We start from the raw sequence: 57,671 nt of genomic DNA, 5'->3' as shown, positions 1-57,671 counted from the left end.
TGGCCTGATGCACTGCCTCTGGGAGATCATCGACAACTCCGTCGACGAAGCCCTCGGCGGCCACTGCGACCAGATCGAGGTCATCCTCCACGACGACGCCTCCGTCGAGGTCCGGGACAACGGCCGTGGCATCCCGGTCGACGTCGAGCCCAAGACGGGTCTCTCCGGCATCGAGGTGGTCATGACCAAGCTGCACGCCGGAGGGAAGTTCGGCGGCGGCTCCTACGCCGCCTCGGGCGGCCTCCACGGCGTCGGCGCCTCCGTGGTCAACGCGCTCTCCGCCCGCCTGGACGTCGAGGTCGACCGCAACAGCGCGACCCACTCCATCAGCTTCCGGCGCGGGGTCCCCGGCATGTTCACCGAACAGGGGCCGGACAGCCCGTTCGACCCGGCCAACGGCCTGCGCAAGGGCAAGCGCGTCCCCAAGACCCGTACCGGTACCCGGGTGCGGTACTGGGCGGACCGCCAGATCTTCCTCAAGGACGCCAAGCTCAACCTGGAAACGCTCTACCAGCGCGCCCGCCAGACGGCCTTCCTCGTCCCAGGCCTGACGATCATCGTCCGCGACGAGCGGGGGCTGGACGGCGAGGGCAAGACCGAGGAGACGTTCCGCTTCGACGGCGGCATCAGCGAGTTCTGCGAGTACCTGGCCCAGGACAAGGCCGTCTGCGACGTCCAGCGTCTCAGCGGCACCGGCACCTTCAAGGAGACCGTGCCCGTCCTCGACGACCGCGGCCACATGACCGCCACCGAGGTCACCCGCGAGCTGGCCGTCGACATCGCCCTGCGCTGGGGCACCGGCTACGACACGACCGTACGGTCGTTCGTGAACATCATCGCCACCCCCAAGGGCGGCACCCACGTCAGCGGGTTCGAGCGCTCCCTGACCAAGACCGTGAACGAGGCGCTGCGCTCCGCCAAGATGCTGCGGGTCGCCGAGGACGACGTCGTCAAGGACGACGCCCTCGAAGGGCTCACCGCCGTCGTCACCGTACGGCTCGCCGAGCCGCAGTTCGAGGGGCAGACCAAGGAGGTGCTCGGCACCTCCGCGGCCAACCGGATCGTGGCCGGCGTGGTCGCCAAGGAGCTCAAAGCCTTCCTGACCTCGACGAAGCGGGACGCCAAGGCCCAGGCCAGGGCGGTGCTGGAGAAGGCCGTCGCCGCCGCCCGCACCCGGATCGCCGCCCGGCAGCACAAGGACGCCCAGCGCCGCAAGACGGCCCTGGAGTCCTCCTCGCTGCCCGCCAAGCTCGCCGACTGCCGCAGCGACGACGTCGAGCGCAGCGAGCTGTTCATCGTCGAGGGGGACTCGGCGCTCGGCACCGCCAAGCTGGCCCGGAACAGCGAGTTCCAGGCGCTGCTGCCGATCCGCGGAAAGATCCTCAACGTACAGAAGTCGTCCGTCTCGGACATGCTGAAGAACGCCGAGTGCGGGGCGATCATCCAGGTCATAGGAGCCGGCTCCGGGCGGACCTTCGACATCGACGCCGCGCGGTACGGGAAGATCGTCCTGCTGGTGGACGCCGACGTCGACGGCGCCCACATCCGCTGCCTGCTGCTGACCCTCTTCCAGCGCTACATGCGCCCGATGGTCGAGGCGGGGCGGGTCTTCGCCGCGGTCCCGCCGCTGCATCGGATCGAGCTGGTCCAGCCCAAGAAGGGCCAGGACAAGTACGTCTACACCTACTCCGACAGCGAGCTGCGCCAGACCCTCCTGGAGTTCCAGCGCAAGAACGTCCGGATCAAGGAATCGATCCAGCGCTACAAGGGCCTGGGCGAGATGGACGCCGATCAGCTGGCGGAGACGACGATGGACCCGCGCCACCGCACGTTGCGGCGCATCAACATCGGCGACCTGGAATCCTCCGAGCAGGTCTTCGACCTGCTGATGGGCAACGAGGTCGCGCCCCGCAAGGAGTTCATCACCAGCTCCGCGGCCACCCTGGACCGCTCGCGCATCGACGCCTGACCTCCTGCCCCTGGCGCCCGCGTCGGCCCCCTCTCCCGTACCGCCGGAGCGGGGGCCGCGTGCGTTTCCGAAGTCCCGGGCCCAGGTCCCCGCGTTCGCGCAGCCGTACGGGACTTCCGTCACCTGAAGGGGTGAAGCCGGGCGAATGGCGCGCCCGGGATCCTCTCGAACCGCCCATGGTTGGCCATGCGGCCGAAAAGGTTCGTGGATCAAGGGAGTTGAGCGGTGGAGAAGGACGAGGGGCCGGAGGCCGCGGGAGTGCGGCTCGACGACCCGTGGGACGACGCACCGGTCTTTGACCGGTGCGGCCGGGACGGGACGGCAGGCGTCCCGGAGCTCGACGCGCCCGCTGCGGCGGAGCCGGACCCCGGGCCCAGCGCGGCCGACATCTACCTGGAGGTGCACCGCAGCGCCGCCTTCCGCGAGGTGCGCCGCCGCTACCGCCGCTTCGTGGCTCCCGCCGCCCTCGCCTTCCTGCTCTGGTATCTCGCCTACGTCGTCGCCGCGACCACCGCGCCCGAGCTGATGACCCGCGCGGTCGCCGGAGCGGTCAACGTCGCGATGGTGGCGGGTCTCGGCCAGTTCCTCACGACGTTCCTGCTCACCTGGGCGTACGCGCGGCACGCGCGGCTGCGCAGGGACCGGGCGGCGCTCGATCTGCGCTGGGACACCCAGGAGATGACCCGGGGCCTCGGCCGGGGGATGACGAGAGGGCACGGACGTTGAGGGGCGACCACCAGACTCTCGCCCTGCTGCTGTTCAGCGCGTTCATCGCGGTGACGCTCTTCATCACCACCTGGGTCAGCCGCAACCGGCAGGGCTCCGCCGAGGAGTTCTACGCCGGCGGGCGTCTGTTCTCGCCCATGGAGAACGGTTTCGCCCTCGCCGGCGACTACATGTCGGCGGCCTCCTTCCTCGGGATCTCCGGGCTGATCGCCCTCTTCGGCTACGACGGCATGCTCTACTCGGTCGGCTTCCTCGTCGCGTGGCTGGTCGTCCTGCTGTTCGTCGCCGAACTCGTCCGCAACTGCGGCCGGTTCACCCTGGCCGACGTGGTCGCGGCGCGGCTTGCGGAGCGCCCGGTGCGTACCGCCGTCGGCACCTCGTCCGTCACGGTCTCCGTGCTCTATCTGGTCGCCCAGATGGTCGGCGCGGGCAGCCTGGTGGCCCTGCTGCTCGGCGGGACGAGCGACGCGGCCCGGTCCTGGACGGTGGTCGGGGTCGGCGCGCTCATGGTGATCTACGTGTCGTTCGGCGGCATGCGCGCCACCACCTGGATCCAGATCGTCAAGGCCGTCCTGCTGATGGCCGGGGCCGTCGCGCTCACGGTGCTCGTCCTGGTCCACTTCCACGGGAGCGTCAACAACCTGCTCACCACCGCGGCCGAACGCAGCGGCCACGGCAAGGACTTCCTCGCGCCCGGCCTCCGCTACGGAGGGGACCTCACCTCGCGCCTCGACTTCATCAGCCTGGGCGTCGCCCTCGTTCTCGGCACGGCGGGGCTGCCGCACATCCTGTCGCGCTTCTACACTGTGCCCACCGCTCGCGCCGCACGCCGCTCCGTCGTCTGGTCCATCGGCCTGATCGGCAGCTTCTACCTGATGACGATCGTGCTCGGGTTCGGCGCCGCCGCCCTCGTCGGCTCCGCCGAGGTCCGCGCCTCGAACGCGGCGGGCAACACCGCGGTCCCGCTGCTGGCGCTCCATCTCGGCGGCGGTGAGGGGTCCACCGGCGGAACGATTCTCTTCGCCGTGGTCGCCGCCATCGCCTTCGCCACCATCCTGGCCGTCGTCGCGGGCATCACGCTCGCCTCGTCCGCGTCCGTCGCCCACGACCTCTACGCCTCGCTCCGCCGCCCCGGGCGCAAGAAACACGGCGAGGTCGCCGTGGCGCGTGTCGCCGCCGCGGGAATCGGCGTGGTCGCGATCGGCCTCGGGCTGCTCGCCCAGGACCTCAACGTCGCCTTCCTGGTGGGCCTGGCCTTCGCCGTGGCCGCGTCGGCGAATCTCCCGGCCCTGCTCTACTCCCTGTTCTGGCGTGACTTCACGACCAGGGGCGCGGTCTGGGCCGTGTACGGCGGCCTGGTCCCGGCGGTCGTCCTGGTGCTGGTCTCACCCGTCGTCTCGGGCAGCCCCACGTCCCTGTTCCCCGGCGTGGACTTCCAGTTCTTCCCACTGGAGAACCCGGGCCTGGTCTCCATCCCGCTCGGCTTCCTGGCCGGCTGGATCGGTACGGTCACCTCGCCCGAGCCGCCCGACGAGGCCAAGCACGCCGAGGCCGAGGTCCGGGCGCTGACCGGGGCCGGGGCGGCGTAGGGGGGCCTGTCGCAGGGCGTGCGAGGGTGCCCCGGGCAGCTCAGCCGGCGGACCAGGCGTACCGGTGCTCCGGGCGGCCCGTCTCCCCGTAGCGCAGCGTCAGCCGGACCTTGCCGGTGCGTTCCAGCAGCTTCAGATAGCGCTGGGCCGTCTGGCGGCTCATCCCCGCGCTGTCCGCGATCTCCTGGGCGGAGAGCGGGCTGTCGGCTCCGCGCAGAGCCCCTCGGACGAGCTCGGCCGTGGTGGGGGAGTGGCCCTTGGGGAGGGCGGGCTCGTCCGCCGCCCACAGCGCGCCGAAGAGCCGGTCCACCTGCGCCTGCTCGGCCTCCCCGCCCCCGTCGAGCGCCCGGCGCAGCGCCGCGTACGCCTCCAGCTTCGAGCGCAGGCCCGCGTAGGTGAACGGCTTCACCAGGTACTGGAGCGCGCCGTGCCGCATCGCGTCCTGCACGGTCGCGACGTCCCGGGCGGCCGTCACCATGATCACGTCGACCTGACGGCCCAGGCGGCGCAGTTCCCGTACGACGGCGAGGCCGTTGCGGTCCGGCAGATAGTGGTCCAGCAGGATCAGGTCCACCGGGACCTTCTCGACCGCCTCCAGCGCCGCAGCCGCCGAGTGGGTCTGCGCGACCACATGGAAGCCGGGGACCTTGGCGACGTACGCCGCGTTGATCTGCGCCACCCGGACGTCGTCGTCCACGATCAGGACCTGGATCACGGCTGCCCTCCCGCGGTGGCCGGACACGTGGCGGACGGCGGACCGTCGGGGGAGGCGGCGGGCTCGGCCGACGCCCCCGGCCCGGGCTCGGCCAGCGCCTCCGGCAGGACGACCGTGAACACCGCACCGCCTCCGTCCGCCCCGGACACCGTCACACTGCCTCCCTGACGCTCCGCGAGTCTCCGGACGAGGGCGAGCCCCAGACCACGCTTGCCGTGTGCCGGGACCTCCTTGGTGGACCAGCCCTCCGTGAAGATCGACGCGTGCTGCTCCGGGGGGACGCCGGGGCCGCTGTCGCGCACCTCCAGGATCACCGTACGTCCCTCCGTGCACAGCCCGACCTCGATCCGCGCTCCCTCGGATCCGGTCGCCGCGTCCGTGGCGTTGTCGACCAGGTTGCCCATGACGGTGACCAGGCCCCGGGGATCGACCACCCGGTCCGGCAGCAGGGTGCCGGGGGCCAGCCGCAGTGCCACGCCGCGCTCGGCCGCTACCGTCGCCTTGCCCACCAGGAGGGCGGCCAGCAGCGGATCCTGGACCTTCTCGGTGACCTGCTCGGCCGTCGCCCGGTGTACGCCCACCACCTCCGTGACGAACTCCATCGCGTCCTCGTGCATCTCCAGCTCCAGCAGCCCGAGCAGGGTGTGCAGCCGGTTGGCGTGCTCGTGGTCCTGGGCGCGCAGGGCGTCGATCAGCCCTGTGGTGGAGTCGAGCTCGCGGCCCAGGTTCTCCAGCTCGGTCCGGTCGCGCAGGGTCACCACGGCCCCGCCGTCGTCCGTGGGCATCCGGTTGGCCAGCAGCACCCGGCTGCCCCGTACCGCCAGCAGGTCGTCGCCGACCACCCGTCCGGCCAGGACGTCCGCGGTCCTGCCGTCGCCCAGCACCTCCTCCAGCGTCCGGCCCGCCGCCTCGGGGCCCACGCCCAGCAGCCGTTGCGCCTCGTCGTTCAGCAGCCGGACGCGGCCGGCCCCGTCCAGGGCGACGACCCCTTCGCGGATGCCGTGCAGCATGGCCTCGCGCTCTGTCAGCAGCGCGGAGATATCGGAGAACGCCAGGTCATGGGTCTGCCGTTGCAGCCGTCGGGAGATCAGGTATGCCGCGAGCGCCCCGACGGCCAGGGCTCCGCCCGCGTACGCGAGCAGTCCCGGGATCGCCCCGAGGAGCCGGGCACGGACGCTGTCGTAGGCGATGCCCACCGACACCGCGCCGACCACGTCGCCGGACGGGCCGAACAACGGCACCTTGCCCCGCGCGGAGCGGCCGAGGGTGCCGCTGTCGATCTCCATCACCTCGCGGCCGCGCAGCGCCTCGCCGGGGTCGGTGGAGACGATCGCGCCGATCCGGTGGGTGTCGGGGTGCGACCAGCGCACCCCGCGCTGGTTCATGACGACGACGTACTCCGCTCCGGTCGCCCGCCTGACCCGCTCGGCGGCCGACTGGACCGGACCCCGCTCGGAGGGGTCCGTGCTGGTCAGGTCCCGCACGAGCCCCGGTTGGGCGGCGGTGCTCTGGGCGATGGCGAGGGCGCGGCGCATCGCCTGGTCGTCCAGCTGGTCGCTGAGGGGGGCCAGGAACAGGCCGGTGACCAGGATGGTCACGCCGGTGATGATGGCCAGCTGCATCAGCAGGACCTGGGAGAAGACCCGCTGGGGCCAGCCGAACCGGCGCGTTCCCCTGCCGGGGGTCGGTGGGGCGTTCATCGTAGAGACGGTAAGGGGCGGGACGCCGGGGCGGAAATCAGCCGCGTTTCGGACCCGCCGGCCGGGCCTCCGGCGTACGCGCCTCTTGCTTCGCGGCGCTGTCTCTGTGAGCGTTCCTGGAGCGGTTCCGAGGAGTTCGCCGTCAACGCAATCTACTTGCACTTCTTGCGCTAATCTTGCGCACATGACGCGACGACTTGCTCAAGTGGCCCAGAAAGTGGGAGTCAGCGAGGCGACGGTCAGCCGGGTGCTGAACGGCAAGCCGGGCGTTTCCGACGCCACCAGGCAGGCCGTCCTCTCCGCGCTGGACGTCCTCGGGTACGAGCGCCCGACCCAGCTGCGCGGCGAACGGGCCCGGCTGGTCGGCCTTGTCCTGCCCGAGCTGCAGAACCCGATCTTCCCGGCGTTCGCCGAAGTGGTCGGCGGTGCGCTCGCCCAGCAGGGGCTGACGCCGGTGCTCTGCACCCAGACCAAGGGCGGCGTCTCCGAGGCCGACTACGTCGAGCTGCTTCTCCAGCAGCAGGTCTCCGGCGTGGTCTTCGCGGGCGGCCTCTACCACCAGGCCGACGCCCCGCACGACCACTACAAGGTGCTCGCCGACCGCAAGATCCCCGTCGTGCTGATCAACGCGGCCATCGCCCACCTCGGCTTCCCGGGCGTCTCCTGCGACGACTCCGTCGCCGTCGAGCAGGCCTGGCGGCACCTCGTCTCGCTCGGTCACGAGCGCATCGGACTGGTCCTCGGCCCGTCCGACCACGTGCCATCGCAGCGCAAGCTCGCCGCCGCCCGGGTGCTGGCCGAGGAAGCGGGCACGACCGTGCCCGACGAATGGGTGGCCCGCGCGATGTTCTCGCTGGAGGGCGGGCAGGCCGCCGCGATGCGGCTGCTGGACCGGGGCGTCACCGGCATCATCTGCGCGAGCGACCCGCTCGCGCTGGGCGCCGTGCGCGCCGCCCGCCGCCGGGGTCTCGCGGTGCCCGGAGACGTGTCGGTCGTCGGCTACGACGACTCGGCCTTCATGAACTGCACCGAGCCGCCCCTGACCACGGTCCGCCAGCCCATCGAGGCCATGGGGCGCGCGGCCGTGGAGCTGCTCTCGGTACAGATCGGCGGGCGGACCGTCCCCTCGGACGAGCTGCTCTTCGAGCCGGAGCTGGTGGTGCGCGGGTCCACCGCGCAGCCGCCGCGCGAGAATTCCCTCTGATCCGTAGCTAATTTGCGCTGACAGGGCTCAGGGGGCCGTCCGGAGGCCGGGCAGCGGCTGTGGCGGCCTGGGGCCCGTGTACTGCCCGCTGGGGCGGATGCGGAGCGGGCGCTCTCCGTACTCCTCCAGCGCGTGGGCGATCCAGCCCGCGGTGCGGGACACCGCGAACACCGTCTCGCCCGCGTCGGCCGGCATGGACCGGGAGACGGACAGGACGGCCAGGGCCAGGTCGATGTTGGCGTGCAGCGGGGCGTGCCGCGCCGTCGTGCCGACCACCTCGCGGGCCGCCGCCAGCGCCCCGGCTGCCTGCGGCACGTCCTCCAGCAGCGCGAACAGGGCCGTCGCCCGCGGGTCCTCGCCCCGGTAGAGCCGGTGGCCCAGGCCCGGCACCCGCCGCCCGGTCCGCAGATGATCGGCGACCACGGGGACCGCGCTGCCCCGGTCCACCGCCTCCCGGAGCATCCGGTGCGCCAGTCCGCTCGCCGCGCCGTGCAGCGGCCCCTCCAGCACGCCGAGGCCCGCCGAGACCACGGCGTACGGGTGGGCCCGCGCGGAGGCGGCGACCCGGGCCGCCAGGGTGGAGGCGGCCAGATCGTGGTCGATCAGGAGGGTCAGGGCCGCGTCCAGCACGGCGAGGGACGGGGCGTCGGCCGGCTCCGCGGTGAGCCGTGACCACAGCCCCCGCGCCAGGGAATCCTCTTCGCCCGCCGGGACGCCGAGCTCCGGCAGGGCGCCCACCAGCGTCGGGATCAGACTGCGGGCGCTGCTGAGCACCGCCTCGGGCGACAGGTCGAACCGCAGCGGATCCGTGGCCGCCGCGGCGGTCACCGCCACCCGCAGCCGGTCCGTCGACCCGCTGTGCGCGGGCAGCGCGCCGACCGCCCGGCGAGCCGCCGCGAGGGTCCCGGCTGCCGCGGTGAACCGGGCGCCCGGGCTCGGCTCACCCGTCCACAGCCACTCGGCGACCTCCTCGTAGCTGTAGTGCCCGGCCAGCTCCGTCGCGTCGACCCCGCGGAAGAAGCAGCGGTCGCCCTCGATGAGCGTGATGCCCGTGCGGAAGGCCAGGTCGCCCCCGGCCGGGGAGGCGTCCCTGCGCCCCGAGCGCCGGGCCAGCGCCCGGACCTCGTCGGCGTCGAACGTGCTGCCCCGCCCCCCGGCGGCCCGCGCGCTGCTCAACTGGCCCCGGCTGACGTACGCGTACACCGTCTCCGGCTTCACGCCCAGCAGTTCGGCGGCCTCCCGGGTGGTGAGCCGGGGCGGCGGCTCCTGCTCGTCGGGCGCTGATTGATCCGTCATGCCGACCACCGTATCCATCCTGAATCCATGGAGGAGCCCAAGCGATTCACTTAATATATTGATTCGATCAACGTTGACAGAACTTGAGTCAAGCATAGACAGTCGAATCAATGTTCCGCGCGTCGAAAAGAGAACAGCCATGACCACCACCCCTGCCGTCCCCCGCGGTCTCGCCGGCGTCGTCGTCACCGACACCGCCCTCGGCGACGTGCGCGGCCGCGAGGGCTTCTACCACTACCGCCAGTACTCGGCGATCGAGCTCGCGCGGACCCGTGGCTTCGAGGACGTCTGGTACCTGATGGTCCACGGCGAACTGCCCGACCGGGCGGCCGCCGCCGACTTCGCCGCCCGCACGGCCGCTCTGCGCACCCTGCCCGCCGAGGTGCGCGACGCGCTGCCCGCCATCGCCCGCGCCGGCGCCGTGTCCGGCCCCCTCGCCGGTCTGCGCACGGCGCTGTCCCTGCTCGGCTCCTCGGCCGGATTCCGCCCCGTGTACGACATCGGGACCGAGCAGCGGCGCCAGGACGCGCTCACCGTCTGCGCGGCCGTCCCCACGATCCTCACCGCCCTCCACCGCCTGGGTCAGGGGCTCCAGCCGGTCGAGCCCCGCGAGGACCTGCCGCACGCCGCGAACTACCTGTACATGCTGACCGGGTCGGAGCCGGAGCCCGAGCACGCCAGGGCCGTCGAGCAGTACCTCATCTCCACCGTCGACCACGGCTTCAACGCCTCCACCTTCACCGCCCGGGTCGTCGCCTCCACCGGAGCCGACCTGGCCGCCTGCCTGGTCGCGGCGGTCGGCGCGCTCTCCGGGCCGCTGCACGGCGGAGCCCCCAGCCGGGCCCTGGACACCCTGGACGCGATCGGCACCCCGGACCGCATCGACGGCTGGATCCGCGAACAGGTCCTCTCGGGCCGCCGCATCATGGGCTTCGGCCACCCCGTCTACCGCACCGAGGACCCGCGCTCCCGGATGCTCAAGTCCCTCGCGCAGGGCTTCGGCGGGCCGCTCGTCGACTTCGCCGTGGAGGTGGAGCGCCAGGTCGAGGCCATTCTCGCCGAGCTCAAGCCGGGCCGGGAACTGCACACCAACGTGGAGTTCTACGCCGGGGTGGTCATGGAGCTGTGCGGGCTGCCGCGCACGATGTTCACCCCCACCTTCTGCGCGGCACGGGTGATCGGCTGGAGCGCCAATATCCTGGAGCAGGCGGAGGACTCGAAGATCATCCGCCCGGCGGCCCGCTACGTCGGCGCACCCCCGCCGCAGCCGGTCCCGGCACCCTGACGACGTCCCCAGGAAGGCCCCCGTTGCCCCCGCCCCGCACTCCACAGATCCCGGTCGTCGTCCTGGCGGGCTTCCTCGGATCCGGCAAGACCACGCTCCTGAACCATCTGCTCCGCAATCGCGCGGGCACCCGGATCGGCGTGATCGTCAACGACTTCGGGGCCATCGAGATCGACGCCATGACCGTCTCCGGGCAGGTCGGCTCGACCGTCTCGCTGGGCAACGGCTGTCTCTGCTGCGCCGTCGACGCGAGCGAACTCGACACCTTTCTGGAGACGCTGACCCGGCCGTCCGCCCGACTGGACGTGATCGTCATCGAGGCGAGCGGTCTTGCCGAACCCCAGGAGCTCGTCCGTATGCTCCTGGCCAGCGACAACCCGCACATTCTGTACGGGGGCCTCGTCGAGGTCGTCGACGCGGCGGAGTTCGACAGCACCCGTCAGCGGCATCCGGAGCTCGACCGCCACCTCGTCGTCGCCGACCTCGTCGTCCTGAACAAGACCGACCGGGTGGGGGAGGCCGACCGGGAGCGGCTGCGTGCGACGGTCGCGGAGCTGAGCGGACCCGCCGCCGTGATCTCCGCCGTGCACGGCCGGATCGACCCCGAGCTCCTCTTCGACCCGGCTCTGCGACCGGACCACGAGGACACGGTCCGCCAGCTCACCTTCGAGGACCTGCTGCGGGAGCAGGCGACCCACGGGCACGAGGGGCACGACGACCACCTCCACGCCGCGTACGAGAGTGTCGACTTCACCTCGGACGCCCCCATGGACCCACGCCGCTTCATGGAGTTCCTCGACTCCCGGCCCGACGGGCTCTACCGGATCAAGGGGTTCGCGGACTTCGGCGCCGGCGACCGGGACAACATGTACGCGCTGCACGCGGTGGGCCGCTTCCTGCGCTTCGTCCCCCGCCCATGGGCGCGCGGCGAACAGCGGCTCACCCAGCTCGTCATGATCGGCGCGGGCATCGACGCCGAAGCGCTGCTGGCCGGACTCGCCGCCTGCCGCGCGGACGAGCCCGAGCGTGCGGACGCCGCTGACGTGGAGCGCGCCATGTGGGGTGTGCTCCGCTACGTACAACAGGAGACGGACCCCGTGGACGTACGGGAAGCGGCCGTGGAGGCGTAACACCCCCGGGCCGCTCCCCGCCGTACGGAGAGGGTGCCTACAGCGGCGGTCCCGCGATCACGTCCACCGTCTCCAGCAGCGGAGTGCCCGAGCCGTCCCGCCTCGGGTCCGGCTCCGGCAGCTTCGCCGGGGTGCCGTTCTTCTGCGCGGCCCGTGCCGGGGTGGGGCCCGCCCACGCGAACACCAGGACGTCCTCGCCCTTCAGGAACCGCTGGCAGCGCACCCCGCCGGTGGCCCGGCCCTTGCGCGGATACTGGTCGAACGGGGTGAGCTTGGACGTCAGCACCGAGTCGTCCAGCGTGCCGTGCGAGCCGGCCACCGTGAACACGATCGCCTCGGCCGCCGGGTCCACCGCCGTGAACGACAGCACCTCGGCCCCGGCCGTCAGCTTGACGCCCGCCATCCCTCCGGCGGCCCGCCCCTGCGGACGTACCGACGCCGCCGGGTACCGGAGCAACTGGGCGTCGGAGGTGATGAACACCAGGTCCTCCTCGCCCGTGCGCAGTTCGGTCGCGCCCACGACGCGGTCACCGTCCTTGAGGGCGATGACCTCCAACTCGTCCTTGTTGGGCGGGTAGTCCGGCACGACGCGTTTCACCACGCCCTGAAGGGTGCCGATCGCGAGGCCCGGCGAGGACTCGTCCAGGGTGGTCAGGCAGACCAGCTCCTCGTCCGCCTCCAGGCTGAGGAACTCGGAGAGCTGCGCCCCGCCCGAGAGATTCGGCTCCGCGTGCGTGTCCGGCAACTGCGGCAGATCGATCACCGAGAGCCGCAGCATCCGGCCCGTGGAGGTCACCGCCCCGACGTCGCCGCGCGCCGTCGCCGCCACCGCCGATACGATCACGTCGTGCTTGGTCCGCCGGGCGTCCTCGGAGACCTCGACCGGCTCCGCGTTCGCCGTGCGGGCCAGCAGGCCCGTCGAGGAGAGCAGCACCCGGCACGGGTCGTCCGCGACCTCCAGCGGCACGGCAGCGATCTGCGCACCGGCCGACTCCAGCAGCACCGTGCGCCGGTCCGTGCCGAACTTCTTCGCCACGGCGGCCAGCTCCGAGGAGACCAGCTTGCGCAGCTCCGCGTCCGACTCCAGGATCGCGGTCAGAGCGTCGATCTCGCCGGTGAGCCGGTCGCGCTCGCTCTCCAGCTCGATCCGGTCGAAACGGGTGAGCCGGCGCAGCGGGGTGTCCAGGATGTACTGCGTCTGGATCTCGCTCAGCGAGAAGTGCGCCATCAGACGCTCCTTCGCCTGCGAGGAGTTGTCGCTGTCCCGGATGATCCGGATGACCTCGTCGATGTCGAGCAGGGCGACGATCAGGCCCTCGACCAGGTGCAGCCGGTCGCGGCGCTTGGTGCGGCGGAACTCGCTGCGCCGGCGCACCACCTCGAAGCGGTGGTCCAGATAGACCTCCAGCAGCTCCTTGAGGCCCAGGGTGAGCGGCTGGCCGTCGACCAGTGCCACGTTGTTGATGCCGAAGGACTCCTCCATCGGCGTCAGCTTGTAGAGCTGCTCCAGCACCGCTTCCGGCACGAAGCCGTTCTTCACCTCGATGACCAGACGCAGTCCGTGCGCCCGGTCGGTGAGGTCCTTGACGTCGGCGATGCCCTGGAGCTTCTTCGCCGAGACCAGGTCCTTGATCTTGGCGATCACCTTCTCCGGGCCGACGGCGAAGGGCAGTTCGGTGACGACGAGGCCCTTGCGGCGGGCCGTCACGTTCTCCACGGCGACGGTGGCACGGATCTTGAACGTGCCGCGGCCCGCCGTGTACGCGTCCTTGATGCCGCCCAGTCCGACGATGCGGCCGCCGGTGGGCAGGTCGGGTCCCGGGACGAAGCGCATCAGCGTCTCGACGTCGGCGCCCGGGTGTTTGATCAGGTGCCGGGCGGCCGCGATGACCTCGCCCAGGTTGTGCGGAGGCATGTTGGTGGCCATGCCCACGGCGATCCCGGAGACCCCGTTGACCAGGAGGTTGGGATAGGCGGCGGGGAGGACGACCGGCTCGCGCTCCTGGCCGTCGTAGTTCGACTGGAAATCGACGGTGTCCTCGTCGATCGCCTCGGTCATCAGCGAGGTGGCGTCGGCCATCCGGCACTCGGTGTACCGCATGGCGGCCGGCGGGTCGTCGTTGCCGAGGGAGCCGAAGTTGCCGTGGCCGTCGACCAGGGGGAGGCGCATCGAGAACGGCTGCGCCATGCGCACCAGGGCGTCGTAGATCGAGGCGTCGCCGTGCGGGTGCAGCTTGCCCATCACCTCGCCGACGACGCGGGCGCACTTCACATAGCCGCGGTCGGGGCGCAGCCCCATCTCGTTCATCTGGGACACGATGCGGCGGTGCACCGGCTTCATGCCGTCGCGGGCGTCGGGCAGGGCCCTGGAGTAGATCACCGAGTACGCGTACTCGAGGAAGGAGCCCTGCATTTCGTCGACGACGTCGATGTCGAGGATCTTCTCCTCGAAGTCGTCCGGCGGCGGCGGGGTCTTCGTGCTACGGCGGGCCATCGCGGCTGCGACTCCTTCACAGATTCTGTTCGGACAACCTGAGCTTGTTCGGTACAACACGAGCTACTGACGCGGTCCATTGTGGACCGCCGTACTGACAACGCCGACCTCGACCCGTCCGAAGCGGGCCGAGGGGGCGTCCGCGACACCATTGACGGAAACATCCACGGAACGGGAACTTCGCCAGGTGCCGGTGCGCTTGCTTAGAGTGGCAGGTCTGGCAGGAAGTCCAGTATCGCGATCGAAGGGACGTACATGCCCATGGGTCACACGGCCACCGCACAGGCCGGCTCCGGCGGCTTGACAGCGACCGAGCACCGCCTGGCCAACGGCCTGCGTGTGGTGCTCTCCGAGGACCATCTGACCCCGGTCGCCGCGGTCTGCCTCTGGTACGACGTCGGCTCGCGCCACGAGGTCAAGGGACGCACCGGTCTGGCTCACCTTTTCGAGCACCTGATGTTCCAGGGCTCGGGTCAGGTCAAGGGGAACGGTCACTTCGAGCTCGTCCAGGGGGCCGGCGGCTCGCTCAACGGGACGACCAGCTTCGAGCGGACCAATTACTTCGAGACCATGCCCACCCACCAGGTGGAGCTGGCGCTCTGGCTGGAGGCCGACCGGATGGGCTCCCTTCTCGCCGCGCTCGACGAGGAGTCCATGGAGAACCAGCGCGACGTCGTCAAGAACGAACGCCGCCAGCGTTATGACAACGTGCCCTACGGCACCGCGTTCGAGAAGCTGACCGCCCTCTCCTACCCCGAGGGCCACCCGTACCACCACACCCCGATCGGCTCCATGGCCGACCTGGACGCGGCCACGCTGGAGGACGCCCGCGCGTTCTTCCGTACGTACTACGCGCCCAACAACGCGGTGATCTCGGTCGTCGGCGACATCGACCCCGAGCAGACGCTCGCCTGGATCGAGAAGTACTTCGGCTCCATCCCCTCCCACGACGGCAAGCAGCCGCCGCGCGACGGGACGCTGCCCGGGACCATCGGCGAGCAGCTGCGCGAAGTGGTCCACGAGGAGGTCCCGGCGCGCGCGCTGATGGCCGCCTACCGCCTCCCCCACGACGGCACCCGCGCCTGTGACGCCGCCGACCTGGCGCTCACGGTGCTGGGCGGCGGCGAGTCCTCCCGGCTGCACAATCGCCTGGTCCGCCGTGACCGTACGGCGGTGGCGGCCGGTTTCGGACTGCTGCGGCTCGCCGGAGCGCCCTCGCTCGGCTGGCTGGACGTGAAGACGTCCGGCGGCGTCGAGGTCGAGACGATCGAGGCCGCGGTCGACGAGGAGCTGGCCCGGTTCGCCGCCGAGGGGCCCACCCCCGAGGAAATGGAGCGGGCCCAGGCGCAGTTGGAGCGCGAGTGGCTCGACCGGCTCGGCACGGTGGCCGGCCGCGCCGACGAACTGTGCCGCTACGCGGTGCTGTTCGGTGACCCGCAGCTCGCCCTGAGCGCCGTGGGCCGTGTCCTGGACGTCACCGCGGAGGAGGTGCGCGCGGCGGCCGAGGCGGCCCTGCGCCCCGACAACCGGGCGGTGCTGGTGTACGAGCCCATCGAGCCGGCGGACGAGTCCGACGGGTCCGACGAGGGCGCGGCAGCCACCGAAGGCACCGACGCGCACGAGGGGGCGGACAAGTGAGCGACGCCGCCGTGACTGGAGTAGCCATGGAGTACCACCCGCAGCCCACGCCCGGCACGGCCCGCCCCTGGGCCTTCCCGGCGCCCGAGCGCGGCGCGCTGCCCAACGGGCTGACCGTGCTGCGCTGCCACCGCCCCGGCCAGCAGGTCGTCGCGGTGGAGATCTTCCTGGACGCGCCGCTGGAGGCCGAGCCCGAGGGCCTGGACGGCGTGGCCACGATCATGTCGCGGGCGCTTTCGGAGGGCACCGACAAGCACAGCGCCGAGGAGTTCGCCGCCGAGCTGGAGCGCTGCGGCGCCACGCTCGACGCGCACGCCGACCACCCCGGCGTCCGGGTCTCCCTGGAGGTCCCGGTCTCCCGCCTGGCCAAGGCCCTCGGGCTGGTCGCCGAGGCACTGCGGGCCCCGGCCTTCGACGGGAGTGAGATCGAGCGTCTCGTCGGCAACCGCCTCGACGAGATCCCGCACGAGCAGGCCAACCCGTCCCGGCGCGCCGCCAAGCAGCTCTCCAAGGAGCTGTTCCCGGCCACCGCCCGGATGTCCCGCCCGCGCCTGGGCACCGAGGAGACGGTCCGGCGGATCGACGAGAGCGCCGTGCGCGCCTTCTTCGACGCCCACGTCCGCCCGTCCACCGCGACGGCCGTGATCGTCGGCGACCTGACCGGCATCGACCTGGACGCGCTGCTGGCGGAGACCCTCGGCGACTGGTCGGGCAACGCGGGCCAGGCCCGCCCGGTGCCGCCCATCACCGCGAACGACACCGGCCGCGTGGTCATCGTGGACCGGCCCGGCGCGGTCCAGACCCAGCTGCTGATCGGCCGGATCGGCGCCGACCGGCACGAGCGTGTGTGGCCCGCCCAGGTGCTCGGCACGTACTGCCTGGGCGGCACCCTCACCTCCCGGCTGGACCGGGTGCTGCGCGAGGAGAAGGGCTACACCTACGGAGTGCGGGCCTTCGCCCAGGTGCTGCGCTCCAGCGGCCCCGACTCGGGCGGCGCGGCCATGCTCGCGATCAGCGGCTCGGTGGACACGGAGTCCACCGGACCGGCGCTGGACGACCTCTGGAAGGTCCTGCGGACGCTGGCCGCCGAGGGGCTGACCGACGCCGAGCGCGAGACGGCCGTACAGAACCTGGTGGGCGTCGCCCCGCTGAAGTTCGAGACCGCCGCCTCCGTCGCGAGCACGCTGGCCGACCAGGTCGAGCAGCACCTCCCCGACGACTACCAGGCCCACCTCTACGCCCGGCTCGCCGAGACGGGCACCGTGGAGGCGACGGCCGCCGTGGTCAGTGCCTTCCCGGTCGACCGGCTGGTCACGGTCCTCGTGGGGGACGCCTCCCGGATCGAGGAGCCCGTGAAGGCCCTCGGCATCGGAGAGGTGTCCGTCGTCACCGGCTGACGCATGGGTGGCACACCGCCGCGAACAGGACCCCGACGAACGCATATTCGTCGGGGTCCTCCCCTTTTTGGTCGATTAATCCAATCCATCCCCTTTGGGGGAGGAGATGCCTGTCTGCCCTGTGGGATGGGCGACAAATCCCCTGGTCCGTTTGGCGATGGGAAGTCGCCCGGCCTAGCGTCGGCTCGGCTGTCCGCCACCCGTATGCCGCAGCCGCGGCGCCGGACAGTCATCGCCGAGTCCCCGTCAGGCGCGAGCCTGGGGAGCCGGGGACCCACGCAGTCCCTGGGGTGAATCGGAGGCCCGTGCCGCGAAACCGGCGTGGGGATCCGTAGGAGACCTTCCTGCTCCGAACCCGTCAGCTAACCCGGTAGGCGAGAAGGAAGGAAAGGATCAGCCCCTCCATGGCGTTCACCCGTGCCACCGGGAAGCACCGTGCCCCGAGCCGCCTCACGCGCCGGAGCGCCCAGGCCGCAGGCATCGCGGCTCTGGCCACCGCCGGCGTCCTCGGCTCGCCGGCCTCCCCGGCCCTCGCCGCGGACACCGAGGCCGCCCAGGTCGCCGACACCGGCCTCACCCAGGCCGTCGCCCTCGACGCCACTCTCGCCGAGCAGATAGACGCCCAGGCCCACGCCCAGAAGCAGCAGGCCGACGCGATCGCGAAGGCGAAGGCCCAGGCCGCCGCGGAGGCCCGCGAGAAGGCCGCCAAGGCCAAGGCGAAGGCGGAGGCCGAGCGCAAGGCCGAGGCCCGCGCCAAGGAGGTCCGCGAGGAGAAGGCCCGCGCCGCCCGCGCCGCCGAGCGCGCCCGCCTGAACGCCTTCCATCTCCCGGTCGCCGGCTCCCACGTCACCACCGGCTACAACACCGGCGGTGCGCTCTGGTCCTCCGGCAGCCACTCCGGCGTGGACTTCCAGGCCGCCTCCGGCAGCTCCGTCGTCGCCGTCGGCGCCGGCACGGTCGTCGAGGCCGGCTGGGGAGGCGCGTACGGCAACAACGTCGTGCTCCGGATGACGGACGGCACGTACACCCAGTACGGCCACCTCTCCTCGATCGGCGTCTCCGTCGGCCAGAGCGTCTCCTCCGGCCAGCAGATCGGCCTCTCCGGCTCCACCGGCAACTCCACCGGCCCGCACCTGCACTTCGAGGCCCGGACCAGCCCCGACTACGGCTCCGACATGGACCCCGTCGGCTACCTGCGCTCCCACGGGCTGAACGTCTGACCCGCCCCGCGCGCCCCCGTCCGAAGGCCCCGGCACCTGCCGGGGCCTCCGGCGATTCCGGCCCGTGGACATCCATGGATTCCGGCCTGCCATCGGAAATTGCGGCAGATTGCAATAGAGTCACGGAACAGACGTCGGGCGGCCGCGTTTCGCGGGGATAAAGGCGGAGGTTCGGACATGCGCATTCCCGCGCATTCGGTATGCACGGCAATCCGTGACGACATCGTCTCCGGTGTCTACGAGCGGGGCAGCCGCCTCACCGAGGAGTTGCTGGCCCGCCGCTACGGGGTCTCCCGCGTCCCGGTCCGCGAGGCCCTGCGCACACTGGAGTCCGAGGGCTTCGTCGTCACCCGCAGACATGCGGGCGCCTGTGTCGCCGAGCCCACGGCGCAGGAGGCGGCCGACCTCCTGGAGGTGCGGATGCTCCTGGAGCCACTGGGCGCGGCCCGCGCCGCGCAGCGCCGCACGGAAGCCCACCTGAAGGTGCTCCGGGGCCTGGTCAGACTAGGTCAGGAGCGGGCTCGCCGGGGCGAGGGCGAGGATCTGCGCTCCCTGGCCGGCTGGTTCCACGAGACCCTCGCCCAGGCCTCCGGCAGCCCCGGACTCATAGCGCTGCTCACCCAGCTCCGGCACAAGATCGTCTGGATGTACGCGGTCGAGCAGCCGGCCCGCCCGGTCGACTCCTGGGCCGAGCGTGGCGCGATCCTGGACGCCGTGGCGCGCGGCGACGCGGAGCGGGCGAGGGCGCTGACCGCGCAGTACACGGAACGCGCCGCGGGGACCCACCGGCTGCGCCGCCCGCAACCGCCGGGGCGGCGCGCCGCGCCCGTTCCCCGCGTGAGGACTTCGCAACATGACGTAAACATCGCGGGTGTCCGCAATTAACAGAAGAGTCGTAGACAAAGAGAAATAATTGCGGGGCATTGTTTGTGCTGCCCGAAATTGTCGATGCGTAGCTCTTTCCCGAAAGCGAAAGAGCCGTGATCCCTCAGCGGGGTCACGGCTCTCGCACCTGTCGCATCCGGCCGGGCCGGGTCGCGTGGGTCAGACGGTCTCGGGGAGTTCTTCCAAGCCCTCGGCGACCAGCTTCGCGAGCCGGTCCAGAGCGGCCTCGGAGTCGTCCGCTTCGGACGCGAGCACGATTTCCTCGCCGCCCTGCGCGCCCAGGCCGAGCACGGCGAGCATGGAGGCGGCGTTCACCGGGTTGCCGTCGGACTTGGCGATCGTCACGGGGACGCCGGAAGCCGTGGCGGCACGGACGAAGATGGAAGCGGGGCGGGCGTGCAGGCCCTCGGCCCAACCGACGTTTACGCGGCGCTCAGCCATGGTTCTGCCCTTCACATATCAACGGTTGTCTAGACCAGTCTCTCATGCAGTGCGTGGTGCTGTGCCCGGCCTCCTGTCCGGTGCTGTGCCCGGCCTCCTGTCCGGATCCTGTGCTCCGGCGGCCCCGGTCCGGGCCCCCTCAGACTGCCCGGGCACCGATCCCTCCGCGACCGGGGTCCCCGCCGTAGGCTTTGCCCATGGAGCCCACGCCGGAGCAGAGTCCGCATCACGCGTACCCCGACCACTGGGAAGCGGACGTGGTGCTCCGCGACGGTGGCACCGCGCGCATCAGGCCGATCACCACGGACGACGCCGAGCGACTGGTCAGCTTCTACGAGCAGGTGTCCGACGAGTCGAAGTACTACCGGTTCTTCGCCCCGTATCCGCGCCTATCCGACCGGGACGTGCACCGCTTCACCCATCACGACTACGTCGACCGGGTGGGACTGGCCGTCACGATCGGCGGCGAGTTCATCGGAACGGTCCGCTACGACCGCATCAACGACCAGGGCCGCCCCGCCTCCGCCCCCGCCGACGAGGCCGAGGTCGCCTTCCTCGTCCAGGACGCCCACCAGGGCCGGGGCGTCGCCTCGGCGCTGCTCGAACACATCGCCGCGGTCGCCCGGGAGCGCGGCATCCGCCGCTTCGCCGCCGAGGTGCTCCCCGCCAACAACAAGATGATCAAGGTGTTCCGGGACGGCGGCTACACCCAGCGCCGCAGCTTCGAGGACGGCTCCGTCCACCTCACCCTCGACCTCGAACCCACCGAGAAGTCCCTCGCCGTCCAGCGCGGCCGCGAACAGCGTGCCGAGGCCCGCTCGGTGCAGCGTCTACTCGCCCCCGGCTCCGTCGCGGTCATCGGTACCGGCCGCACCTCCGGCGGCGTGGGCCGCACCGTCCTGCGCAACCTCCTCGCCGCCGGCTACACCGGCCGCGCGTACGCGGTGAACCGCGCCTTCGACGAGGGCCTGACCACCCTCGACGGCGTCCCCGCCCACCGCTCGCTCGGCGAGATCGGCGAGCAGGTCGACCTCGCGGTCATCGCCGTCCCCGCCCACCGGGTCCCCGAAGCCGTCGCCGACTGCGGGGAGCACGGCGTCCAGGGGCTGGTCGTCCTCTCCGCCGGATACGCCGAGCGGGGCTCCGAGGGCCGCGAACTCCAGCGCGAACTGGTCCGCCAGGCCCGCTCGTACGGCATGCGGATCATCGGCCCGAACGCCTTCGGCATCATCAACACCGCCGAGTCCGTCCGGCTGAACGCCTCGCTCGCGCCCGAGTCGCCCGCCCGCGGCCGGATCGGCCTGTTCACCCAGTCCGGCGCGATCGGCATCGCCCTGCTCTCCGGCCTCCACCGGCGCGGCGCGGGCCTGTCCTCGTTCATCTCGGCGGGCAACCGGGCCGACGTCTCCGGCAACGACTTCCTCCAGTACTCCTTCGAGGATCCGGAGACCGATGTCGCCCTGCTCTACCTCGAATCGCTCGGCAACCCCCGCAAGTTCACCCGCCTCGCCCGTCGCACCGCCGCCGTGAAGCCCGTCGTCGTGGTCAAGGGGGCCCGGCACAGCGGGTCCACCCCGCCCGGTCACGCCGTCCCGGTCAGCCGCATCCCCGACGCCACGGTCTCCGCGCTGATGCGTCAGGCCGGCGTCATCCGGGTCGACACGGTGACCGAGATGGTCGACGCCGGGCTCCTGCTGGCGGGCCAGCCGCTCCCGGCCGGGCCCCGGGTCGCCATCCTCGGCAACTCCGAGTCCCTCGGCCTGTTGACGTACGACGCCTGCCTGGCCGAGGGGCTGCGCCCGCGCCCGCCGATCGACCTCACCACCGCCGCCTCCCCGCAGGACTTCCGGGACGCGCTGGCCGGGGCGCTGGCGGACGGGACCTGCGACGCCGTGATCGTCACCGCCATCCCGTGGGTGGGGGAGAACGGGGAGGCCGAGACCGGTGACGGCCAAGTGCTGGCCGCCGCCCTCAACAAGGCGGTGGCCGACGGTGCGGCCAAGCCGGTGGCCGTCGTCCACGTAGAGATCGGCGGCCTCGCCGAGGCGCTGGCCGCCGCGTCCAGCACCGCCGCGCCACGCCCCCGCACGGCGACGCCCGCCGCCGACCGGACCCGGGCGGCCACCTCCTCCTCGACCGGCCCGGCCCCGCGCACGGGCCCGGCCATCCCCGCCGCCCCGCAGACAAGCCCCGCCCCGGCCCCGAGCGCGGGCCCGCGCGCGCCCGCCGCCCCGCAGGAAAGCCCCGCCCCGACCACCCCCGCCGCCCCGGAAGCAAGCCCCGCCCCGGAGACAGCCGCGGGCCACGGCCCCGGCCGCATCCCCGCCTACCCCGCCGCCGAACGCGCCGTGCGGGCCCTCGCAGAGGCCGTGAAGTACGCCCAGTGGCGGCGCCAGGCGGCCGTGCCCGGCAGGATCCCCGAGTTCCTCGACGACACCATCGACGAGCCCGGGGCCGCGGCCCTGATCGAGGCACAGCTCGCCACCGCCCCCGACCCGCGCGGCCGCCCGCTCACCCACGACGAGGCCCGCGAACTGCTGGGCCGCTACGGCATCGCCGTCCGCCCCACCCTCCCCGCCCCGGACCCCGAGGCGGCCGTCGCCGCGGCGGCCCGGCTCGGCTACCCGGTCGCCCTCAAGACCACCGCGCCCCACCTCCGCCACCGCGCCGACCTCGGCGGGGTCCGCCTCGACGTCGCCGACGAGGAGGCGCTGCGCCGCGCGTACGGCGAACTCACCGACCTTCTCGGCAAGCCCGCCGAACTGCTCCCCGTCGTCCAGGCGATGGCCCCGCGCGGCGTGGACACCGTCGTGCGCGCCTCCATCGACGCCGCCGCCGGGGCCGTCCTCTCCTTCGGTCTCGCGGGCGCGCCCTCCGAACTGCTCGGCGACACCGCGCACCGGCTGGTCCCCGCCACCGACCGTGACGCCGCCGAACTGATCCGGTCCATCAGGGCGGCCCCGGTGCTGTTCGGCTGGCGCGGTTCGGCCCCGGTCGACACGGCCGCGCTCGAAGAGCTGCTGCTGCGGCTGTCCCGGCTGGTCGACGACCACCCCGAGGTGGTCTCCGTCGCCCTCGAACCGGTCGTCGTCGCCCCGCACGGACTGACGGTGCTCGGCGCGAGCGTCCGGCTCGCCCCGCCGCCCGCCCGGAGCGACCTCGGTCCCCGCCGTCTTCCGAACTACTGAGACCCGCCGGAAACTGTCGGCGTCTCCGACCGCGGCCGCCCACCGGGGCGTCCCCGGCAGTCACCGGTCCGCCGTAGGATGGTGCTCATGGCAAAGACCGGTACGACGACCCAGGGGCTGCGCGCGGCGATCGAGCGCAGCGGCTACTACCCGGCCCTCGTGGCCGAGGCGGTGGAGGCCGCCGTCGGCGGAGAGCCGGTCGCTTCGTACCTGGTGCACCAGGAGACCACGTTCGACTCCAACGAGGTGCGCCGTCATGTGACCGTCCTCGTCCTGACCGAGCACCGGTTCATCGTCAGCCACACCGACGAGCAGGCCGCCGACACCAGCTCCCCGACGCCGTACGCCACCACCTCCACCGAGTCGGTGAAGCTGGAGCGGATCTCCTCCGTCGTGGTCAGCCGCGTCGTGGCCAACCCGGAGAAGTACGTCCCGGGCACCCTGCCCCGCGAGGTCGTCCTGACCATCGGCTGGGGCGCGGTCTCCCGGATCGACCTGGAGCCCGCCGCCTGCGGCGACGCCAACTGCGAGGCCGACCACGGCTACACCGGCAGTTCCACCGCCGACGACCTGAGCCTGCGGGTCAGCGAGGCCGGCGACGGCCCCGACGCCGTGCGCCAGACCCTCGTCTTCGCCCAGTCGCTCTCCGAGGCCACGGCCGCCACCGCGGCGACCGGCCGCTGATGGCCCAGCCCGCCTGGCAGGACCCCGTCCTGCTGCCCCTCGACACCGCGCCCGTGCCGGAGTACGGCAGCGGCTCGCTCGCCGACCTGCTGCCGACGCTCGCCGCCGGACAGGAAGTGCCCGGCTTCACCGCCACGATCCCCGAGCTGACCCCGGCCGACCGCAACTGCGTCTTCCTGATCGACGGCCTCGGCTGGGAGCAGATCAAGGCCCACCCGGACGAGGCCCCCTTCCTGCACTCCCTCCTCCCCACCTCGCGCGGCTCCACCGGCCGCCCCCTCACCGCGGGCTTCCCCTCCACCACCGCCACCTCGCTCGCCTCGGTCGGCACGGGGCTGCCGCCTGGCGAGCACGGCCTTCCCGGCTACACCGCGCGCAACCCGGAGACCGGCGAGCTGATGAACCAGCTCCGCTGGAAGCCGTGGACCGCGCCGAAGGTCTGGCAGCCGTACCCGACGGTCTTCCAGCTCGCCGACGCCGCCGGCGTGCACACCGCGCAGGTCTCCGCGCCGACGTTCGAGCAGACCCCCCTCACCAAGGTCGCGCTCAGCGGCGGCTCCTTCCTCGGCCGGCTCTCCGGCGAGGACCGGATGGACGTCGCCGCCCAGCGCCTGGCCGCCGGCGACCGCTCGCTCGTCTACACGTACTACAGCGAGGTCGACGGCAAGGGCCACCGCTTCGGCATGGACTCGGACGCCTGGCGCGGCCAGCTGATGTACGTCGACGGGCTCGCCCGACGCCTCGCCGAGCAGCTCCCGCCGCGCTCGGCGCTCTACATCACCGCCGACCACGGCATGATCGACATCCCGTTCGACGAGCAGTCCCGGATCGACTTCGACGAGGACTGGGAGCTGCGCGCCGGCGTCGCCCTCCTCGGCGGCGAGGGACGCGCCCGCCACGTCTACGCGGTGCCGGGCGCCCAGGCCGACGTCCTGACCGTCTGGCGCGAGGTGCTCGGCGAGCAGTTCTGGGTCGCGAGCCGGGACGAGGCCATCGCGGCCGGCTGGTTCGGGCCGACGATCGACGAGCGGGTGTACGGCCGGATCGGCGACGTGGTCGCCGCCGCCCACGACGACGTGATCATCACGGCCTCCGTCAACGAGCCGCACGAGTCGGCCATGGCGGGCGTGCACGGCTCCCTGACCCCCGTGGAACAGCTCGTCCCCCTCCTCGAAGTACGCTCGTAACCCCTCGCCGTGCCCACCCCCCTCCGAAAGGTGCTCGACCCCTCATGCCCGAGCTGGTGTTCTTCTCCGGAACCATGGACTGCGGAAAGAGCACGCTGGCCCTGCAGATCGGTCACAACCGCTCGGCACGCGGGCTCCAGGGAGTGATCTTCACCCGGGACGACCGCGCGGGGGAGGGGAAGCTCTCCTCCCGGCTCGGCCTGGTGACGGACGCCGTCGAGGCCGGGGAGGGCATGGACCTCTACGCGCACATCGTCGGCCGCGTCAGCCGGGGCGGCCGGGTCGACTACGTGATCGTGGACGAGGCGCAGTTCCTCGCCCCGGAGCAGATCGACCAACTGGCCCGCGTCGTCGACGACCTGGGGCTCGACGTCTTCGCCTTCGGTATCACCACGGACTTCCGCACCAAGCTGTTCCCGGGCTCCCAGCGGCTGATCGAGCTGGCCGACCGGATAGAGGCCCTCCAGGTCGAGGCGCTCTGCTGGTGCGGCGCCCGCGCCACGCACAACGCCCGCACCGTGGGCGGGGAGATGGTCGTCGAGGGCGCCCAGGTCGTCGTCGGCGACGTCAACCGGCAGGCGGGCGTAGTCGGTTACGAGGTGCTGTGCCGCCGTCACCACCGCCGCCGCACGACCGCGACCGCGGCCCGCGCGGGCATTCTCTCCCCGGACGTCCTGCCGGTCGCCTCCGACGCCTGAGCGCCTGCTACGCCCGGCCTTCCGCTGATCCGCCCCCGGCGGCGGACCGGATAAGCGTGAACACGGCGCCCTCCGGGTCCGCGACCGTGGCCACCCTGCCACTCGCCCCCTCGCGCGGCGGCGTCAGGACGCGCCCGCCCAGCTCCACCACCCGGGCCGCGGCCCTGTCGGTGTCGGCGACCTCGAAGTACGTCATCCAATGCGGGCCCCGGTCGCGCGGCAGCGCGTGGCCGACCCCGTGCAGCGCCGCCACCGGAACGTCGTCCAGGTGCAGCGTCTGGTAGTCGAAGTCGGCCGAGACGACCGCCTCCGTCTCATAGCCGAAGACGGTCTGGTAGAACTTCGCGACCATCGAGGTCTCCTGGGTCACCAACTCGTTCCAGACCGGGGTGCCGGGCACGCCGGCCGTCATGGTGCCGATGTGCTCCGAGCCCTGCCAGATGCCGAAGACCGCCCCGACCGGGTCCGAGGCGATGGCGAGCCGTCCCGCCTCGCCCGCGTCCAGCGGTCCGACCGCGACCGTCCCGCCGCAGGAGCGGATGGCCTCCGCGGTGGCGTCGGCGTCGTCCGTGGCGAGGTAGGTGGTCCAGGCGATCGGTAGGTGGCGGTCGGGCGGCAGCTGGCCGATGCCCGCGACCTCCTTCCCGTGCAGCAGCCCGCGGACGTAGGGGCCCAGCTGTTCGGGGCCCGGCCGGAACTCCCAGTCGAACAGGGCCCCGTAGAACTCCTGGGTGGTGGTCAGGCCGTGCACGATCAGACTCACCCAGCAAGGTGTTCCTGGCGTGCGCCGGGCGTGGGCCTCGGTCATCGTCTTCTCTCCTCGGACCGTATGGGTGGCCGTGCGGGGGACGGGACAGGTACGCCGTCCCGGGTCGGGAAGCGGTCCGCGTGCCCCGTGCAGATGCTCGCACCCCCCGGCGCGGGAGACGCACCGGCCGCGCCGCGTCGTCCGGGTTCTCGACGAAGGACGGCCGGTCTCCCGCCGGCCGTCCCTTTCGATCCTGTTACGGGCGCCGGTGGTGCTGCGCGAGGATGGCACCCATGAAGCCCATCATCACCGCATCCGAATGCGCGAGCGAGTCGGCCGGGTCGCGACCGCCGGTGCTCCTGGACGTCCGCTGGCAGCTCGGCGGTCCCCACGGCCGTCCCGACTACGAGGCCGGTCACCTGCCCGGCGCGGTCTTCGTCGACCTCGATACGGAGCTGGCGGGGCCGCCGGGTGACGGCGGCCGCCACCCCCTTCCGGACCCGGAGGCCTTCGGGGCCGCGATGCGCCGGGCCGGAGTCGGCCAGGACACCCCGGTCGTGGTGTACGACGGTGGCCTGGGCTGGGCCGCGGCGCGAGCCTGGTGGCTGCTGCGCTGGACGGGGCACGAGGACGTACGGGTCCTGGACGGCGGCCTCGCCGCCTGGACGGGCGACCTCTCCACCGGGATCCCGCGCCCCGCCGAGGGCGATTTCCGGCCGAAGGCGGGGGCCCTGCCCACACTGGACGCGGAAAGTGCGGCGGCCTTCGCCCGCTCGGGTCTGCTGCTGGACGCGCGCGCGGCGGAGCGCTACCGGGGCGATGTGGAGCCGATCGACCGCGTCGGCGGACACATTCCCGGGGCCGTCTCCGCGCCGACCACACAGAACGTCGACGAGGACGGGCGTTACCTGCCGGCCGAGCGGCTCGCCGCGCGCTTCGCCGGCCTGGGGGCGGGGGGCAGCCCCGAAGGCGTGGGCGTCTACTGCGGGTCCGGGGTCTCCGGCGCGCACGAGGTGCTGGCCCTGGAGATCGCGGGCTTCACGGGCGTCCTGTATCCCGGCTCCTGGTCCGAGTGGTCCTCGGACCCCTCCCGGCCGGTCGCCACAGGGCCCGAGCCCCAGTAGTCCGGCGGCCCCGGCCGCATGGTGCGGTCGGGGCCGGGGAGACGGAAAAGGAGCGGGGTCCGTACGCGACCGCGTACGGACCCCGCTCCCACCGGTGGTCATGACCGGTCAGTCCTGCTTCTTGCGCCGGGTGCCGAAGACGATCTCGTCCCAGCTCGGCACGGCGGCACGGCGGCCCGGCCGGACTCCGTCCGCCTCCGCCTGACGGTCGGTCGTCCCGGTCAGCCGGTCGCGGTGACCGGCCACCGCCCGGGGCATCAGCACATCCGCGTACGCGGACCCGGCGCCCGCCGAGGCGGCGGCCGGCGGCTCGTCCGCCTCGGTCTCCTCGGCCGGTTCGAGTGCGGGCGGCTCGGGCTGGGTGGGCCGCTCGGGGACGACCATGTCGCCCCGGAAGCTCGGCACCGCCTCCAGCAGGCTGGTCAGCGAGTCGCGCTCACCGGCCGAGGCACTGCTCACGTACTCCTCGGGTTCGGCGGCGGCCGGGGCGGGCCGCTCGATCTGCCGGTCGAGGGCCCGGTCCAGCGGTCGGTCGCGGTCGATCTGCCGGTCCAGGCTCCGGTCCAGCGGCCGGTCGCGCGGCAGCCGGGCGATCCTGGGCACGAACGGGAAGCTGGGCTCGGGCGCGGCGACGTCGTCGGTCTCGCCGATCAGCGAGCGCGCCTCGTCGTCCACGGCCTGGACCAGCCGCCGGGGAGGGTCGTACGTCCAGCTCGCCGAGTGCGGCTCACCCGCGACCCGGTAGACGAGCAGGACTTCCCACGTGCCGTCGTCGCGACGCCACGAGTCCCACTGGACGGTTTCCTTGTCGGCGCCGCGCAGCAGGAGACGCTCCTGCACCGCCTCGCCGAGTTGAGGGCCGGTGTTCTCGCCCGGACGGCGCACAGGAGTCTTCCGGGCCCGCTCGGCCATGAAGGCGCGCTCCGCGAGCACGGGGCCCTCGAAGCGGCGTACACGGTCGACGGGGATGCCCGCGAACTGGGCGACCTCCTCCGCGGAGGCACCGGCCCTTATGCGGGCCTGGATGTCGCGGGGCCGGAGGTGGCTCTCCACCTCGATCTCGATCTGGCCGAGCCGGGCGCGGTCGTTGCGCACGGCGGCGCGCAGCCGCTCATCGATCGGAAGCGTGTACTCCGTGCTGTCCGCAGCCTTGAGCACCAGTCGTGTGCCGTCGTTGGAGACGGCCACGACACGCAGTTCGGGCATGGGAACCTCCCGGGTGGTGCCTGCCGACGTCACGTGCGTCGCTGCTTCCGCTAGTCGAGTGTGACCTGCCCGGGTGCAGCCTGCCACAACCTTGCCAAGTTGCCCGGCGTGTCGGGCGCTCGTCCTGGTGCACCACCATGACACGGTTACCCATTGCGACCCAAAGCGACCGATTTGGCCGCTCTGTGCAGCAGGCATCCGTGTGATGCCTTCACGCCGTCGGTTCGAGTGGTGCCGTCGGACCCTCCGGTGGCTGCGGATTCCCACGTCGGAGTCCGCCCCAGGGCTCGTCACAGTACTCCATTTGAGCCATCGAGGTGGACCGGCGCGCCGCCGAACCTCTCGTGGGGCGCGGGAGTTGAGATACCCAGTTCTCCGTGAAATGCCCCTGATGCGTGTTGTGCTTCACACAATCTCCGGAAATGGAACTATCCACTTCGTTCATTTGTCCCTTCTTGTTGCATGGTGGGAGAGATGTCAAGCAGGGGCTGGTAATGGTTCAGAAGCCGGAAAGTGACACAGAACCCAAGGAAAGGCGCATAGATCTGAGTCTCCCGCAGGTCGCCGGGAGTGCCGTGGCGGCCGTCGCGGCGGCCGTGCTGGCCTCGCAGCTGGGCGTGTACGGCACGATCGCGGGAGCGGGTGTGATGAGCGTCGTCGCCACCTGCGGCGGCTCGGTCTTCCAGCACTTCTTCCGCCGCACCGGCGAACAGATCCGCGAGGTGACGGTCCAGGTGACCCATCCGGAGGGCCGCCAGGTGACGGTGCACACCAGGGAGACGACGCCCGCCGGGCACCGGGGCGCCGCCCGGCGGTCCGAGCCGGAGCCGGCCGAGGACGCCACCACGGTGATGCCCACGGTCGACCCGGGCGCGGTCCCGGAGGTGATCCCGGACGCGGAGAGCACGCGGCCGCTGAAGCCCGCCGACACGGACCGGACCCAGTTGCTGGACCTCGGCGACGCGCGGACCCGGATGCTCCGGGTTCCGCCGGGCCGGGATCCGGGCGCGGGAGCGGAGACCGGAGCCGACCGTACGCAGCTGCCGCCGCGGGCCGACGACCGTACGCAGTTGCTGCCGCGGGCCGACGACCGTACGCAGATGCTTCCGCGGGCCTCGGCGGGCGCGGCCGTCGGCGACGACGCGTTCGGAGAGGGCGTCACCCACGGAACCCGGCTGCGCGGCTGGAAGCGCCCCGCGCTCGCGGCCGCCGCGGTCTTCGCCGTCTCCATGGCCGGGATCACCGTGTTCGAGATGATCTCGGGCAACGACCTCAGCGGCGGCCAGGGCACCACCCTCAGCTCCGTCGTGCGCGGCGGCGACGACGGCCGGGACCCCGGGCCCGCCGACCCCACGCCCTCCGGGGACACCGGCCGGGACGGGGAGGAAGACGAGCAGCGGCCGGCCCCCGGCGGTGACACCGGCTCCGCCCCCGCCACGGACCCCGGCGACGGCAACAACGCGAGCCCCGACCCCGGTACGGGCACGGGCGGCGAGAACCCGGGCACCGGGTCCACTCCCACGCCGACGCCCTCGGGTTCCGGCGGCGGGACCGCGCCCGACCCGGCGCCGCCCACCCCGACGCCCTCCGGCGACGCCGGGACCGGCGAGCCCTCGACCGGTACGGGCGTCGCTCCCGGGCAGGGCGAGCAGGCCCCGCCCGGCGCCGACGCCGAGTGACCCGCCGGCGTACCGCGCACGGCACATCGGCCCCGGCCCCCTCCACAAGGGAGAGGACCGGGGCCGATGGCGTACCGGAAGGCTCGGGAACTCAGTCGCCGAGCACGCGCCGCAGGTAGTCGTTGCCGAACAGCCGGTCCGGGTCCAGCCGGTCGCGCAGCGCGGTGAACTCGCCGAAGCGCGGGTAGACCTCCGCCAGATAGGCGGCGTCGCGGGTGTGGATCTTGCCCCAGTGCGGCCGGCCGGCGTGCGCGGTCATGATCCGCTCGACCGCGGTGAAGTACGACCGGTGGGGCGTGCCCTTGTAGAGGTGTACGGCGATGTACGCGCTGTCCCGGCCCGAGGCGGTCGACAGCGCCATGTCGTCGGCCGGAGCGGTGCGCACCTCGACCGGGAAGCTGATCTTCAGCGGCGACCGCTCGACCATGGCCTTCAGCTCCCGCAGCACCGCCACCGCCCGCTCACGCGGAACGGCGTACTCCATCTCCACGAACCGCACACGACGCGGGCTGGTGAACACCTTGTACGGGATGTCGGTGTACGTACGCGCCGACAGCGCCCGACTGGAGAGCCTCGCGATCGAGGGGATCGTCGCGGGGACCGCGCGGCCGAGCGAACAGGCGACCTGGAAGACCCCGTTGGACAGCAGCTCGTCGTCGATCCAGCTGCTCACCCTCCCGGGCGGGGCGGCCGGACCGGCGCTGCGGTTGTTGCGCTTGGTGGTGCAGTTCCCGGTGTGCGGGAACCAGTAGAACTCGAAGTGCTCGTTCTCGGCGACCAGGGAATCGAAGTCGGCGGTCACCCGGTCGAAGCTCATCGGCTCCTCACGGGCCGTCAGCAGAAAGATCGGCTCTACGGCGATGGTGACGGCGGTGATCACCCCGAGGGCGCCGAGCCCGATCCGGGCCACCGCGAAGATCTCCGGGTTCTCCCGCTCGGAGCAGACCAGGACCGTGCCGTCGGCTGTGACCAGCTCCAGTGCGCGGATCTGCGCCGCTATCGACGCCGAGTCCCGGCCCGTGCCGTGCGTACCGGTGGAGGTCGCCCCGGCGATCGTCTGCTCCGTGATGTCGCCCATGTTCGTGAGCGACAGGCCCTCGCGGGCGAGTGCGGTGTTGAGCCGCTTGAGCGGAGTGCCCGCCTCCACCGTCACGGTCATCGCCGCACGGTCGATGTCCCGGATCCCGGTCAGCAGGTCCGGGCGTATCAGCACCCCGTCCGTGGCGGCCGCCGCCGTGAAGGAGTGGCCCGCGCCGACCGGCTTCACCCGCAGGCCGTCCGCGCCCGCCCGGCGCAGCACGTCCGCGAGCTCGTCCACGGACGCGGGGGACTCGGTGCGGGCGGGCCGGGCGGTGACGGTGCCCGCCCAGTTACGCCACGCGCTCGTCGTCGTCCGTGCGTAGGTGTCGGTCATCTTCCCCGCGCCTTCCCGTCGCAGCCGGCCCGGCCAGCCGGCGATGTCCCAGGACCGCCACCGCCGCCGCGAGCGCTCCCGCCACGACGGGCACCGCGTACCCCGCCTTCGCCCCGGCGGCGTCGACCACCCAGCCGGCGGCCGAGGAGCCGAGCGCAATTCCGACCGCGAGCCCGGTACTGGTCCAGGTCATGCCCTCGGTCAGCTTGGTGCGCGGTACGTGCGCTTCGACGAGGGCCATGGTGGTGACCATCGTCGGTGCGATGGCGAGGCCCGCGACAAAGAGCGCCACGGCCAGCAACGGAAGGTTCCCGGCCAGTAGGAGGGGGATCATACTCACGGCCATCGCGCAGACACCCAGCAGCCACCTGCTCCCGGGGTTCCCCTTCAGGTGCAGCAGTCCGAACACGGCCCCCGCGAGACACGAGCCGAGCGCGTAGACGGCCAGCACCAGGGAGGCCGCGGCCTTGTGGCCGCGCTCCTCGGCGAAGGCCACGGTCACCACGTCCACGCCCCCGAAGATCGCGCCCGTCGCCACGAAGGTGGCCACCAGGACCTGGAGTCCCCGCGAGCGCAGCGCCGAGCCCCCGGTGTGCTGCGACTTCGGGTGCGGCACCGGCTCGGTCGCCCGCTGCGCGGTCAGCCAGAAGACGCCGACCAGCAGGAAACCGGCGGCGATCAGCGGCCCCGCCTCCGGGAACCAGGCGGTGGACAGACCGATGGAGATGATCGGGCCGAAGATGAAGCACACCTCGTCGACGATCGACTCCCACGCGTACGCGGTGTGCAGATCCCGGCTGGAGCCCCGGTAGATCGCCGCCCAGCGGGAGCGGACCATCGACCCCACGCTCGGCACACAGCCGGCGCCCACCGAGAAGACGAACAGCGTCCACTCCGGCGCCCCCTGCTGGGCGCAGATCAGCAGGCCCGCCACCGCCGCCACCGCGACCAGCGTGACCGGGCGGAGCACCCGGCGCTGCCCGTAGCGGTCGACCAGCCGGGAGACCTGCGGGCCGCAGACCGCCGCCGACATCGCCAGGGTCGCGGAGAGCGCCCCGGCCAGCCCGTAGCGGCCGGTGAGCTGGGAGATCATCGTCACGACGCCGATGCCCATCATGGACAGGGGCATCCGGCCGAAGAAGCCCGCGGCGGAGAACTCCCTCGAACCGGGGGCGGAGAAGATGGCGCGGTAGGGGCTGGGCAAGGGGTACTCCGGTCGTGCCTGTCAGGCGTGTAGGTGGCCGATACAGCTTACGGCCGGGCCGGACGTCCCGGACACCGGATTCCGGGGCGGCGGCGCAGGGGAGCGACGCGGCTGCCCGGCCCCCGGGATCCCCGGCCTCCGAGATCCCCGACTCCCGGAATCCCCAGCCTCCCCGGTCTTTCCGACGGGGCGTCGGATGTCGGTGGCCGCCTTGTCGGAGGCGGGTGGCAGGATCGATGTCATGTCCGATCTGCGCGATCCCGCTCCCTACGACGCCCTGCTGCTGCTCTCCTTCGGCGGTCCCGAGGGCCCGGACGACGTGGTCCCGTTCCTGGCGAACGTGACCCGCGGCCGCGGCATCCCCGAGGAACGCCTCAAGGAGGTCGGCAAGCACTACTTCCTGTTCGGCGGGGTCAGCCCGATCAACGCGCAGAACCGCGCCCTGCTCGAAGCGCTGCGCGAGGACTTCGCGGAGCACGGCCTGGATCTCCCGGTCTACTGGGGCAACCGCAACTGGGCCCCCTATCTGACCGACGTCCTGCGGGAGATGACCGCCGACGGGCACCGCCGGATCGCTGTCCTCGCCACCAGCGCCTATGCCTCCTACTCCGGCTGCCGCCAGTACCGCGAGAACCTCGCCGAGTCGCTGGCCGCCCTGGAGGCCGAGGGGCTGCCCGTGCCCCGGGTCGACAAGCTGCGGCACTACTTCAACCACCCCGGCTTCGTCGAGCCCATGGTGGACGGCGTCCTCGCCTCGCTCGCCGACCTCCCCGAGGACGCCCGCGCGGGCGCGCACATCGCGTTCACCACCCACTCCATCCCGACCTCCGCCGCCGACGCCTCGGGCCCGGCCGACGCGCACGGCGAGGGCGGGGCCTACGTCGCCGAGCACCTCGACGTGGCCCGGCTGATCATCGAGACGGTGCGCGAGGAGACCGGGACCGCGTACCCGTGGCAGCTCGTCTACCAGTCCCGCAGCGGTGCCCCGCACATTCCGTGGCTGGAACCCGATATCTGCGACCACCTGGAGACTCTGAGCGCCGAGGGGGTCCCCGCGGTCGTGATGGCGCCCATCGGCTTCGTCTCGGACCACATGGAGGTGCTCTACGACCTCGACACCGAGGCCACCGCGAAGGCGGCCGAGATCGGCCTGCCGGTCCGCCGGTCCGCCACGGTGGGCGACGACCCGCGCTTCGCCGCGGCCGTGCGGGACCTGGTTCTGGAGCGCGCCGCGACCGAGCGCGGCCGGGCGGTGGAGCGCTGCGCGCTGGGCGCCCTGGGACCCTCCCACGACCTCTGTCCGGTCGGCTGCTGCCCCGCCAGGGCCCCGAAACCCGCCGCCGCGGGGGCCGACAGCCCGTATGCCCGATCCGTGGACGCCCCTACGGATGCCCCGTAGAGCGCTTGTTCCGCCGAGTCCCCCTGGGAGCACCGTGACCGACCCCGCACTGTCCGAACTGCTCGACCTCGCCCTTGAGGCCGCCCGCCGCGCCGGAGCCCTGCTGCGCGACGGCCGCCCGGCCGACCTGGGGGTGGCCGCGACCAAGTCCAGCCCCATCGACGTGGTCACCGAGATGGACATCGCCGCCGAGAAGCTGATCACCGGTTACCTCTCCGACTTCCGCCCCGACGACGGCTTCCTCGGCGAGGAGGGGGCCAGCTCCCCGGGCAGCACCGGCATCCGCTGGGTCATCGACCCGCTCGACGGCACGGTGAACTACCTGTACGGCCTGCCCACCTGGGCGGTCTCCATCGCCGCCGAGCGCGACGGAGAGCGGGTCGTGGGCGTCGTCGAGGCCCCGATGCGCCGGGAGACCTACCGGGCGGTCCTCGGCGGCGGCGCGTTCGCGAACGGCGAGGCCCTGCGCTGCCGGCCCGCCCCGCCGCTGGACCAGGCGCTCGTCTCGACCGGTTTCAACTACGTCGGACACGTCCGTGCCCACCAGGCGGACATCGCCCAGCAGCTGATCCCCCGGCTCAGGGACATCCGGCGCAGCGGTTCGGCGGCCGTCGACCTCTGCGATGTGGCGGCGGGCCGGCTGGACGGCTACTACGAGCGTGGGCTGCACCCCTGGGACCTGGCGGCGGGCGACCTCATCGCCCGGGAGGCGGGCGCGCTGACCGGCGGTCGCCCGGGGCTGCCCGCCGACGGGGACCTGACGGTGGCCGCCACCCCCGGCGTCTTCGAGCCGCTGCAGGCCGCACTCGACGAGCTGGGCGCCTGGCACGACTGACGGGGCCCCGTCGGGGAAGGCCCTGGCGAGGGGCCTGAGGCCCCCGTACACGCCACGGGGCCCCGGACCGCCATGACGGTGTCCGGGGCCCCGTGGCGTACGGCTCAGACGCTGGTGGCGCCGATCTCCACGCCGTGCTCGGCGGCGAGACGGCGCAGATCGTCCAGCTCGCCCTGCTCGACGTCCGCGAGGAAGTCGTCGCCGTCCTCGCGCGCCCGGGTGAGGTCGGTCTCGGTCGTCTTGATGCGCTGCAGCAGACCTGCGGTGAAAGCGTCCATGATGCGCCCCCTCATCGTGGGTCGGTGGCACGGGGGTGTGCCCGGGATCCCCCCGGCCGGGGGGCCGGAGGAGCGGGTGATCGCGCCGCCGCTCCGGGGAAACGGAGCGAGCAGTGGCATGCCACGTGACAGGCGTGATCGCGGGTGTGAACCCCTCTTCCCCGTGCCATGGTTCCGAGAAACCTCAACTGGCCCGGAGATCCGCCGGTTTCCCGGCGGGCAGCCGCCGGGAGGCCCACCCCCACCGCCGCCTTACCGCCGGTTTATGCGTGTTGCGGGCAGGATGGAGGCGCACAGTCGGCCATTGCTGCCCGTGTCCGGGCGGGCCCCGCGTGGGCCGCCGGCTCTGTGAACCCATCGAAGGACCGAAGGAAGGACTGCGCTGTGCGCGTACTCGTCGTCGAGGACGAGCAGCTGCTCGCCGATGCGGTGGCCACCGGACTGCGCCGGGAGGCCATGGCCGTCGACGTCGTCTACGACGGTGCCGCGGCCCTGGAGCGCATCGGGGTCAACGACTACGACGTCGTCGTGCTGGACCGGGACCTCCCGGTCGTGCACGGGGACGACGTCTGCCGCAGGATCGTCGAGCTCGGCATGCCCACCAGGGTGCTCATGCTCACCGCGTCGGGCGACGTCAGCGACCGGGTCGAGGGCTTGGAGCTGGGCGCCGACGACTATCTGCCCAAGCCCTTCGCCTTCAGCGAGCTGACCGCCCGGGTGCGTGCGCTGGGCCGCCGTACGACGGTGGCGCTGCCGCCCGTCCTGGAGCGCGCCGGCATCAAGCTCGACCCGAACCGCCGCGAGGTCTTCCGTGACGAGGTGGAGATCCAGCTCGCCCCGAAGGAGTTCGCGGTGCTGGAGGTCCTCATGCGCAGCGAGGGCGCGGTCGTCTCGGCGGAACAGCTGCTGGAGAAGGCCTGGGACGAGAACACCGACCCCTTCACCAACGTGGTGCGGGTCACGGTCATGACGCTCCGCCGCAAGCTCGGCGAACCGCCCGTCATCGTCACCGTGCCGGGCTCCGGATACCGGATCTGAGGACCATGGCCGCCACCCCCGGGCCCCCCGCGGCGCCTCCGAAGCCCACCTGGGAGCCCAAGCAGCAGGAGCCCCCGTACCCCTGGCTGCGCCCGACCATCCGGATACGGCTCACGCTGCTGTACGGCGGGATGTTCCTGATCGCGGGCATCGTGCTGCTGTCGATCATCTACATGCTGGCCGCGCAGGCGCTGCACGTGGGCACGGATCTGCCGTTCAAGCTGCTGCCCGAAAGCAAGATCCAGCTCACCAACAACGCCTGCCCCGCCCTCACGCCGGGCCTCTCGGCGGACGAGGCGAACGCCGCGCTCAAGGCGTGCAACGAGTCCCAGCGCAAGCACGCGCTGGACACCCTGCTCAACCGTTCGCTGCTCGCCCTGGTCGGTCTCAGCGTGATCGCCTTCGCCTTCGGCTACGCGATGGCCGGACGCGTGCTGTCCCCGCTCGGCCGGATCACCCGGACCGCGCGCCGGGTGGCCGGGACGGACCTCACCCGGCGGATCGAGCTGGACGGCCCGGACGACGAGCTGAAGGAGCTGGCGGACACCTTCGACGACATGCTGGACCGGCTGGAGCGGGCCTTCACCGCGCAGCAGCGGTTCGTCGGCAACGCCTCGCACGAACTGCGCACCCCGCTGGCGATCAACCGCACGCTGCTGGAGGTCCATCTCTCCGACCCGGAGGCTCCTCCGGAGCTGCAGCAGCTGGGCAAGACCCTCCTGGCCACCAACGAGCGCAGCGAGCAGCTGGTCGAGGGGCTCCTGCTGCTGGCCCGCAGCGACAACCAGATCGTCGAGCGCAAGCCGGTCGACCTCGCGGAGGTGGCCGAGCGCGCCATCGACCAGGCCCGGTCGGAGGCGGTGGCGAAGAAGGTCGAGGTCCGAGGCGAGCGGGTCACGGCGGTGGTCCAGGGCAACGGCGTCCTGCTGGAGCGGATCGCGCTGAACCTCGTGCAGAACGCCGTGCGCTACAACGTGCCCGAGGACGGCTGGGTGGAGGTCGCCACCGAGGCCCGGGACGGGCAGGCCCTGCTTGTCGTCTCGAACACAGGACCGGTGGTCCCGGCCTACGAGATCGACAACCTCTTCGAGCCCTTCAGGCGGCTGCGTACGGAGCGCACGGGCAGCGACAAGGGGGTCGGGCTCGGCCTGTCGATCGCCCGGTCCGTCGCGCGAGCCCACGGAGGCCGTATCATCGCGGAGCCCCGCGAGGGCGGTGGTCTCGTGATGCGCGTCACCCTGCCGGTCTGAGAGGCTGCACGATGTGACTCTGCACCGAATCTTCATGTTCGCTTTGGGCGGAATTTTCGGGACCCGTTCCCGGGCGGGTCGTGTGTGATCCATCACAGAGTCGAATTTCGGGTCATCTACGCTCCGTGATCGCGACTCCGCCGGAAAGCCGGTAATCGTCCAGGTTTTCGGGGATCGTTATCACGGGAAGTACACGGGGTGGCACCCGTGAACTGCGCAGTCGGGACCGTGTACGGTCCCCATCGCCACCCAAGCCGAGCCTCGTCGAGGCGCCCGGTTGGGTGTCGATTGAGTAACAGACCTTGATGTGAGGCAAAATCTCCGCCTCAGGTCGGGCACAAGTCCGGCCTCTCACGCGTTACGTGCGCTGAGACACCCGTAGACACCCAAGAGGGGGAGAGCGACATGGCAACGGATTACGACACCCCACGCAAGACCGACGACGACGTGGACCAGGACAGCCTCGAAGAGCTCAAGGCGCGTCGGAGCGACAAGACGGCATCCGCCGTCGACGTCGACGAATTCGACGCGGCCGAGGGACTCGAGCTGCCCGGCGCGGACCTCTCCAACGAGGAGCTGGCCGTCCGGGTGCTGCCCAAGCAGGCCGATGAGTTCACCTGCATGAGCTGCTTCCTGGTGCACCACCGCAGCCAGCTGGCCCGCGAGAAGAACGGTCAGCCCATCTGCCGCGACTGCGACTGAGGTCGGGTCGGCCGTGGCAGGCGAGACACCGTTCCGGAAGCGGCGCCCCTGGCGTCGGCACGGCCCGGAGGCGAACCAGGACGGTACAGGCGGCACAGGCCCGGCAGAAGGCGGTAACGCGTCTGCCGAGCGGTCCGCCGCCCCGCCGGAGCACTCCGGCGGTTTCGACGACGAGCGAGGCCGTTCGGCCTCGCTCGAAGTGGCCGGGTCGGCAGCGTCGCCGGACCGGCCCGGAGAGCAGGGTCGGGCGGAGCCCACGACCGGGGGCCGCCTGCACGCGATGAAACGGGGTGTACGCAAGGGCCGGGAGGGCGCGAAGGCACTGGCCGGACAGCTGGCCGACCGCATCATCGATACGGCCCCGCGCGTGCCGGTGCGCGACCTCGCGACCCTGCGGAAGCAGTTCCCCGGGCTGGGACCCGAGGAACTGGCCGACAAGCTGGTCACGGGAGCCTGCCGGGCCACCGCGACCGTCGGCGCGGGCATCGGGGCCGCCGCCATGATGCCCGTACCGCCCGCCATGATCGCCGAGCTGGCGGCGGAGGTGACCGGCGTCGCCGCGATCGAGATGAAGCTCGTCGCCGAGCTCCACGAGGTCTACGGCCGCCGACCCCCCGGCAATCTCGGCCAGCGCAGCACCGCGTATCTGACGTCGTGGACGGAGGAGCGCGGCATCGACATCACCCGCCCCACCACGCTCAACGCCGCGCTGGGCGGTCAGATGAAGCGCGAACTGCGCCAGCAGATCATGAAGCGCATGGCGCGCAATCTGCCCAACCTGATCCCGTTCATGATCGGCGCCGCCGTCGGCGCCACGATGAACCGCCGCGACACCCGCAAGCTCGCCGACCGGATCAGGAACGACCTGCGCAAGGACCCGATCCCCTGGGACCGGCTGCCCGCGCTGCCCCCGCTGGAGCAGCCCCCGAACCCGGCCGAGCTGCCCAAGGAGATCGAGGGCCCCTGAGCGATGAAGGGCCCTTGAACCCGCACGCGGCCCCTGGACCCGCACCGGGTCCGGAGCCCCCGCCCGCGTCGTCCGCTCAGGCGGTCGGGACGGTGCTCAGCGCCGCCGCCAGGCCCTGCGGGTTCCGGGTCGAGAGGTAGACGTACGGAGTCGGGTCGTCCGGGTCCGTGACCTCCACCCGCACCGCCGTCTCCACATATCCGCGCAGCAGCATGAACGCACGGGCGTCGGCCTTGTGCGTGCGCCAGGCCCGCGCTTCCTCGGCGTCCAGAACCTCAGGCCGGCCGAGCGCCGACAGCGGAATCCGGGCGTCGCCGGCGACGAGCGCCCCCGCCACCACCCGGATCCGGGCGGAGCCGTAGCTGCTCACCAGGAGCGCGGCGGCGACCGTGCCGCCGGCCAGCCCGGCGAGCAGCGGCAGAGTGCCCAGCGGCAGAAGCATCAGAGCACAGGCGACACCGACCCCGAAGGCGATGAACCACCAGGAGCGGGGCGCGGTGAGACGTTCGTCGAAGGGCGGTGCGGAAGGCTGCATGGAACCAAGCTTGGCACGGCGCGACCGGCGGACTGCCGCGCGGGTAAGGTCTGCGCCTGTGAGTGGAACATCAGCAGCTCTGACACCCCCGCCAGACGCCGTCGCGCCGGACCGGCACCCCGACGCGCCCGCCCCCGGCGAACTCCTCGGAGCGCACTACGAACACTGTTTCGGCTGCGGCGGAGGACAGCCGCACGGACTGCACCTGATGGCGCGGGCCGGTGAGGGCGTCAGCGTGACCGCCGAGTTCACCGTGCAGCCCGCCCACCAGGGCGCCCCCGGCCTCGCCCACGGCGGCGTGCTCGCCACGGCGCTGGACGAGACCCTCGGCTCGCTGAACTGGCTGCTGCGCACGATCGCGGTGACCGGACGGCTGGAGACCGACTTCGTCCGCCCCGTCCCCGTGGACACCGTGCTGCACCTCGACGCCCGGATCACCGCCGTGCACGGCCGGAAGATCTACTCCACCGCCACCGGCCGGATCGGCGGCCCCGACGGGCCCGTCGCGGTCCGGGCCGACGCCCTCTTCATCGAGGTCAAGGTCGACCACTTCATCGACAACGGCAGGCCCGCCGAGATCCAGGCCGCCATGTCCGACCCCGACCAGGTCAGGCGCGCCCGCGCCTTCGAGGTGAACCCGTGACCCGCAGCCCCGTCGACGTACTGATCCGCCTGCTCGACCCGGACGTGCCGATGCCGGCCTACGGACATCCGGGCGACGCCGGGGCCGACCTGGTGACCACCGAGGCCGCGGAACTCGCCCCCGGCGAGCGCGCGGTGCTCCCCACCGGGGTGTCGATCGCCCTGCCCGACGGGTACGCAGCCTTCGTTCACCCGCGCTCCGGCCTCGCGGCCCGCTGCGGAGTGGCCCTCGTGAATGCCCCAGGGACCGTGGATGCCGGGTACCGTGGGGAGATCAAGGTGATCGTGGTCAACCTCGATCCACGCGAGAGCGTGCGATTCGAACGGTTCGACCGGATTGCCCAATTGGTTGTCCAGCAGGTCGAGAAGGTGCGCTTCCACGAGGTGGCGGAGCTTCCCGGCTCGGCGCGGGCCGAAGGGGGCTTCGGGTCCACCGGCGGCCACGCGTCGGTGGACGGCGCCGAGGGCGGGATCACCCACGGTGGGAACAGCTACGCTTCGGTCGTATCCGACCGGGAAGGACAGTGACGTGTTCGGACGTCGCAAGAAGAGTGGTTCCGCCGAGGACGCGGCGGACGAGGTGCGCGAGGCCGAGCAGGTCGCCGACGAGCCCGAGGGCGGTGACGGCGCCGCCAAGGGCACCCGTCGGATGAACCTTCCGCCGGCCCCCAGGCCGGACGGACCCTGGGACAGCACCGAGGTCACCCAGCCCGGCGAGGGCCGGGTCGACCTGGGCGGCATCTTCGTCCCCGGGGTCGAGGGCATGGAGCTGCGCGTCGAGGTGGCCGGGGACGCGATCGTCGCCGCCACCGTGGTGCTGCGCGACAGCGCGGTCCAGCTGCAGGCCTTCGCCGCCCCCAAGAAAGAGGGCATCTGGGGCGAAGTCCGCGACGAGATCGCCTCGGGCATCACCCAGCAGGGCGGCATCATCGACGAGGTCGAGGGCCCGCTGGGCTGGGAGCTGCGCGCGCAGGTCCCCGTACAGCTTCCGGACGGCACGGGCGGCGTGCAGCTCGTGCGCTTCGTCGGCGTCGACGGGCCGCGCTGGTTCCTGCGCGGAGTGATCTCCGGCCAGGGCGCCGTCCAGCCGGAGGCCGCCGGGCTGCTGGAGACGGTCTTCCGGGACACCGTGGTCGTCCGCGGCGACGGCCCGATGGCCCCCCGCGACCCGATCGTCCTCAAGCTCCCCAACGACGCCCAGATGGTGCCCGAGGGCGTGCAGCAGGATGAGCAGGAGGGCTCGAAGTTCTCCGGCGGCATGGGGCAGCTCCAGCGCGGACCCGAGATCACCGAGGTCCGCTAGCGGCACGCCGCGGCACTGAGCGGTACAGGCCGGTGGGCCGCACCCTTTCCTCGGGTGCGGCCCACCGGCCATTGCCCGGCCGTGCGTCGCACGCACATACTGGCGGGCGACGACGCAGCCACGTGGGCACGTGAGTACGGGGGAGCATGATGACCGAGAGCACCAGCGGGCAGTCCGGCACGGCCCTGGCCGAGGACCCGGCCCGCACGGTCATGGTCGCGGTCGAGGACCTGCACCGCTCGTACGGAAGCGGAGCGGCGGCCGTGCACGCCCTGCGCGGGGTCTCGTTCGAGATACCCCGCGGCGAGCTGGTCGCGCTCAAGGGCCGCTCCGGCTCCGGCAAGACCACCCTGCTCAACCTGGTCGGCGGCCTGGACACCCCGGACGGCGGCCGGATCACCGTCGACGGCACCGAGCTGTCGGGGCTCGGCGAGAAGGGGCTCCTGGAGCTGCGCAGGGACCGGGTCGGCTTCATCTTCCAGTCCTTCGGCCTCATCCCCATCCTGACCGCCGCCGAGAACGTCGGCGTACCCCTGCGGCTGCGCAAGGCCGACCCGGCCGAGCGCGACGAGCGGGTCGCCCTGCTGCTCTCCCTCGTCGGCCTCGCCGACCACGCCGAACAGCGCCCCGGCGAGCTCTCCGGCGGCCAGCAGCAGCGCGTCGCCATCGCCCGCGCCCTCGCCAACCGCCCCGCCCTCCTGATCGCCGACGAGCCCACCGGACAGCTCGACGCCGAGACCGGGCTCGCCGTGATGGAACTGCTCCGCGCGGTCGTCCGCAGCGAGAACGTCACCGCCCTCGTCGCCACCCACGACCCCCAGCTGTTGGGCCTCGCCGACCGGGTCCTGGAGCTGAGCGACGGCCACATCGTCGAACACGGCTGACCTTCCCGCAGCGCCCCCGCCGCCGCCCCGACGCGCATCAGAGTTCCGTCAATACGCCCCCCACCTGCACTCCCGGGACCGAACCAGGCCCCCCGGCGGAGTAGCGTCGAGGACGGCAGCCGCACCGGGCGCCACCGGCCCCCCACACGACAGGGCCGGACGGAAGAAGACAATGGGGCCATGGGACGCGGCACACTCCGGATCTATCTCGGCGCGGCACCGGGCGTCGGCAAGACGTACGCGATGCTCTCCGAGGCCCATCGCAGGGTCGAGCGCGGGACCGACTGTGTGGTGGCGTTCGTGGAGCACCACGACCGGCCGCGGACCGAGGTCATGCTGCACGGGCTGGAGCTGCTGCCGCGCCAGGAGCTGGAGTACCGGGGCACCGTCTTCACCGAGATGAACGTGGACGCGGTCCTGGAGCGGGCCCCGGCGGTGGCGCTGGTGGACGAGCTGGCCCACACCAACGTGCCCGGCTCGCGCAACGCCAAGCGCTGGCAGGACGTCGAGGAACTCCTCAAGGCCGGGATCGACGTCATATCCACGGTCAACATCCAGCACCTGGAGTCGCTGGGCGACGTCGTGGAGTCGATCACGGGGGTCCGGCAGCGGGAGACGGTGCCCGACGAGGTGGTGCGCCGGGCCGACCAGATCGAGCTGGTCGACATGTCGCCCCAGGCGCTGCGCCGCCGGATGGCGCACGGCAACATCTACCGGCCCGACAAGATGGACGCGGCCCTCTCGAACTACTTCCGCCCCGGCAACCTCACCGCCCTGCGCGAGCTGGCCCTGCTCTGGGTCGCCGACCGGGTCGACGAGTACCTCCAGCAGTACCGGGGCGAGCACAACATCCGCACCACCTGGCAGGCCCGCGAGCGCATCGTCGTCGGACTGACCGGCGGGCCCGAGGGCCGCACCCTCATCCGCCGTGCCTCCCGGATGGCGGCCAAGGGCTCCGGCAGCGAGATCCTCGCCGTCTACATCGCCCGCAGCGACGGCCTGACCTCGGCGTCCCCGAAGGAGCTGGCCGTCCAGCGCACCCTGGTCGAGGACCTCGGCGGCACCTTCCACCACGTCATCGGCGACGACATACCGGCCGCCCTGCTGGAGTTCGCCCGCGGCGTCAACTCCACCCAGATCGTGCTGGGCTCCAGCCGCCGCAAGACCTGGCAGTACATCTACGGCCCCGGGGTCGGCGCGACCGTCGCCCGCGAGTCGGGACCCGACCTCGACGTCCACATCGTGACCCACGAGGAGGTCGCCAAGGGCCGCGGCCTGCCCATGGCCCGCGGCGCCCGGCTCGGCCGCGCCCGGATCATCTGGGGCTGGCTCGTCGGCGTCGTCGGCCCCGTCCTGCTCGCGGTGGTGCTGCGCGGCATGGAGGACGCCCCCGGCCTCGCCAACGACGTCCTGCTCTTCCTCTTCCTGACGGTGGCCGCCGCCCTGCTCGGCGGACTGCGGCCCGCACTCGCCTCGGCGGCCGTCGGAAGCCTGCTGCTGAACTACTGGTTCACCCCGCCCACCCACACCCTGACCGTCCAGGACCCGGAGAACCTCGTCGCCATCGTGATCTTCTTCGCGGTGGCGGTGGCGGTCTCCTCCGTGGTCGACCTCGCGGCCCGGCGCACCCACCAGGCCGCACGGCTGCGCGCCGAGTCGGAGATCCTCTCCTTCCTCGCGGGCAGTGTGCTGCGCGGCGAGACCGCTCTGGACGCCCTGCTGGAACGGGTCCGCGAGACCTTCGCGATGGAGTCCGTCGCCCTGCTGGAGCGCAGCAGCGACGTCGAACCGTGGACCTGCGCCGGATCCGTCGGGCCGGCCCCGGTCACCCGCCCCGACGACGCCGACGTGGACATGCCGGTCGGCGACAACATGGCCCTCGCGCTGTCGGGCCGGGTGCTGCCCGCCGAGGACCGCCGGGTGCTCGGCGCGTTCGCCGCCCAGGCCGCCGTCGTCCTGGACCGCCAGCGCCTGGTCGGGGAGGCCGAGCAGGCCCGCAGGCTCGCCGAGGGCAACCGGATCAGGACCGCCCTGCTCGCCGCCGTCAGCCACGACCTGCGCACCCCGCTGGCCTCCATCAAGGCCGCCGTCAGCTCGCTGCGCTCCGACGACGTGGCCTGGTCCGACGAGGACGAGGCGGAGCTCCTGGAAGGCATCGAGGACGGCGCCGACCGGCTGGACCACCTGGTCGGCAACCTGCTGGACATGTCCCGCCTCCAGACCGGCACCGTGACCCCGCTGATCCGCGAGATCGACCTCGACGAGGTGGTCCCCATGGCGCTCGGCGGCGTCCCGGAGGGCAGCGTCGACCTCGACATCCCCGAGACGCTGCCGATGGTCGCCGTCGACCCGGGGCTCCTGGAGCGGGTCGTCGCCAACATCGTCGAGAACGCCGTCAAGTACAACCCCGGCCAGGAGCCCGTCGCCGTGGCCGCCAGCGCCCTCGGCGGCCGGGTCGAGCTACGGGTCGTGGACCGCGGCCGGGGTGTGCCCGACGAGGCCAAGGAACGGATCTTCGAGCCCTTCCAGCGGTACGGGGACGCCCCGCGCGGCGCCGGTGTGGGCCTCGGCCTCGCCGTCTCCCGGGGCTTCGCCGAGGCCATGGGCGGCACCCTCGACGCCGAGGACACTCCCGGCGGCGGGCTGACCATGGTCCTGACCCTCACCGCGGCGCCGGGCGGCGTCCGGACGGAGGCCGAGCTGCCGGCCCGGGCCACCTCATGACAGGTCCCCGCGGGCCGGGACGCCCCGGGGCGTACGCGGCCCGCCTCCACGCATGTCCCTCCGTCTCCCCGTACAACAGGGTTCTTCCCTCCTCCCCGTGCAGCAGAAAGGCAGGTCCGCGATGACCAGGGTGCTTGTGGTCGACGACGAGCCGCAGATCGTCCGCGCCCTCGTGATCAACCTGAAGGCGCGCCAGTACGAGGTCGACGCCGCGCCCGACGGGGCGACCGCCCTCCAGCTCGCCGCCGCCCGCCACCCCGACGTCGTCCTCCTCGACCTCGGGCTGCCCGACATGGACGGTGTCGAGGTGATCAGGGGCCTGCGCGGCTGGACCCGGGTGCCCATCCTCGTACTCTCCGCCCGCCACACCTCCGACGAGAAGGTGGAGGCCCTGGACGCCGGGGCGGACGACTACGTCACCAAGCCGTTCGGCATGGACGAGCTGCTGGCCCGGCTGCGCGCCTCGGTCCGCCGGGCGGAACCGGTCGGTCAGGAGGGCGGCGCCGAGGACATCGCGCTGGTCGAGACGGCGGGCTTCACCGTCGACCTGGCGGCGAAGAAGGTGCACCGGTCCGGGCGCGACGTACGTCTTACCCCCACGGAATGGCATCTGCTGGAGGTCCTCGTCCGCAACGGCGGCCGTCTGGTCAGCCAGAAGCAGCTCCTCCAGGAGGTCTGGGGCCCCTCCTACGGCACCGAGACCAACTATCTGCGGGTCTACATGGCCCAGCTGCGCCGCAAGCTGGAGGCGGACCCCTCGCACCCCCGGCACTTCGTCACCGAACCGGGCATGGGCTACCGCTTCGAGCGCGACTGACGGGCGCCCGGGTCATCCTTTCGAGTGGTCGCCCAGGGCCTCCGTGTACCGCCCGCAGGACCGGTACCCTTCGGGTATGAGTGCTGTTCCCCGATCCGAGAAAGCCGGGAAGGCCGGGAAGGCGGCGCGCCCTTCCGGGCGCTTCCGCCGTATGCTCGACCGGCTCTCCAGCTCCCAGGAGGACCTGGAGTCCCAGGAGCTGCAGGAGGACGCGCAGGCCACCGGGTGCACCCGGATCTCCGAGTGCTCCGATCGGCAGATCGTGAAGGTGGCTGGTACGTTGCGGACCGTCACCCTCCGTCCCCGGGCCGGAGTGCCCGCCCTGGAGGCGGAGCTCTTCGACGGCACCGAGCCGCTGGACGTGGTCTGGCTCGGCCGTCGCTCCATCGTCGGCATCGAGCCCGGCCGCAGGATCATCGCCTCGGGGCGGGTCGCCATGAGCCATGGCCGCCGGGTGCTGTTCAACCCCACATACGAACTCCGACCGCTCGCCAAGGAGTAGCCGGTGACGTCTCTCGACAAGCCGACGTCCGAAACGGACCAGCCCCACCGTACGGCCCCGCAGCACGCCGGCGGGAGGCACGCCGCCCAGCAGGGCGACGAGGCGAAGGCCGTCACCGAGGCCGCCCTCTTCGAGGCCTTCGGCGGCGTGCGCGGCATGGTGGAGACAGTCCTCCCCGGGCTGCTTTTCGTCACGATCTTCACCATCAACAAGAACCTGAACGCCTCGGCCATCGCGGCCCTGGCGGTCTCCCTGGCCCTCGTCGCCGTCCGGCTGATCCGCCGGGACACCGTCAAGCACGCCTTCAGCGGCGTCTTCGGGGTGGCCTTCGGCGTTCTCTTCGCCAAGATGACGGGCGACGCCAAGGACTTCTACCTGCCGGGCATGCTCTACACCCTGGGCCTCGCGGTCGCCTACATCGGCACCGCGGTGGCCGGGGTGCCGCTGATCGGCCTGATCCTCGGCCCGGTCTTCAAGGAGAACCTCTCCTGGCGGACCCGTAACCCGGGACGGAAGAAGGCGTACACCAAGGCCAGTTACGCCTGGGGCTTCATCCTGCTCGCCAAGTGCGCGATCCTCTTCCCGCTCTACTGGTGGGCCGACACCACCGAGTTCGGCTGGGTCCTCATCGCGCTGAAGATCCCGCCGTTCCTGCTGGCGGTGTATCTGACCTGGGTCTTCCTCGCGAAGGCGCCGGCGCCCATCGACGTATTCGCCGAGATGGAGGCCGAGGAACAGGCCGAGAAGGAGCGCAAGGCCCAGGCCGCCGCGGCGCTCCGCGACCCGGACGCCTGACCCGTACACGTACGCGTACACCTGGCATCCCAGAGGAAGGGGCCCGGAACCGCTCAGCGGTTCCGGGCCCCTTCCCATCGCTCTGCCGGCCAGTCCTCCGGTTCTGCCGGTCACTCCTCCGAAGGATCGCGGCGGACCGACAACAGGTCCTCCAACTGCTCCTCGCGCGCCTGGGCGGCCACGAACAGCAGCTCGTCACCGGCCTCCAGGGACTCCTCGGGGCTCGGCGTCAGCACCCGCGTACCCCGGATGATCGTCACCAGTGAGGTGTCCTCGGGCCAGGCGACGTCCCCGACCCGGGTGCCGGCCAGCGCCGACTCCGGCGGCAGGGTCAGCTCCACCAGGTTGGCGTCGCCGTGGCTGAAGCGCAGCAGCCGGACCAGATCGCCGACGCTCACCGCCTCCTCGACCAGGGCCGACATCAGACGTGGCGTCGAGACCGCGACGTCCACGCCCCAGGACTCGTTGAACAGCCACTCGTTCTTCGGGTTGTTCACCCGGGCCACCACGCGCGGCACGCCGTACTCGGTCTTGGCGAGCAGCGAGACGACCAGGTTGACCTTGTCGTCCCCGGTCGCGGCGATCACCACGTTGCACCGCTGCAGCGCCGCCTCGTCCAGCGACGTGATCTCACACGCGTCCGCGAGCAACCACTCGGCCATCGGGACCCGCTCCACCGAGATGGCGGTCGGCGCCTTGTCGATCAGCAGCACCTCGTGCCCGTTCTCCAGCAGCTCGGCGGCGATGGAACGGCCCACCGCGCCCGCCCCGGCAATCGACACACGCATCAGTGACCGTCCTCCTCGGGACCCTGGGCGAAGGCCTCTTCGACCTTGGCGATCTCGTCCGTACGCATCATCACGTGGACCAGGTCGCCCTCCTGGAGGACGGTCTGCGAGCTCGGCAGTATGGCCTCGCCCAACCGGGTGAGGAAGGCGACACGGACCCCCGTCTCCTCCTGGAGCGTGCTGATCTTGTGGCCGATCCAGGACGGCGTCGTGTGCACCTCGGCGAGCTGCACACCCCCGCTCGGATCACGCCACAGGGGCTCGGCGCCCGAAGGCAGCAGCCGCCGCAGCATCTGGTCCGCCGTCCAGCGGACCGTCGCCACGGTGGGGATGCCGAGACGCTGGTAGACCTCGGCGCGGCGGGGGTCGTAGATCCGCGCGGCGACGTTCTCGATGGAGAACATCTCGCGGGCCACCCGGGCCGCGATGATGTTCGAGTTGTCGCCGCTGCTGACCGCGGCGAACGCCCCGGCGTCCTCGATGCCCGCCTCGCGGAGGGTGTCCTGGTCGAAGCCGACCCCGGTGACCCGGCGACCGCCGAATCCGGACCCGAGGCGACGGAACGCCGTGGGGTCCTGGTCGATCACCGCGACGGTGTGCCCCTGCTGTTCCAGGGTCTGTGCGAGAGCGGCTCCGACGCGCCCGCAGCCCATGATGACGATGTGCACTGTGCGCCTACCCCGCCGTCCTGGTCATCCGGCTGACCTGCGAAAACACGCTGCTCACACTTCTCTCTCAGCTTGCTGGGCAACCAACGGGACACACACCCGCGGCGCGGCCCGGAGTCGAGCTTAAGCGCCGGGGAAGTCGATCCCTCATCCGAGTGTCCGCATCCTCGCGCACTCCGGCAAAGGGAGAGCAAAATAGGCCGAACGGGCGCAAGGATTGCGTTAAAGAATGACGGGGCGTTCTCCGCCGACCGCAGGAGATTGCGGGGCCACGTCGAAAGGGCGTGCGTTTCGGCCACGGGCTCCGCTTACGATCCTCAGCGTGTCCAAACTGACCGACCTGCCCAAACGGATCCTGATCGGCCGGGCGTTGCGCAGCGACAAGCTCGGGGAGACCCTCCTCCCCAAGCGCATCGCACTCCCCGTCTTCGCGTCCGACCCGTTGTCCTCGGTGGCCTACGCGCCGGGAGAAGTCCTCCTCGTGCTGTCCATCGCGGGAGTGTCGGCGTACCACTTCAGCCCCTGGATCGCCGTCGCGGTCGTCGTCCTCATGTTCACGGTCGTCGCCTCCTACCGGCAGAACGTCCGCGCCTACCCGAGCGGCGGCGGCGACTACGAGGTCGCGACCACCAACCTCGGCCCCAAGTCCGGACTGACCGTCGCCAGCGCCCTGCTCGTCGACTACGTCCTCACCGTCGCCGTCTCGATCTCCTCCGGCGTCGAGAACCTCGGCTCGGCGATCCCGTTCGTCATCGAGCACAAGACGCTCTGCGCCGTCGGCGCCATCGTCCTGCTCACCCTGATGAACCTGCGCGGCGTCAAGGAGTCCGGGAAGCTCTTCGCCATTCCCACCTACCTCTTCGTGGCCGGCGTCTTCCTCATGATCCTGTGGGGCGCGTTCCGGGGAGTGGTCCTCGGAGACGCGATGCACGCCCCCACCGCCGACCTGGAGATCAAGCCCGAACACGAGGGGCTGGCCGGCTTCGCGCTCGTCTTCCTCCTCCTGCGGGCCTTCTCCTCCGGCTGCGCCGCCCTCACCGGGGTCGAGGCGATCAGCAACGGCGTGCCCGCCTTCCGGAAGCCGAAGAGCAAGAACGCCGCGACCACGCTCGCCATGATGGGGCTGCTAGCCGTCACCATGTTCTGCGGCATCATCGGCCTGGCCCTGGCCACCGACGTCAAGATGGCCGAGAACCCGGCGGCCGACCTGATCCGCGACGGCGTCCCGGTCGGCGCGGGCTTCACCCAGGACCCGGTCATCGCCCAGGTCGCCGAGGCGGTCTTCGGCCACGGTTCCTTCCTCTTCATGGTCCTCGCGGCCGCCACCGCCCTGGTCCTCTTCCTCGCCGCCAACACCGCGTACAACGGCTTCCCGCTGCTCGGCTCGATCCTCGCCCAGGACCGCTACCTGCCGCGCCAGCTGCACACGCGCGGCGACCGCCTCGCCTTCTCCAACGGCATCGTGCTGTTGGCCGGCGCGGCGATCCTGCTCGTCTGGATCTACGGAGCCGACTCCACGAAGCTGATCCAGCTCTACATCGTCGGGGTGTTCGTCTCCTTCACCCTCAGCCAGACCGGCATGGTGCGGCACTGGAACCGCCTGCTGACCGACGAACGGGATCAGGCCAAACGCCGCCACATGGTCCGCTCCCGCGCGATCAACGCCTTCGGCGCCTTCTTCTGCGGCATGGTCCTGGTGATCGTCCTCGCCACCAAGTTCACCCACGGCGCCTGGGTGGCCCTGCTCGGCATGGTCATCTTCTACGGCACGATGACCGCGATCCGGAAGCATTACGACCGGGTCGCCGCCGAGATCGCCGCCGACGAGACGCCCGCGGACGAGAGCGTGCGCCCCTCCCGCGTCCACGCCATCGTCCTCGTGTCCAAGCTCCACCGCCCCACCCTGCGCGCGCTCGCCTACGCCCAGCTGATCCGCGCCGACCACCTGGAGGCGCTCTCCATCAGCGTCGACCCGGACGAGACGAAGGCGCTGCGCGAGGACTGGGAACGGCGCGCCATCAACGTCCCCCTCAAGATCCTCGACTCGCCCTACCGCGAGGTGACCCGCCCGGTCATCGAGTACGTGAAGGGTCTGCGCCGCCAGAGTCCACGCGACGTGGTCAGCGTCTACATCCCCGAGTACGTGGTCGGCCACTGGTATGAACACCTGCTGCACAACCAGAGCGCCCTGCGCCTGAAGGGCCGCCTGCTCTTCACCCCGGGCGTCATGGTGACCTCCGTCCCGTACCAGCTCCAGTCCTCCGAGGCGGCGAAGAAGCGGGCCCGCAAGCGCGCCGACTGGAGCGCCCCGGGCTCGGTCCGCCGGGGCCCGGTGGAGCGGAGGCACAAGGAGCCGAACCGCAAGAGGTGAGACCGGCCGATGCCTTCCGGACGCCCGGCCCCCGTCCGGAAGGCGCGAGGCGGCGGGGGCCGGGCGTGGTCGGCACCCTCGCCGCGCCCACGTAGACTGGTGGGCTGTCGTCCGGCCGCAGGCCCGGCCGTTTGCCCCCTTTCTCCCTGGAGCCTCCCCTCATGCAGAACGAACCCACGTCGTCGCTGGTCGGGGAGGAGTACGAGGTCGAGGTCGGGCCCGTCGCACACGGCGGTCACTGCATCGCCCGCACCGCCGAGAACCAGGTGCTCTTCGTACGCCACACGCTCCCCGGCGAGAAGATCATCGCCAAGGTCACCGACGGCGACACGGACTCCCGCTTCCTGCGGGCCGACGCGGTACGGATCATCGAGCCGTCCAAGGACCGCGTCGAGGCGCCCTGCCCGTACGCCGGACCCGGCATGTGCGGCGGCTGCGACTGGCAGCACGCCAAGCCGGGCGCGCAGCGCCGCCTCAAGGGCGAGGTCATCGCCGAGCAGCTCCTGCGGCTGGCCGGCCTCACCCCCGAGGAGGCCGGCTGGGACGGCACGGTCATGCCGGCCGAGGGCGACAAGCTCCCCGCGGGCGAGGTGCCGGCCTGGCGCACCCGTGTCCAGTACGCCGTCGACGCCGACGGCCGCGCGGGCCTGCGCAAGCACCGCTCGCACGACGTCCAGCCGATCGACCGCTGCCTGATCGCCGCGCCGGGCGTCTCGGAGCTCGGCGTCGAGAAGCGCGAGTGGCCCCAGATCGCCGGGGTGGAGGCCATCACCGCCACCGGCTCCCACGACCGCCAGGTCATCCTTACCCCGAATCCCGGCGGCCGGCTCCCCTTGGTGGAACTCGACAAGCCGGTCTCCGTGCTCCGCGTCGACGAGAAGGACGGCGGCGTCCACCGCGTCCACGGCCGCGCCTTCGTCCGCGAGCGCGCCGACGACCGCACCTACCGCGTCGGCTCCGGCGGCTTCTGGCAGGTCCACCCGCAGGCGGCCAACACCCTGGTCCGCGCGGTCATGCAGGGCCTGCTGCCCCGCAAGAACGACACCGCTCTCGACCTCTACTGCGGCGTCGGCCTGTTCGCCGGAGCCATCGGCCAGCGCCTCGGCGAGAAGGGCGCGGTACTCGGCATCGAGTCCGGCAAGCGCGCGGTCGAGGACGCCCGCCACAACCTGAAGGACCTGGACCGGGTCCGTATCGAACACGGCAAGGTCGACCAGGTCCTGCCCCGCACCGGCATCACGGAGTGCGACCTGATCGTCCTGGACCCGCCGCGCGCGGGCGCGGGCAAGCAGGTGGTCAAGCACCTGGCGGGGCTGGGCGCACGCAAGATCGCCTACGTGGCCTGCGACCCGGCGGCGCTGGCACGGGACCTGGCGTACTTCCGGGACGGGGGGTACAAGGTGCGGACGCTGCGGGCGTTCGATCTGTTTCCGATGACGCATCACGTCGAGTGCGTCGCGATCCTTGAGCCTGCTGCAAAGGGCGCCTGACCTGCTGTTTCGCCGAGTGTGCATTATGTGCGCTGTGGGCGTTACGGGCGATATCTTGACGCATATTCGACGCACGTTGGGCCCTTCTGACGCACGTTTGACGCACGCTCTGACGAGTAATCAGGTAGGGAAAGCCGCCTGCCGACCCACCCTCGGGCGGGTTGGCAGGCGGCCTTCCTTGATCCCGGTGGTGGGTTGGTTGCCCGGTGTGCCTTTGCGTGTTGGTCGAAGACGTCGCCAAGCCTGGCGTGCCTGTAAACCGTACGGGGTGCCTCTGGTTGGGTGGGTTCCAGGTATTTACGGCCGAGGCATGAGCCCGAGGAGAGTTCGAGCGGCGGTCTCCTTCTCGGAAGCCGTCGGCATTTCTGCGGAGCAGCCGTGAGGCTCGCTCGTACATCGGAATGGTGTAAGCAGGCCCTTTACGGGTGCAACTTGCTCGTCTCCTGTGACCACCGGCCCGAGGCGGCTGGCGTGATCCGCACCGACGTCCAGAAGGGCTCCAGTAAGGCCGAGGTCGAGGTCATCTCCTTCCCGGCCTGGTCGAGGCTGGCTCGGTCGCCGAGTCAGAGGCGAGACCGTATGAGGGCAGGGCTACGTCATGCAGGACGCAGACGTGGTGGAGTTCCGCTTCGATGTGTAGCGGGTGACATATCGCCACGTCGCTAATCTGGCAAACATGCAGGTCAGATAGGGTCCGACTCTTCGGAGTCGGGCCCTTGGTCTTTTCCCGTGCTGGGATGGGATGGGAACGCCCGTGCTGGGTTTCGGACAGTGTGCTGCCCGGTGCAACGGGTGAGCAGGGAGAGCATCCACACGTCTTCTTCACGGCCTCATGGCCTCGTGCGGAAACAAATCTGCACCTGCCCGACGTTGTTGATCTCCTAGCCGAGGGGGGAAGTCGGGCGTGAAGCTGTTCCATACAACGAAAGGCGGCGTGACTGAGGTCACTCCGCGTCTTGCCGACGTCGAGGCGGATATGCAGAGCCTTATCGAGGCGCACATGGAGACGATGCTGGGGGTGCAGTTCCTGGCGAGCGAGTACGTGATCGACTGCGTCGAGGGCGGGCGGATCGACTCGCTCGGGATTGACGAGAACGGTGCGCCGGTCATCGTTGAGTACAAGCGCGGCACGGATGCCGGCGTGATCAACCAGGGCCTTTACTACCTGTCGTGGCTCACCCGGCACCGGAGCGCCTTCGACAGCCTGGTCCGCGACAGGCTCGGAGTGCCGACCGCAGCGCAGGTCCTGTGGAGCGCCCCCCGCCTGATCTGTGTTGCCGGCGACTTCACCCGCTACGACGCGCACGCTGTGCGCGAGCACCGTCGAAGCATCGACCTGGTCCGCTACCGGTACTACGGCAGCGACCACGTCAGCCTGGAGACGGTGGTCTCCGTCACCGGCAAGTCGGGTGCGGCGAACCGGCGCACTCGCCGTCACGCGCACATGGACGCGCCACAGGCGCTCCAGCGGCAGACCGGCGCGATGGCGGAGCTGGCCGTGGCTGCGGACGAGACGCTCCGCGGCCTGGGAGATGGCATCACGCGAGTTCAGCGCAAGCAGTACGCCGCCTACCAGAGGCTGCGGAATTTCGCCTGCGTCATCCCGCCCCAGCAGACCAAGTTGCTCGTCTACCTGAAGGCCGACCCGAAAAGCGTCGATCTCACTCCCGGATTCACCCGGGACGTGACGGGGCTCGGTCACCACGGCACGGGCGACCTGGAGGTGCAGCTGCGCACTGAACGGGACCTAGAGCGTGCTCAGGACCTGTTCCGGCTGAGCTACGCCGCGGCGTGAACGAGTAATGGCCCCCAAGACCAGCTGCGCTTGCCTGATCAAGTTGTCGTCTGTCGCGATGCGTCCCTTCGAAGGCGGTCAGGTAGTGGCGGTGGAGCTATAAGTATTCGGTGGATCCCCGGTTTCGGTAACCGGGGATCCACCGCTATATTGCCGCCCAGATCTACCGAAGCCCGCCGGACAAGGCGACGTGAGCGGCCTGCACGCTCGCCCAGTAGTGGGCGAACTGTTCCTCGTTCAGCCTCCGCACCGCGTATCCGGCGCATTTGCTGCACCAGCCCGAGCCTGTCCAATCGCCGTATCCCGGGTCTTGAAGGTAGAGCGGAACGAGGTCGCGGAGAGTGAGAAGGTCATGCTCGGGGCTCAGCCACTTCTCGTGCACACACAGGCCGTGTGACTTTCCTTCGTAAAGCCCCTGTGGATTCGTGGCGTACACCTGAAGATTGACCAGAGGCCCCAGCGCCTGGTTTCCGACGCTCTTTCCCGTGACTCCGTGACGGTCCATGACGAAAGGCTGGCCGTCGCGGCTGCGCAGGAACACCCAGAGCGAGAATTGATCCCCTGGGACGAGCGCTGCCAGGGAGGCCATGCGTAGCAATCCGTCGGTGTACCGGTCGGGGGCGCGGATGAGGGATGTTTCGCGGAGATCGGCGTCGGGCGGGGCGTCGAGCCACTCGTCCGGAATCGGGGCGCGTCGGGTTGCCGGGTCCTGGCTGGCGAAGGCTTCACGGCCGAATTCGACGGTGACTTTGCGGTAGACGCTCTCGGCAGGGTGCGGGAGGGGCATGAATCGATTCTCGCCGACTCTGGCGGGCGTAGGGCAGGGCCTGTGATGTATGGGGATGCGGTGGACAGGATGGGAGCGGGCGGGGCACATTTAATCGCTGGAGCAGATGGCTGCGAGCGTGCAACCCCTCGGGTGAAATATGCACGCGCGGCCGTCAGAGCGGTAAGGGAGAGACGTGCCGGACGAGGTACCCGGATCTCGGCGTGGCCATGCCTGGAGCGAGGCGGAGGACGAAAGGCTTGTCGCGGGCGTAGTCGAAGGGCTGGATCTGGCGCAACTGGCAGAGCGCCACGGCCGTACCCCGGCCGCGATCAGTGCACGGGTGGATCTGTCGGTGCCAGAGGACGGCGCGCTCGTTGACGACCCGATTGAGTGGCTGAGGACGCGTCTGGACCGCGAGCCGTCGTACCCGTGGCGAAGCGTGGCGGTTGCTCGCCGGCACCAGGATCGCCGGGCGCTGCGCAGCACGTCGGACTCCCGCGATGTGCCGGCGGAGGATCTGGCGGGCCGGGCGGCCGGGGTGCTGGCGGACTGGGAGGCTGCCACGGGACATGTGCTGCGGCCCGAGCGGCGCGAAGCCTTCCTTGGCCGGCAGGTCGTGTGGGACTTGGCCGCAGCCGATGAGACCGCTCGCCGGACAGCAGCCCGACGACTGTGGGGGCAAGCGGGCACGCTCCTTCTGGACGACTGGCTGCTGGAGTGTGTCTGTCCTGGTGCCGTGCATCTGACGAGCGACTGGCCCCTGATCGAGGCGCGTGACCCCGACACGGTGTTGGTGCTGCGGGAACTGGTCGCCGCAGCGGTGGACGAGTTGGCCGAGCCGCGGGATCGCGACGTACTCGGCCGTCGCCTTGGGCTTCACGATCAGCCGGCGCAGACGCTGGAGACAGCCGCCGAGAGCCTCGGCGTCTCCCGGGAGCGGGTCCGCCAGCTGCAGACCAGGGCGATCCGCCGTCTCGTGCGCAATACCGCTCCGGCGTCCCGGAGGCTGCGGCAGGTGTTGGGCGAGCTGAGCTGCATGGGTCGAGAGGGGCCCGGGGCTCAGCCGCCGGCCGCGGAACGGCTGCTCGACCTGGCGGACGTGCTGCTGCCGTCCGTTACTCCCCGGCAGGCGGTGCCTTTGCTGGCGCGGCTGGCCGGTGCCGACAAGGTCCGTGCGGAGAACCTCGCAGCAGAAGCGTCGACCATACGCACTTTGCGCCACGACGAGGCGCGCCGGGAGGCGGTGCGAGAGGGCCGCATCGACCGCTCGACGCGGCGGTGGGCAGCAGTGGCCGCAGAGGTGGACTGGTTCGGTGATCGCCGTCCGGCGCCACCACGAGCCGAACTGGAAACGCTCCGCGAAGAGGAGAACCTCACCCGCGGACGTTTCGGAGCATGGCACTGTCCCAAGCTCGACCGGGCCGTGTCGTACGAGTCCGAGACGGAACTGCGCGTCATTCAACTGCTCAGCTTCGCCTCGCAGATCACCTACTACCAGGAACAGCCGCTGGCCGTCAGCTACGAATACGAGGGGCGACAGCGCACCTACTACCCGGACCTGCTCGCTGCGACCGCAGACGGTAGCTGCGTCCTCATCGAGGTCAAGCCGGTGTACGAGATGGCGATGGCCATCAACGTCGCCAAGTACCGTGCCGCCGCCGACTTCTGCCGCGTCCGCGGCTGGGGCCTGGTGGCTACGGACGGATATCGCACGCGCCGGCTCCTCGAACACCAGGCGGTCGACCCGGGCCTGGAGGACGCACTGGCCCTCGCTCTGGCCGCGGGGCACGAACTGAGCTGGCCGCAGATCCGTGCCGCAGCGGGCGTGCTCCCGATCGGTTCGCTGGACCTGGCCGCGCTCATCTTCAGCAGGGAGTGGCAGTGGCGTACCAGCCCCTTCCGGCTGCGCGCGAGCCCAGCAGCGGACCGAGCGGGGGTCAGGCCGGCAGCGGCCACGGAGATCTCCGAGGGGCCCGGCGGGGATCGCTCCGTCGAAGGTAGGGCCCGGCCCGTCGTCCTGCCCTCGCCAGAGGACATCGAGGCTTCCCGCTCTCCCGCGGGAGGCTGGAGTCGTAAGCAACTTGCCGACTGGGGCGTTCCCTGGCCCCCGCCCAAGGGCTGGAAGGAGCAGCTGATTGCCCGCTGGAATGCCGGGTGACTACCAGGCGCCGCGAGACGAGCATGTGGGGGTGCCCGCCGTAACCGGCGGGCGATAAACCCCTACGGGCTTTGAAACAATTCCTCCGGAATTCAAAAGGCCGGTGGGTAACTGGGCAGGCCCCTGCGCTCCGCTCCGGG

Annotated in this window: 48 protein-coding genes and 1 riboswitch (1 of these 49 running past the window's edge); of the genes, 34 read left to right on the top strand and 14 right to left on the bottom strand. The window is 71.6% G+C overall.

The window, feature by feature from the left end; all coding sequences use genetic code 11:
- The 3 genes from AB0F29_RS35790 to AB0F29_RS35780 form a co-directional block, all read left to right on the top strand.
- Nucleotides 1–1,969 carry the 3' portion of a DNA topoisomerase IV subunit B gene (locus tag AB0F29_RS35790; RefSeq protein WP_361881395.1) on the top strand. Its footprint begins 158 nt before the window's first position, so the window shows 1,969 of its 2,127 coding nt (coding positions 159–2,127); its start codon lies beyond the left edge, outside the window; it ends in the stop codon at nt 1,967–1,969.
- Nucleotides 1,970–2,194: 225 nt separating this feature from the next.
- On the top strand, nt 2,195–2,695 hold the full coding sequence (locus tag AB0F29_RS35785; RefSeq protein WP_361881392.1) for a DUF485 domain-containing protein: 501 nt from the start codon (nt 2,195–2,197) through the stop codon (nt 2,693–2,695).
- Nucleotides 2,692–4,284 carry a cation acetate symporter gene (locus tag AB0F29_RS35780; protein WP_361881389.1) on the top strand — a complete coding sequence of 531 codons (1,593 nt, stop codon included), beginning with the start codon at nt 2,692–2,694 and terminating at the stop codon, nt 4,282–4,284. The genes AB0F29_RS35785 and AB0F29_RS35780 overlap by 4 nt, the downstream gene beginning before the upstream one ends.
- 40 nt (nt 4,285–4,324) lie before the next feature.
- Here AB0F29_RS35780 and AB0F29_RS35775 read toward each other — a convergent pair whose 3' ends face one another.
- Both AB0F29_RS35775 and AB0F29_RS35770 read right to left on the bottom strand, forming a co-directional pair.
- Nucleotides 4,325–4,999 (bottom strand): response regulator, encoded by a 675-nt coding sequence (locus tag AB0F29_RS35775; protein WP_361881386.1) that lies wholly within the window; start codon nt 4,997–4,999, stop codon nt 4,325–4,327.
- Nucleotides 4,996–6,699: a sensor histidine kinase gene (locus tag AB0F29_RS35770; protein WP_361881383.1), complete on the bottom strand. Its 1,704-nt coding sequence runs from the start codon at nt 6,697–6,699 to the stop codon at nt 4,996–4,998. The genes AB0F29_RS35775 and AB0F29_RS35770 overlap by 4 nt, the downstream gene beginning before the upstream one ends.
- Before the next feature lie 184 nt (nt 6,700–6,883).
- Between AB0F29_RS35770 and AB0F29_RS35765 the strand changes: the two genes are divergently transcribed.
- Nucleotides 6,884–7,903: a LacI family DNA-binding transcriptional regulator gene (locus AB0F29_RS35765; RefSeq protein WP_361881380.1), complete on the top strand. Its 1,020-nt coding sequence runs from the start codon at nt 6,884–6,886 to the stop codon at nt 7,901–7,903.
- 27 nt (nt 7,904–7,930) lie between these two features.
- On the opposite strand, the gene AB0F29_RS35760 is transcribed toward AB0F29_RS35765, so the two are convergent.
- Nucleotides 7,931–9,199, bottom strand: coding sequence for a citrate synthase (locus AB0F29_RS35760; protein ID WP_361881378.1), 1,269 nt, complete (start codon nt 9,197–9,199; stop codon nt 7,931–7,933).
- A gap of 139 nt (nt 9,200–9,338) precedes the next feature.
- Here AB0F29_RS35760 and AB0F29_RS35755 point away from each other — a divergent pair, with 139 nt between their 5' ends.
- Both AB0F29_RS35755 and AB0F29_RS35750 read left to right on the top strand, forming a co-directional pair.
- Complete coding sequence (locus AB0F29_RS35755; protein ID WP_361881375.1) at nt 9,339–10,484, top strand: citrate synthase/methylcitrate synthase; 1,146 nt, start codon at nt 9,339–9,341, stop codon at nt 10,482–10,484.
- 23 nt (nt 10,485–10,507) lie between these two features.
- Nucleotides 10,508–11,614: a GTP-binding protein gene (locus AB0F29_RS35750; RefSeq protein ID WP_361881372.1), complete on the top strand. Its 1,107-nt coding sequence runs from the start codon at nt 10,508–10,510 to the stop codon at nt 11,612–11,614.
- A gap of 37 nt (nt 11,615–11,651) precedes the next feature.
- On the opposite strand, the gene AB0F29_RS35745 is transcribed toward AB0F29_RS35750, so the two are convergent.
- Entirely contained in the window at nt 11,652–14,108 is a 2,457-nt protein-coding gene (locus AB0F29_RS35745) for a DNA topoisomerase IV subunit A (RefSeq protein ID WP_361881369.1), read from the bottom strand.
- Nucleotides 14,109–14,363: 255 nt separating this feature from the next.
- On the opposite strand from AB0F29_RS35745, the gene AB0F29_RS35740 reads away from it, so the two are divergent.
- The 4 genes from AB0F29_RS35740 to AB0F29_RS35725 all read left to right on the top strand — a co-directional run bounded on the left by AB0F29_RS35740 (nt 14,364) and on the right by AB0F29_RS35725 (nt 19,248).
- Nucleotides 14,364–15,746 carry a pitrilysin family protein gene (locus AB0F29_RS35740; RefSeq protein ID WP_361881366.1) on the top strand — a complete coding sequence of 461 codons (1,383 nt, stop codon included), beginning with the start codon at nt 14,364–14,366 and terminating at the stop codon, nt 15,744–15,746.
- A 26-nt stretch (nt 15,747–15,772) separates the two neighbouring features.
- Nucleotides 15,773–17,143, top strand: a complete 1,371-nt coding sequence (locus AB0F29_RS35735; protein ID WP_361881514.1) for a pitrilysin family protein — start codon at nt 15,773–15,775, stop codon at nt 17,141–17,143.
- A 223-nt stretch (nt 17,144–17,366) separates the two neighbouring features.
- Nucleotides 17,367–17,534: riboswitch (cyclic di-AMP (ydaO/yuaA leader) on the top strand.
- A gap of 13 nt (nt 17,535–17,547) precedes the next feature.
- Entirely contained in the window at nt 17,548–18,363 is an 816-nt protein-coding gene (locus AB0F29_RS35730) for a M23 family metallopeptidase (protein ID WP_361881363.1), read from the top strand.
- A gap of 177 nt (nt 18,364–18,540) precedes the next feature.
- Nucleotides 18,541–19,248, top strand: a complete 708-nt coding sequence (locus tag AB0F29_RS35725; RefSeq protein ID WP_361881361.1) for a GntR family transcriptional regulator — start codon at nt 18,541–18,543, stop codon at nt 19,246–19,248.
- A 159-nt stretch (nt 19,249–19,407) separates the two neighbouring features.
- On the opposite strand, the gene AB0F29_RS35720 is transcribed toward AB0F29_RS35725, so the two are convergent.
- Entirely contained in the window at nt 19,408–19,689 is a 282-nt protein-coding gene (locus AB0F29_RS35720) for an HPr family phosphocarrier protein (protein WP_361881358.1), read from the bottom strand.
- Nucleotides 19,690–19,886: 197 nt separating this feature from the next.
- Here AB0F29_RS35720 and AB0F29_RS35715 point away from each other — a divergent pair, with 197 nt between their 5' ends.
- The 4 genes from AB0F29_RS35715 to AB0F29_RS35700 all read left to right on the top strand — a co-directional run bounded on the left by AB0F29_RS35715 (nt 19,887) and on the right by AB0F29_RS35700 (nt 25,446).
- On the top strand, nt 19,887–22,877 hold the full coding sequence (locus tag AB0F29_RS35715; RefSeq protein WP_361881355.1) for a GNAT family N-acetyltransferase: 2,991 nt from the start codon (nt 19,887–19,889) through the stop codon (nt 22,875–22,877).
- Between the two features lie 87 nt (nt 22,878–22,964).
- Nucleotides 22,965–23,561, top strand: a complete 597-nt coding sequence (locus tag AB0F29_RS35710) for a DUF5998 family protein (RefSeq protein ID WP_018957070.1) — start codon at nt 22,965–22,967, stop codon at nt 23,559–23,561.
- Nucleotides 23,561–24,748 (top strand): nucleotide pyrophosphatase/phosphodiesterase family protein, encoded by a 1,188-nt coding sequence (locus AB0F29_RS35705; RefSeq protein WP_361881351.1) that lies wholly within the window; start codon nt 23,561–23,563, stop codon nt 24,746–24,748. Before AB0F29_RS35710 ends, AB0F29_RS35705 begins: the two co-directional genes overlap by 1 nt.
- Nucleotides 24,749–24,792: 44 nt before the next feature.
- Nucleotides 24,793–25,446: a thymidine kinase gene (locus tag AB0F29_RS35700; RefSeq protein ID WP_361881348.1), complete on the top strand. Its 654-nt coding sequence runs from the start codon at nt 24,793–24,795 to the stop codon at nt 25,444–25,446.
- 7 nt (nt 25,447–25,453) lie between these two features.
- On the opposite strand, the gene AB0F29_RS35695 is transcribed toward AB0F29_RS35700, so the two are convergent.
- A complete protein-coding gene (locus tag AB0F29_RS35695; protein WP_361881345.1) occupies nt 25,454–26,254 on the bottom strand; it encodes a VOC family protein in 801 nt (266 codons plus the stop codon).
- 233 nt (nt 26,255–26,487) lie between these two features.
- On the opposite strand from AB0F29_RS35695, the gene AB0F29_RS35690 reads away from it, so the two are divergent.
- Nucleotides 26,488–27,318 carry a sulfurtransferase gene (locus AB0F29_RS35690; protein WP_361881342.1) on the top strand — a complete coding sequence of 277 codons (831 nt, stop codon included), beginning with the start codon at nt 26,488–26,490 and terminating at the stop codon, nt 27,316–27,318.
- Nucleotides 27,319–27,426: 108 nt separating this feature from the next.
- Here the strand turns inward: AB0F29_RS35690 and sepH are convergent, their stop codons facing one another.
- The gene (gene sepH / locus AB0F29_RS35685; protein ID WP_361881339.1) at nt 27,427–28,524 is read right to left on the bottom strand and encodes a septation protein SepH; all 1,098 of its coding nucleotides are present in this window, start codon (nt 28,522–28,524) and stop codon (nt 27,427–27,429) included.
- Between the two features lie 575 nt (nt 28,525–29,099).
- Here sepH and AB0F29_RS35680 point away from each other — a divergent pair.
- Complete coding sequence (locus tag AB0F29_RS35680; RefSeq protein WP_361881336.1) at nt 29,100–30,203, top strand: hypothetical protein; 1,104 nt, start codon at nt 29,100–29,102, stop codon at nt 30,201–30,203.
- 91 nt (nt 30,204–30,294) lie between these two features.
- Here the strand turns inward: AB0F29_RS35680 and AB0F29_RS35675 are convergent, their stop codons facing one another.
- Both AB0F29_RS35675 and AB0F29_RS35670 read right to left on the bottom strand, forming a co-directional pair.
- Nucleotides 30,295–31,617 (bottom strand): D-arabinono-1,4-lactone oxidase, encoded by a 1,323-nt coding sequence (locus tag AB0F29_RS35675; protein ID WP_361881333.1) that lies wholly within the window; start codon nt 31,615–31,617, stop codon nt 30,295–30,297.
- Entirely contained in the window at nt 31,574–32,821 is a 1,248-nt protein-coding gene (locus tag AB0F29_RS35670; RefSeq protein WP_361881330.1) for an MFS transporter, read from the bottom strand. The genes AB0F29_RS35675 and AB0F29_RS35670 overlap by 44 nt, the downstream gene beginning before the upstream one ends.
- Before the next feature lie 241 nt (nt 32,822–33,062).
- Between AB0F29_RS35670 and AB0F29_RS35665 the strand changes: the two genes are divergently transcribed.
- A complete protein-coding gene (locus tag AB0F29_RS35665) occupies nt 33,063–34,220 on the top strand; it encodes a ferrochelatase (protein ID WP_361881328.1) in 1,158 nt (385 codons plus the stop codon).
- Between the two features lie 34 nt (nt 34,221–34,254).
- The gene (locus AB0F29_RS35660) at nt 34,255–35,055 is read left to right on the top strand and encodes an inositol monophosphatase family protein (RefSeq protein WP_361881325.1); all 801 of its coding nucleotides are present in this window, start codon (nt 34,255–34,257) and stop codon (nt 35,053–35,055) included.
- 104 nt (nt 35,056–35,159) lie between these two features.
- On the opposite strand, the gene AB0F29_RS35655 is transcribed toward AB0F29_RS35660, so the two are convergent.
- Nucleotides 35,160–35,333, bottom strand: a complete 174-nt coding sequence (locus AB0F29_RS35655; RefSeq protein WP_169808550.1) for a hypothetical protein — start codon at nt 35,331–35,333, stop codon at nt 35,160–35,162.
- A gap of 384 nt (nt 35,334–35,717) precedes the next feature.
- On the opposite strand from AB0F29_RS35655, the gene AB0F29_RS35650 reads away from it, so the two are divergent.
- The 4 genes from AB0F29_RS35650 to AB0F29_RS35635 all read left to right on the top strand — a co-directional run bounded on the left by AB0F29_RS35650 (nt 35,718) and on the right by AB0F29_RS35635 (nt 39,290).
- On the top strand, nt 35,718–36,371 hold the full coding sequence (locus AB0F29_RS35650; protein ID WP_003965735.1) for a response regulator transcription factor: 654 nt from the start codon (nt 35,718–35,720) through the stop codon (nt 36,369–36,371).
- 5 nt (nt 36,372–36,376) lie between these two features.
- Entirely contained in the window at nt 36,377–37,621 is a 1,245-nt protein-coding gene (locus AB0F29_RS35645) for an ATP-binding protein (RefSeq protein WP_361881321.1), read from the top strand.
- A 405-nt stretch (nt 37,622–38,026) separates the two neighbouring features.
- Complete coding sequence (locus tag AB0F29_RS35640; RefSeq protein WP_003965732.1) at nt 38,027–38,323, top strand: DUF4193 domain-containing protein; 297 nt, start codon at nt 38,027–38,029, stop codon at nt 38,321–38,323.
- Nucleotides 38,324–38,336: 13 nt separating this feature from the next.
- Complete coding sequence (locus AB0F29_RS35635) at nt 38,337–39,290, top strand: hypothetical protein (protein WP_361881318.1); 954 nt, start codon at nt 38,337–38,339, stop codon at nt 39,288–39,290.
- A gap of 76 nt (nt 39,291–39,366) precedes the next feature.
- Here the strand turns inward: AB0F29_RS35635 and AB0F29_RS35630 are convergent, their stop codons facing one another.
- Entirely contained in the window at nt 39,367–39,825 is a 459-nt protein-coding gene (locus tag AB0F29_RS35630; RefSeq protein ID WP_018957056.1) for a DUF3093 domain-containing protein, read from the bottom strand.
- Between the two features lie 58 nt (nt 39,826–39,883).
- Here AB0F29_RS35630 and AB0F29_RS35625 point away from each other — a divergent pair, with 58 nt between their 5' ends.
- The 8 genes from AB0F29_RS35625 (at nt 39,884) to AB0F29_RS35590 (ending at nt 47,492) form a co-directional block, all read left to right on the top strand.
- Entirely contained in the window at nt 39,884–40,468 is a 585-nt protein-coding gene (locus tag AB0F29_RS35625; protein ID WP_026290368.1) for a PaaI family thioesterase, read from the top strand.
- Entirely contained in the window at nt 40,465–40,995 is a 531-nt protein-coding gene (gene dut / locus AB0F29_RS35620; protein ID WP_361881314.1) for a dUTP diphosphatase, read from the top strand. Before AB0F29_RS35625 ends, dut begins: the two co-directional genes overlap by 4 nt.
- Before the next feature lies 1 nt (nt 40,996).
- Nucleotides 40,997–41,770: a DUF3710 domain-containing protein gene (locus tag AB0F29_RS35615; protein WP_361881311.1), complete on the top strand. Its 774-nt coding sequence runs from the start codon at nt 40,997–40,999 to the stop codon at nt 41,768–41,770.
- Nucleotides 41,771–41,919: 149 nt separating this feature from the next.
- Complete coding sequence (locus tag AB0F29_RS35610) at nt 41,920–42,654, top strand: ABC transporter ATP-binding protein (protein WP_361881308.1); 735 nt, start codon at nt 41,920–41,922, stop codon at nt 42,652–42,654.
- A 180-nt stretch (nt 42,655–42,834) separates the two neighbouring features.
- A complete protein-coding gene (locus tag AB0F29_RS35605; RefSeq protein ID WP_361881305.1) occupies nt 42,835–45,378 on the top strand; it encodes a sensor histidine kinase KdpD in 2,544 nt (847 codons plus the stop codon).
- Nucleotides 45,379–45,499: 121 nt separating this feature from the next.
- Nucleotides 45,500–46,195, top strand: coding sequence for a response regulator (locus AB0F29_RS35600; RefSeq protein ID WP_026290367.1), 696 nt, complete (start codon nt 45,500–45,502; stop codon nt 46,193–46,195).
- A 76-nt stretch (nt 46,196–46,271) separates the two neighbouring features.
- A complete protein-coding gene (locus AB0F29_RS35595; protein WP_176739446.1) occupies nt 46,272–46,697 on the top strand; it encodes an OB-fold nucleic acid binding domain-containing protein in 426 nt (141 codons plus the stop codon).
- Nucleotides 46,698–46,700: 3 nt separating this feature from the next.
- Entirely contained in the window at nt 46,701–47,492 is a 792-nt protein-coding gene (locus tag AB0F29_RS35590) for a DUF3159 domain-containing protein (protein ID WP_361881302.1), read from the top strand.
- A 110-nt stretch (nt 47,493–47,602) separates the two neighbouring features.
- Here the strand turns inward: AB0F29_RS35590 and AB0F29_RS35585 are convergent, their stop codons facing one another.
- Nucleotides 47,603–48,280: a TrkA family potassium uptake protein gene (locus tag AB0F29_RS35585; protein ID WP_018957047.1), complete on the bottom strand. Its 678-nt coding sequence runs from the start codon at nt 48,278–48,280 to the stop codon at nt 47,603–47,605.
- Nucleotides 48,280–48,948 carry a TrkA family potassium uptake protein gene (locus AB0F29_RS35580; RefSeq protein WP_007454533.1) on the bottom strand — a complete coding sequence of 223 codons (669 nt, stop codon included), beginning with the start codon at nt 48,946–48,948 and terminating at the stop codon, nt 48,280–48,282. Before AB0F29_RS35580 ends, AB0F29_RS35585 begins: the two co-directional genes overlap by 1 nt.
- A gap of 322 nt (nt 48,949–49,270) precedes the next feature.
- Between AB0F29_RS35580 and AB0F29_RS35575 the strand changes: the two genes are divergently transcribed.
- The 3 genes from AB0F29_RS35575 (at nt 49,271) to AB0F29_RS35565 (ending at nt 54,604) form a co-directional block, all read left to right on the top strand.
- On the top strand, nt 49,271–51,319 hold the full coding sequence (locus tag AB0F29_RS35575) for an APC family permease (protein WP_361881298.1): 2,049 nt from the start codon (nt 49,271–49,273) through the stop codon (nt 51,317–51,319).
- A gap of 161 nt (nt 51,320–51,480) precedes the next feature.
- Complete coding sequence (locus AB0F29_RS35570; RefSeq protein ID WP_361881295.1) at nt 51,481–52,809, top strand: class I SAM-dependent RNA methyltransferase; 1,329 nt, start codon at nt 51,481–51,483, stop codon at nt 52,807–52,809.
- A 934-nt stretch (nt 52,810–53,743) separates the two neighbouring features.
- Nucleotides 53,744–54,604: an endonuclease NucS domain-containing protein gene (locus AB0F29_RS35565; RefSeq protein ID WP_361881511.1), complete on the top strand. Its 861-nt coding sequence runs from the start codon at nt 53,744–53,746 to the stop codon at nt 54,602–54,604.
- A gap of 163 nt (nt 54,605–54,767) precedes the next feature.
- On the opposite strand, the gene AB0F29_RS35560 is transcribed toward AB0F29_RS35565, so the two are convergent.
- A complete protein-coding gene (locus AB0F29_RS35560; RefSeq protein WP_361881293.1) occupies nt 54,768–55,391 on the bottom strand; it encodes a hypothetical protein in 624 nt (207 codons plus the stop codon).
- A gap of 175 nt (nt 55,392–55,566) precedes the next feature.
- Between AB0F29_RS35560 and AB0F29_RS35555 the strand changes: the two genes are divergently transcribed.
- The gene (locus AB0F29_RS35555) at nt 55,567–57,531 is read left to right on the top strand and encodes a TnsA endonuclease N-terminal domain-containing protein (RefSeq protein WP_361881290.1); all 1,965 of its coding nucleotides are present in this window, start codon (nt 55,567–55,569) and stop codon (nt 57,529–57,531) included.
- Nucleotides 57,532–57,671 lie beyond the last annotated feature (140 nt).

This window comes from Streptomyces sp. NPDC026589, assembly GCF_040638385.1.
In the GTDB taxonomy this organism is placed as follows: domain Bacteria; phylum Actinomycetota; class Actinomycetes; order Streptomycetales; family Streptomycetaceae; genus Streptomyces.
Note: the sequence above shows the minus strand (reverse complement) of the source record. Positions and strands in the feature narration are given on the sequence as shown.

Bases quoted from the DNA above. Each gene is read 5' to 3' on its own strand.
- AB0F29_RS35640 (WP_003965732.1), top strand. From the start codon at position 38,027: ATGGCAACGGATTACGACACCCCACGCAAGACCGACGACGACGTGGAC.
- AB0F29_RS35675 (WP_361881333.1), bottom strand. From the start codon at position 31,617: ATGACCGACACCTACGCACGGACGACGACGAGCGCGTGGCGTAACTGG.
- AB0F29_RS35695 (WP_361881345.1), bottom strand. From the start codon at position 26,254: ATGACCGAGGCCCACGCCCGGCGCACGCCAGGAACACCTTGCTGGGTG.
- AB0F29_RS35595 (WP_176739446.1), top strand. From the start codon at position 46,272: ATGAGTGCTGTTCCCCGATCCGAGAAAGCCGGGAAGGCCGGGAAGGCG.
- AB0F29_RS35700 (WP_361881348.1), top strand. From the start codon at position 24,793: ATGCCCGAGCTGGTGTTCTTCTCCGGAACCATGGACTGCGGAAAGAGC.
- AB0F29_RS35600 (WP_026290367.1), top strand. From the start codon at position 45,500: ATGACCAGGGTGCTTGTGGTCGACGACGAGCCGCAGATCGTCCGCGCC.
- AB0F29_RS35665 (WP_361881328.1), top strand. From the start codon at position 33,063: ATGTCCGATCTGCGCGATCCCGCTCCCTACGACGCCCTGCTGCTGCTC.
- AB0F29_RS35570 (WP_361881295.1), top strand. From the start codon at position 51,481: ATGCAGAACGAACCCACGTCGTCGCTGGTCGGGGAGGAGTACGAGGTC.
- AB0F29_RS35705 (WP_361881351.1), top strand. From the start codon at position 23,561: ATGGCCCAGCCCGCCTGGCAGGACCCCGTCCTGCTGCCCCTCGACACC.
- AB0F29_RS35645 (WP_361881321.1), top strand. From the start codon at position 36,377: ATGGCCGCCACCCCCGGGCCCCCCGCGGCGCCTCCGAAGCCCACCTGG.
- AB0F29_RS35740 (WP_361881366.1), top strand. From the start codon at position 14,364: ATGCCCATGGGTCACACGGCCACCGCACAGGCCGGCTCCGGCGGCTTG.
- AB0F29_RS35755 (WP_361881375.1), top strand. From the start codon at position 9,339: ATGACCACCACCCCTGCCGTCCCCCGCGGTCTCGCCGGCGTCGTCGTC.
- AB0F29_RS35715 (WP_361881355.1), top strand. From the start codon at position 19,887: ATGGAGCCCACGCCGGAGCAGAGTCCGCATCACGCGTACCCCGACCAC.
- AB0F29_RS35725 (WP_361881361.1), top strand. From the start codon at position 18,541: ATGCGCATTCCCGCGCATTCGGTATGCACGGCAATCCGTGACGACATC.
- AB0F29_RS35745 (WP_361881369.1), bottom strand. From the start codon at position 14,108: ATGGCCCGCCGTAGCACGAAGACCCCGCCGCCGCCGGACGACTTCGAG.
- sepH (WP_361881339.1), bottom strand. From the start codon at position 28,524: ATGCCCGAACTGCGTGTCGTGGCCGTCTCCAACGACGGCACACGACTG.
- AB0F29_RS35720 (WP_361881358.1), bottom strand. From the start codon at position 19,689: ATGGCTGAGCGCCGCGTAAACGTCGGTTGGGCCGAGGGCCTGCACGCC.
- AB0F29_RS35610 (WP_361881308.1), top strand. From the start codon at position 41,920: ATGACCGAGAGCACCAGCGGGCAGTCCGGCACGGCCCTGGCCGAGGAC.
- AB0F29_RS35630 (WP_018957056.1), bottom strand. From the start codon at position 39,825: ATGCAGCCTTCCGCACCGCCCTTCGACGAACGTCTCACCGCGCCCCGC.
- AB0F29_RS35605 (WP_361881305.1), top strand. From the start codon at position 42,835: ATGGGACGCGGCACACTCCGGATCTATCTCGGCGCGGCACCGGGCGTC.
- AB0F29_RS35730 (WP_361881363.1), top strand. From the start codon at position 17,548: ATGGCGTTCACCCGTGCCACCGGGAAGCACCGTGCCCCGAGCCGCCTC.
- AB0F29_RS35770 (WP_361881383.1), bottom strand. From the start codon at position 6,699: ATGAACGCCCCACCGACCCCCGGCAGGGGAACGCGCCGGTTCGGCTGG.
- AB0F29_RS35765 (WP_361881380.1), top strand. From the start codon at position 6,884: ATGACGCGACGACTTGCTCAAGTGGCCCAGAAAGTGGGAGTCAGCGAG.
- AB0F29_RS35655 (WP_169808550.1), bottom strand. From the start codon at position 35,333: ATGGACGCTTTCACCGCAGGTCTGCTGCAGCGCATCAAGACGACCGAG.
- AB0F29_RS35735 (WP_361881514.1), top strand. From the start codon at position 15,773: ATGGAGTACCACCCGCAGCCCACGCCCGGCACGGCCCGCCCCTGGGCC.
- AB0F29_RS35560 (WP_361881293.1), bottom strand. From the start codon at position 55,391: ATGCCCCTCCCGCACCCTGCCGAGAGCGTCTACCGCAAAGTCACCGTC.
- AB0F29_RS35585 (WP_018957047.1), bottom strand. From the start codon at position 48,280: ATGCGTGTGTCGATTGCCGGGGCGGGCGCGGTGGGCCGTTCCATCGCC.
- AB0F29_RS35710 (WP_018957070.1), top strand. From the start codon at position 22,965: ATGGCAAAGACCGGTACGACGACCCAGGGGCTGCGCGCGGCGATCGAG.
- AB0F29_RS35690 (WP_361881342.1), top strand. From the start codon at position 26,488: ATGAAGCCCATCATCACCGCATCCGAATGCGCGAGCGAGTCGGCCGGG.
- AB0F29_RS35760 (WP_361881378.1), bottom strand. From the start codon at position 9,199: ATGACGGATCAATCAGCGCCCGACGAGCAGGAGCCGCCGCCCCGGCTC.